Annotated in this window: 58 protein-coding genes, 1 pseudogene and 2 riboswitches (1 of these 61 running past the window's edge); of the genes and pseudogenes, 48 read left to right on the plus strand and 11 right to left on the minus strand. The window is 62.3% G+C overall.

The genetic code is table 11. The features are described from left to right. The 5 genes and pseudogenes from ACTNBK_RS02985 to ACTNBK_RS03005 form a co-directional block, all read right to left on the minus strand. Window positions 1-901 (minus strand): annotated as a pseudogene (locus ACTNBK_RS02985) (glycoside hydrolase family 18 protein); its annotated part reaches 392 nt to the left of the window's first position; the annotation flags it as partial. Between the two features lie 154 nt (window positions 902-1055). Next, window positions 1056-1622, minus strand: a complete 567-nt coding sequence (locus ACTNBK_RS02990; RefSeq protein WP_441143468.1) for a 2-oxoacid:acceptor oxidoreductase family protein — start codon at window positions 1620-1622, stop codon at window positions 1056-1058. After that, window positions 1619-2374 carry a thiamine pyrophosphate-dependent enzyme gene (locus ACTNBK_RS02995; protein ID WP_441143469.1) on the minus strand — a complete coding sequence of 252 codons (756 nt, stop codon included), beginning with the start codon at window positions 2372-2374 and terminating at the stop codon, window positions 1619-1621. Before ACTNBK_RS02995 ends, ACTNBK_RS02990 begins: the two co-directional genes overlap by 4 nt. Window position 2375: 1 nt before the next feature. Continuing rightward, a complete protein-coding gene (locus ACTNBK_RS03000; protein WP_441143471.1) occupies window positions 2376-3437 on the minus strand; it encodes a 3-methyl-2-oxobutanoate dehydrogenase subunit beta in 1062 nt (353 codons plus the stop codon). Between the two features lie 25 nt (window positions 3438-3462). After that, complete coding sequence (locus ACTNBK_RS03005) at window positions 3463-3660, minus strand: 4Fe-4S dicluster domain-containing protein (RefSeq protein WP_130849710.1); 198 nt, start codon at window positions 3658-3660, stop codon at window positions 3463-3465. Between the two features lie 211 nt (window positions 3661-3871). Here ACTNBK_RS03005 and ACTNBK_RS03010 point away from each other — a divergent pair, with 211 nt between their 5' ends. The 8 genes from ACTNBK_RS03010 (at window position 3872) to ACTNBK_RS03045 (ending at window position 12939) form a co-directional block, all read left to right on the plus strand. After that, window positions 3872-4636 carry an IclR family transcriptional regulator gene (locus ACTNBK_RS03010; protein WP_441143473.1) on the plus strand — a complete coding sequence of 255 codons (765 nt, stop codon included), beginning with the start codon at window positions 3872-3874 and terminating at the stop codon, window positions 4634-4636. Window positions 4637-4848: 212 nt separating this feature from the next. Further along, a complete protein-coding gene (buk, locus tag ACTNBK_RS03015) occupies window positions 4849-5910 on the plus strand; it encodes a butyrate kinase (protein ID WP_441143475.1) in 1062 nt (353 codons plus the stop codon). A gap of 84 nt (window positions 5911-5994) precedes the next feature. Then, window positions 5995-7431 carry a Na+/H+ antiporter NhaC gene (gene nhaC / locus ACTNBK_RS03020; protein WP_441143477.1) on the plus strand — a complete coding sequence of 479 codons (1437 nt, stop codon included), beginning with the start codon at window positions 5995-5997 and terminating at the stop codon, window positions 7429-7431. A gap of 1 nt (window position 7432) precedes the next feature. Further along, the gene (locus ACTNBK_RS03025; RefSeq protein ID WP_441143479.1) at window positions 7433-8338 is read left to right on the plus strand and encodes a phosphate acyltransferase; all 906 of its coding nucleotides are present in this window, start codon (window positions 7433-7435) and stop codon (window positions 8336-8338) included. A gap of 58 nt (window positions 8339-8396) precedes the next feature. Continuing rightward, complete coding sequence (locus tag ACTNBK_RS03030) at window positions 8397-9719, plus strand: lactate racemase domain-containing protein (RefSeq protein ID WP_441143481.1); 1323 nt, start codon at window positions 8397-8399, stop codon at window positions 9717-9719. A gap of 35 nt (window positions 9720-9754) precedes the next feature. Next, on the plus strand, window positions 9755-11053 hold the full coding sequence (locus tag ACTNBK_RS03035) for an MFS transporter (RefSeq protein ID WP_294510315.1): 1299 nt from the start codon (window positions 9755-9757) through the stop codon (window positions 11051-11053). Between the two features lie 31 nt (window positions 11054-11084). Continuing rightward, complete coding sequence (locus ACTNBK_RS03040) at window positions 11085-12476, plus strand: FAD-binding oxidoreductase (protein ID WP_441143483.1); 1392 nt, start codon at window positions 11085-11087, stop codon at window positions 12474-12476. Window positions 12477-12780: 304 nt separating this feature from the next. Continuing rightward, window positions 12781-12939 carry a hypothetical protein gene (locus ACTNBK_RS03045; RefSeq protein ID WP_441143485.1) on the plus strand — a complete coding sequence of 53 codons (159 nt, stop codon included), beginning with the start codon at window positions 12781-12783 and terminating at the stop codon, window positions 12937-12939. A 462-nt stretch (window positions 12940-13401) separates the two neighbouring features. On the opposite strand, the gene glyA is transcribed toward ACTNBK_RS03045, so the two are convergent. Further along, window positions 13402-14643, minus strand: a complete 1242-nt coding sequence (gene glyA, locus ACTNBK_RS03050) for a serine hydroxymethyltransferase (RefSeq protein ID WP_441143487.1) — start codon at window positions 14641-14643, stop codon at window positions 13402-13404. A 293-nt stretch (window positions 14644-14936) separates the two neighbouring features. Here glyA and nth point away from each other — a divergent pair, with 293 nt between their 5' ends. Both nth and ACTNBK_RS03060 read left to right on the plus strand, forming a co-directional pair. Then, complete coding sequence (gene nth / locus ACTNBK_RS03055) at window positions 14937-15581, plus strand: endonuclease III (RefSeq protein WP_441143489.1); 645 nt, start codon at window positions 14937-14939, stop codon at window positions 15579-15581. 1 nt (window position 15582) lies between these two features. Next, a complete protein-coding gene (locus ACTNBK_RS03060; RefSeq protein WP_441143491.1) occupies window positions 15583-16068 on the plus strand; it encodes a CatA-like O-acetyltransferase in 486 nt (161 codons plus the stop codon). A 685-nt stretch (window positions 16069-16753) separates the two neighbouring features. Here the strand turns inward: ACTNBK_RS03060 and ACTNBK_RS03065 are convergent. After that, window positions 16754-17257: a helix-turn-helix domain-containing protein gene (locus ACTNBK_RS03065; RefSeq protein ID WP_441143493.1), complete on the minus strand. Its 504-nt coding sequence runs from the start codon at window positions 17255-17257 to the stop codon at window positions 16754-16756. 299 nt (window positions 17258-17556) lie between these two features. Here ACTNBK_RS03065 and ACTNBK_RS03070 point away from each other — a divergent pair, with 299 nt between their 5' ends. The 4 genes from ACTNBK_RS03070 to ACTNBK_RS03085 all read left to right on the plus strand — a co-directional run bounded on the left by ACTNBK_RS03070 (window position 17557) and on the right by ACTNBK_RS03085 (window position 19592). Then, window positions 17557-18810 (plus strand): hypothetical protein, encoded by a 1254-nt coding sequence (locus ACTNBK_RS03070; protein ID WP_441143495.1) that lies wholly within the window; start codon window positions 17557-17559, stop codon window positions 18808-18810. Beyond that, on the plus strand, window positions 18807-19007 hold the full coding sequence (locus ACTNBK_RS03075) for a hypothetical protein (protein WP_021920635.1): 201 nt from the start codon (window positions 18807-18809) through the stop codon (window positions 19005-19007). Before ACTNBK_RS03070 ends, ACTNBK_RS03075 begins: the two co-directional genes overlap by 4 nt. Beyond that, window positions 19004-19153 (plus strand): CD1375 family protein, encoded by a 150-nt coding sequence (locus ACTNBK_RS03080; protein WP_021920634.1) that lies wholly within the window; start codon window positions 19004-19006, stop codon window positions 19151-19153. The genes ACTNBK_RS03075 and ACTNBK_RS03080 overlap by 4 nt, the downstream gene beginning before the upstream one ends. A 262-nt stretch (window positions 19154-19415) precedes the next feature. Next, entirely contained in the window at window positions 19416-19592 is a 177-nt protein-coding gene (locus ACTNBK_RS03085; RefSeq protein WP_441143497.1) for a CatA-like O-acetyltransferase, read from the plus strand. 45 nt (window positions 19593-19637) lie between these two features. On the opposite strand, the gene ACTNBK_RS03090 is transcribed toward ACTNBK_RS03085, so the two are convergent. Both ACTNBK_RS03090 and ACTNBK_RS03095 read right to left on the minus strand, forming a co-directional pair. Continuing rightward, window positions 19638-20909 carry a replication-associated recombination protein A gene (locus ACTNBK_RS03090; RefSeq protein ID WP_441143499.1) on the minus strand — a complete coding sequence of 424 codons (1272 nt, stop codon included), beginning with the start codon at window positions 20907-20909 and terminating at the stop codon, window positions 19638-19640. Window positions 20910-20986: 77 nt separating this feature from the next. Continuing rightward, window positions 20987-21919 (minus strand): S1 RNA-binding domain-containing protein, encoded by a 933-nt coding sequence (locus ACTNBK_RS03095; RefSeq protein ID WP_441143501.1) that lies wholly within the window; start codon window positions 21917-21919, stop codon window positions 20987-20989. A gap of 133 nt (window positions 21920-22052) precedes the next feature. Here ACTNBK_RS03095 and ACTNBK_RS03100 point away from each other — a divergent pair, with 133 nt between their 5' ends. The 31 genes from ACTNBK_RS03100 (at window position 22053) to hemL (ending at window position 49782) form a co-directional block, all read left to right on the plus strand. Next, window positions 22053-22244, plus strand: a complete 192-nt coding sequence (locus tag ACTNBK_RS03100; RefSeq protein WP_130849724.1) for a DUF951 domain-containing protein — start codon at window positions 22053-22055, stop codon at window positions 22242-22244. Beyond that, complete coding sequence (gene hisC / locus ACTNBK_RS03105) at window positions 22241-23311, plus strand: histidinol-phosphate transaminase (RefSeq protein WP_441143503.1); 1071 nt, start codon at window positions 22241-22243, stop codon at window positions 23309-23311. Before ACTNBK_RS03100 ends, hisC begins: the two co-directional genes overlap by 4 nt. Continuing rightward, window positions 23308-24177, plus strand: coding sequence for a radical SAM protein (locus ACTNBK_RS03110; RefSeq protein WP_441143505.1), 870 nt, complete (start codon window positions 23308-23310; stop codon window positions 24175-24177). The genes hisC and ACTNBK_RS03110 overlap by 4 nt, the downstream gene beginning before the upstream one ends. A 92-nt stretch (window positions 24178-24269) precedes the next feature. Then, window positions 24270-24459: riboswitch (cobalamin riboswitch) on the plus strand. Between the two features lie 99 nt (window positions 24460-24558). Beyond that, the gene (gene cbiD, locus ACTNBK_RS03115) at window positions 24559-25701 is read left to right on the plus strand and encodes a cobalt-precorrin-5B (C(1))-methyltransferase CbiD (protein ID WP_441143507.1); all 1143 of its coding nucleotides are present in this window, start codon (window positions 24559-24561) and stop codon (window positions 25699-25701) included. Window positions 25702-25716: 15 nt separating this feature from the next. Further along, entirely contained in the window at window positions 25717-26472 is a 756-nt protein-coding gene (gene cobM / locus ACTNBK_RS03120) for a precorrin-4 C(11)-methyltransferase (protein WP_441143509.1), read from the plus strand. Beyond that, on the plus strand, window positions 26469-27509 hold the full coding sequence (locus ACTNBK_RS03125; protein WP_441143511.1) for a cobalt-precorrin 5A hydrolase: 1041 nt from the start codon (window positions 26469-26471) through the stop codon (window positions 27507-27509). Before cobM ends, ACTNBK_RS03125 begins: the two co-directional genes overlap by 4 nt. A gap of 3 nt (window positions 27510-27512) precedes the next feature. Continuing rightward, a complete protein-coding gene (gene cobJ, locus ACTNBK_RS03130) occupies window positions 27513-28250 on the plus strand; it encodes a precorrin-3B C(17)-methyltransferase (RefSeq protein ID WP_441143513.1) in 738 nt (245 codons plus the stop codon). A 2-nt stretch (window positions 28251-28252) separates the two neighbouring features. After that, window positions 28253-28993 (plus strand): precorrin-6A reductase, encoded by a 741-nt coding sequence (gene cobK, locus ACTNBK_RS03135; protein ID WP_441143515.1) that lies wholly within the window; start codon window positions 28253-28255, stop codon window positions 28991-28993. Then, the gene (cbiE, locus tag ACTNBK_RS03140; RefSeq protein ID WP_441143517.1) at window positions 28990-30189 is read left to right on the plus strand and encodes a precorrin-6y C5,15-methyltransferase (decarboxylating) subunit CbiE; all 1200 of its coding nucleotides are present in this window, start codon (window positions 28990-28992) and stop codon (window positions 30187-30189) included. Before cobK ends, cbiE begins: the two co-directional genes overlap by 4 nt. After that, window positions 30179-31552 carry a cobyrinate a,c-diamide synthase gene (locus ACTNBK_RS03145; RefSeq protein WP_441143519.1) on the plus strand — a complete coding sequence of 458 codons (1374 nt, stop codon included), beginning with the start codon at window positions 30179-30181 and terminating at the stop codon, window positions 31550-31552. Before cbiE ends, ACTNBK_RS03145 begins: the two co-directional genes overlap by 11 nt. A gap of 3 nt (window positions 31553-31555) precedes the next feature. After that, window positions 31556-32614 carry a nicotinate-nucleotide--dimethylbenzimidazole phosphoribosyltransferase gene (gene cobT, locus ACTNBK_RS03150; RefSeq protein WP_441143521.1) on the plus strand — a complete coding sequence of 353 codons (1059 nt, stop codon included), beginning with the start codon at window positions 31556-31558 and terminating at the stop codon, window positions 32612-32614. Between the two features lie 22 nt (window positions 32615-32636). Further along, complete coding sequence (locus ACTNBK_RS03155) at window positions 32637-33152, plus strand: bifunctional adenosylcobinamide kinase/adenosylcobinamide-phosphate guanylyltransferase (RefSeq protein ID WP_441143523.1); 516 nt, start codon at window positions 32637-32639, stop codon at window positions 33150-33152. Window positions 33153-33156: 4 nt separating this feature from the next. Continuing rightward, complete coding sequence (locus ACTNBK_RS03160) at window positions 33157-33927, plus strand: adenosylcobinamide-GDP ribazoletransferase (protein ID WP_441143525.1); 771 nt, start codon at window positions 33157-33159, stop codon at window positions 33925-33927. Further along, the gene (locus tag ACTNBK_RS03165) at window positions 33924-34292 is read left to right on the plus strand and encodes a bifunctional adenosylcobinamide kinase/adenosylcobinamide-phosphate guanylyltransferase (RefSeq protein ID WP_441143527.1); all 369 of its coding nucleotides are present in this window, start codon (window positions 33924-33926) and stop codon (window positions 34290-34292) included. The genes ACTNBK_RS03160 and ACTNBK_RS03165 overlap by 4 nt, the downstream gene beginning before the upstream one ends. Next, entirely contained in the window at window positions 34283-34867 is a 585-nt protein-coding gene (locus ACTNBK_RS03170) for a histidine phosphatase family protein (RefSeq protein WP_441143529.1), read from the plus strand. The genes ACTNBK_RS03165 and ACTNBK_RS03170 overlap by 10 nt, the downstream gene beginning before the upstream one ends. Continuing rightward, on the plus strand, window positions 34864-35838 hold the full coding sequence (gene cbiB, locus ACTNBK_RS03175) for an adenosylcobinamide-phosphate synthase CbiB (RefSeq protein WP_441143531.1): 975 nt from the start codon (window positions 34864-34866) through the stop codon (window positions 35836-35838). The genes ACTNBK_RS03170 and cbiB overlap by 4 nt, the downstream gene beginning before the upstream one ends. Before the next feature lie 25 nt (window positions 35839-35863). Then, entirely contained in the window at window positions 35864-36922 is a 1059-nt protein-coding gene (gene cobD, locus ACTNBK_RS03180) for a threonine-phosphate decarboxylase CobD (protein WP_441143533.1), read from the plus strand. Further along, window positions 36923-38425, plus strand: a complete 1503-nt coding sequence (locus tag ACTNBK_RS03185) for a cobyric acid synthase (RefSeq protein ID WP_441143535.1) — start codon at window positions 36923-36925, stop codon at window positions 38423-38425. Between the two features lie 4 nt (window positions 38426-38429). Continuing rightward, window positions 38430-39074 carry a precorrin-8X methylmutase gene (locus ACTNBK_RS03190; RefSeq protein ID WP_441143537.1) on the plus strand — a complete coding sequence of 215 codons (645 nt, stop codon included), beginning with the start codon at window positions 38430-38432 and terminating at the stop codon, window positions 39072-39074. A 20-nt stretch (window positions 39075-39094) separates the two neighbouring features. Continuing rightward, entirely contained in the window at window positions 39095-39883 is a 789-nt protein-coding gene (locus ACTNBK_RS03195; RefSeq protein WP_441143539.1) for a sirohydrochlorin cobaltochelatase, read from the plus strand. An 18-nt stretch (window positions 39884-39901) separates the two neighbouring features. Further along, window positions 39902-40092, plus strand: a riboswitch (cobalamin riboswitch). Between the two features lie 29 nt (window positions 40093-40121). Beyond that, on the plus strand, window positions 40122-40838 hold the full coding sequence (locus ACTNBK_RS03200; RefSeq protein WP_441143541.1) for an energy-coupling factor ABC transporter permease: 717 nt from the start codon (window positions 40122-40124) through the stop codon (window positions 40836-40838). Between the two features lie 14 nt (window positions 40839-40852). Further along, window positions 40853-41146, plus strand: coding sequence for an energy-coupling factor ABC transporter substrate-binding protein (locus ACTNBK_RS03205; protein WP_441143543.1), 294 nt, complete (start codon window positions 40853-40855; stop codon window positions 41144-41146). 2 nt (window positions 41147-41148) lie between these two features. After that, complete coding sequence (gene cbiQ, locus ACTNBK_RS03210) at window positions 41149-41931, plus strand: cobalt ECF transporter T component CbiQ (protein ID WP_441143545.1); 783 nt, start codon at window positions 41149-41151, stop codon at window positions 41929-41931. Further along, window positions 41928-42773 (plus strand): ATP-binding cassette domain-containing protein, encoded by an 846-nt coding sequence (locus ACTNBK_RS03215; RefSeq protein ID WP_441143547.1) that lies wholly within the window; start codon window positions 41928-41930, stop codon window positions 42771-42773. The genes cbiQ and ACTNBK_RS03215 overlap by 4 nt, the downstream gene beginning before the upstream one ends. 4 nt (window positions 42774-42777) lie before the next feature. After that, window positions 42778-43458 carry a precorrin-2 C(20)-methyltransferase gene (gene cobI / locus ACTNBK_RS03220; RefSeq protein ID WP_441143549.1) on the plus strand — a complete coding sequence of 227 codons (681 nt, stop codon included), beginning with the start codon at window positions 42778-42780 and terminating at the stop codon, window positions 43456-43458. Window positions 43459-43486: 28 nt separating this feature from the next. Further along, complete coding sequence (hemA, locus tag ACTNBK_RS03225) at window positions 43487-44740, plus strand: glutamyl-tRNA reductase (RefSeq protein WP_441143551.1); 1254 nt, start codon at window positions 43487-43489, stop codon at window positions 44738-44740. After that, complete coding sequence (locus ACTNBK_RS03230) at window positions 44703-45155, plus strand: precorrin-2 dehydrogenase/sirohydrochlorin ferrochelatase family protein (RefSeq protein WP_441143553.1); 453 nt, start codon at window positions 44703-44705, stop codon at window positions 45153-45155. The genes hemA and ACTNBK_RS03230 overlap by 38 nt, the downstream gene beginning before the upstream one ends. Next, window positions 45152-46042 carry a hydroxymethylbilane synthase gene (gene hemC, locus ACTNBK_RS03235; protein ID WP_441143555.1) on the plus strand — a complete coding sequence of 297 codons (891 nt, stop codon included), beginning with the start codon at window positions 45152-45154 and terminating at the stop codon, window positions 46040-46042. Before ACTNBK_RS03230 ends, hemC begins: the two co-directional genes overlap by 4 nt. Further along, entirely contained in the window at window positions 46027-47532 is a 1506-nt protein-coding gene (cobA, locus tag ACTNBK_RS03240) for a uroporphyrinogen-III C-methyltransferase (RefSeq protein ID WP_441143556.1), read from the plus strand. The genes hemC and cobA overlap by 16 nt, the downstream gene beginning before the upstream one ends. Continuing rightward, window positions 47519-48502, plus strand: a complete 984-nt coding sequence (gene hemB / locus ACTNBK_RS03245; protein WP_441143558.1) for a porphobilinogen synthase — start codon at window positions 47519-47521, stop codon at window positions 48500-48502. The genes cobA and hemB overlap by 14 nt, the downstream gene beginning before the upstream one ends. Beyond that, entirely contained in the window at window positions 48502-49782 is a 1281-nt protein-coding gene (hemL, locus tag ACTNBK_RS03250; RefSeq protein WP_441143560.1) for a glutamate-1-semialdehyde 2,1-aminomutase, read from the plus strand. The genes hemB and hemL overlap by 1 nt, the downstream gene beginning before the upstream one ends. Before the next feature lie 497 nt (window positions 49783-50279). Here hemL and ACTNBK_RS03255 read toward each other — a convergent pair whose 3' ends face one another. After that, on the minus strand, window positions 50280-50537 hold the full coding sequence (locus tag ACTNBK_RS03255) for a TIGR03905 family TSCPD domain-containing protein (RefSeq protein ID WP_441143562.1): 258 nt from the start codon (window positions 50535-50537) through the stop codon (window positions 50280-50282). A 104-nt stretch (window positions 50538-50641) separates the two neighbouring features. Here ACTNBK_RS03255 and ACTNBK_RS03260 point away from each other — a divergent pair, with 104 nt between their 5' ends. From ACTNBK_RS03260 to ACTNBK_RS03270, 3 genes are all read left to right on the plus strand, one after another. Further along, window positions 50642-51430, plus strand: a complete 789-nt coding sequence (locus ACTNBK_RS03260; protein ID WP_441143564.1) for a MerR family DNA-binding transcriptional regulator — start codon at window positions 50642-50644, stop codon at window positions 51428-51430. A gap of 158 nt (window positions 51431-51588) precedes the next feature. Next, window positions 51589-52962: an MATE family efflux transporter gene (locus tag ACTNBK_RS03265; protein WP_441143565.1), complete on the plus strand. Its 1374-nt coding sequence runs from the start codon at window positions 51589-51591 to the stop codon at window positions 52960-52962. A 23-nt stretch (window positions 52963-52985) separates the two neighbouring features. Further along, window positions 52986-53963: an NADH:flavin oxidoreductase gene (locus tag ACTNBK_RS03270; RefSeq protein WP_441143567.1), complete on the plus strand. Its 978-nt coding sequence runs from the start codon at window positions 52986-52988 to the stop codon at window positions 53961-53963. Window positions 53964-54183: 220 nt separating this feature from the next. Here the strand turns inward: ACTNBK_RS03270 and ACTNBK_RS03275 are convergent, their stop codons facing one another. Then, window positions 54184-54540 (minus strand): hypothetical protein, encoded by a 357-nt coding sequence (locus ACTNBK_RS03275; RefSeq protein ID WP_441143569.1) that lies wholly within the window; start codon window positions 54538-54540, stop codon window positions 54184-54186. Between the last annotated feature and the right edge of the window lie 335 nt (window positions 54541-54875).

Here is a 54875-nt window from a genome sequence, read left to right on the forward strand (position 1 = left end):
TTTCGCTGCCGTTTACCCCGTCATAGCGGTAGCTGTAGAGGGGCATGCCCAGCACCAGCTTGTCTGCGGGCACGCCTTTTTCCAGATAGGCCTCCACGCTGCCGCTGACACTGTTCTGATAGTGTGGGGCTGAGCCAGAAGGCGTATAGAGGGGAGCATTAAAGTCGGCATACTTGTCCCAGGGGCCGTGGATGTCGTAGGCCATGAGGAAGATGTGGTCCACCACGTCGGCCACGGCGGTGGGCTGGATGTTGCCCAGGTACCAGTCCCCTGCAGCGCCGGCGATGGTGAGCTGGTAGTCCTTGCCATCCCGTTTTTCCTGACGGTCCAGCTCCTGGCGGATGGCCCGGAGGAGCAGGGTGAAGTTCTGCTTGTCCTAGGGGCGGTGGTGGGTGCCGGAGGTGCCACCGGAGACCGGGTACTCCCAGTCCAGATCGATGCCGTCCAGGTCATGGGCGGCAAGAAGCTTCGCGCAGCTCTGGGCAAAGGCGGTCCGTCCGGCGGCGGTGGCAGCCACATCGGAGAAGTGGGCGGAGTAGTCCCACCCACCAACCGACAGTATGAGCTTCAGATGGGGATATTCCTCTCGCAGGGCCCGGAGATCGGTAAAGTTTTTTTCGTCCTGCACGGGATTGTCCAGGGCCAGGGTGCCGGTATCCGGGTCAATCATGGCAAAGGCGTAATTGATGTGGGTCAGCAGGTGGGCGGGGATGTCCGAGGCACGGTAGCCCTGGTAGGCCGACCAGCCGGCGTAATAGCCCACCACCGTGCTCTGGGGATATGCGTATGTATCGTTGTCGGCCCCTGCGCCAGCGGGGACGGCTCCCACCGGTGGTCGCAGCAGCAGAAGAACGGCGCAAAGAAGGAAGGTGCGCCGCAGAAAAGGTTTTGGAAAAGACATAGAACGCTCCTTTTTCGCGGATATATGCACTTATTGTACCTAAAATGGAGCGCAGAGACAAGAAAAGGATCTTCCCAGCTCTTCCGTGTGTTGGGTATAGAGGAAAAAGAATGCCGCCTGACCCGTGTGGGTCAGGCGGCATGTGCTTATTCTGTCAGCGGACACAGGAGGTGTTGGTGAGGCACTCCACAGCATTATAGCCGGCGTCAAAGGCCTTGGCATTGGACTCGTTAAATTTAGACTTGCCTTTCTTCTCGAACATGTGGTTCATGGCGGCGATGGCGGCCTCCTTTGTGAAGTCGCCCATGAGCTTGACAACAGCGCCGGTCATGACCACGTTGGCGCCCTTGGGGTTGCCCAGGGAGGTGGCGATCTCAGTGCAGTTGACGTGGACGTAGGTCACATCCTGCCTGGCATCATCGGAAATGGTGACGGTATCGCCCACCAGCACGGTGCCGCCGGGTGCCACGATTGGGAGGAACATATGGAGGGAGGGCTCATTCATGGCCAGCAGCAGGTCGGGCTGCTCCTGGGAGGGATTGTAGATGTAGTTTTCTGCGCAGTACTTCACCGTACAGTTGGCGGTGCCGCCGCGCATGGCGGAGCCATAGGAGGGGACCCAAGTGACGTTCAGGCCCTCGGTAGCGGCAATGTCGGAAATGATGAGGCCCACAGTCAGAACGCCCTGTCCGCCGGAGCCGGCAAATACGATCTCTCTCACTTCTGCTCCTCTCCTCTCTTCTTGAATTCACCGATGGGGTAATAGGGGATCAGTTCCTTTTCGATGCGCTCCATAGCCTTGACCGGGGTGAGACCCCAGTTGATGGGACAGGGAGAGAGAACTTCCACGATGGAGTAGCCCTCGTGGTTGAGCTGGGCCTGGAGGGCATTTTTGATGTAGCCCTTGAGCTTGTTGATGTTGGCGGGATTGGTGACGGTGCCCCGGGCGGCATAGGCGGCACCGGGGAACTCCTGGGCCACGATCTCCGGGAAGCGGATGGGGTAGCCGGTGACGGAGCAGTCACGGCCATAGATGGAGGTGGAGGTCTTCTGGCCCTCCATGGTGGTCAGGGACATCTGGCCGCCGGTCATACCGAAGTTAGTGTTGTTGATGACGATGACAGTGATGTTCTCGTTGCGGTAGGCGGCGTTGAAGGTCTCGGCGATGCCGATGTTGTAGGCGTCACCGTCGCCCTGGTAGGAGACCACCAGGGTGTCGGGGCTCACCCGCTTCATGCCGGTGGCCACCGCGCCGGCGCGGCCGTGGCAGCAGTGGAGACGGTCACACTCCAGACCGGCGCCCAGGTTGGAGGAGCAGCCCACGCCGATGGGGAAGATGATGTTGTCCAGCTGGTCCAGCTCCTCCAGAGCCTCCATGATCAGACGGCTGACGATGCCGTGCCCACAGCCAGGACAAAAATCCATGGGTTTGTCCACCAGGGCAGGGACCTTTCTTTCACGGGTAGCGGCCATATCAATAGACCTCCTTTACTTCGCCGTTCTTGATCCGGTGATAATCGGCCTTGATGCTGCGGATGGGGGGCGTGTTATAGACGTATGTAAGAGCGTAGGCGGGGATATTGCGGTCCTTGTTGGTCTTTTTGATGTAGAGGGCGGCGTCGTCCACCAATTGGCCGGTGGCATTCTCCTCCACAGTGATGACGCCCTTGCAGGCGGGGTTGATCTTGGCAAAGGCTTTTTCCGGGAAGGGCCAGGCGGTGATGGGACGGATGAGGCCCACCTTCTCGCCTTCGGCCCGCAGCTCACGGATGGTGCCCAAGGTGGCCCGGCCGGGAACGCCGTAGGCCACGAACACGTAGTCGGCATCCTCAACGCCTTCGTCGAACCAGCGCTGCTCGTTCTCCTTGATGGCGGCGTACTTCTCACGCAGCTCCACAGCCTCCTTGCGGGAGTCCCGTTCGAAGATACCGATCTTTTTATAGTCGTACTTGCCGGTGAGGGCCCAGGGGGTCCGCTTGGTCTCCACGAAATCGGGGAGGGTGACCGGCTCCATCATCTGGCCCAGCGTGCCCTCGCCCATCATGACCACTACGATGCGGTACTTCTCAGAGAGTTCATAGGCGGGGAGCATCAGGTCCACGAACTCCTGTACAGAGGAGGGACAGAGGACGATGCAACGGTAGTCGCCCTGACCGCCGCCACGGGTCTCTCGGTTGTAATCGCACTGGGCGGTGAAGAGAGTGCCCAGGCCATTGCCGTAACGGACCTGGGTGATGACCACGGCGGGGAGACCCTCGTCGCATAGGGTGGAGATGCCCTCCTGCTTCAGGGAGATACCCGGGCCAGAGGAGGCGGTGAGGGCCCGAACACCACAGGCAGAGGCGCCGATGACCATGTTGATGCCGGCCAGCTCGCTCTCGGCCTGGACAAAGGAACCGCCGACCTCCGCCATACGCCAGGACAGATATTCCATGATCTCGCTGGAAGGGGTGATAGGATAGCCAGCATAGAACCGCGCGCCTGCCCGGACGGCGGCCTCTGCGATGGCCTCGTTGCCTTTCATCATTTCAGCCATGTCGTATATACTCCTTTCCGCTCACTCAGCCCAGGACGTGGAACACGCCGTCGGGACACACGGTGTAACAGATGCCGCAGCCAATGCAGGCTTCGTCGTCGATCTGCACAGGGTAATACCCGGCATCGTTGAGCTCAGTCGACTTGCTGATGCACTTTTTGGGGCAGTTGTGGATGCAAAGGCCGCATTCCTTGCACCGCGCCCGGTTGATTTCGACCTTCATCTGGGTCCCTCCATTCACTATTTGTTCCGTAGAATAGAACTATGTTCCGATATTTAGAGCATACACCCACCGCCTGCCCATGTCAATACCTCCCGGAAGGAAAATTTAGCGGATATGAAAATTGTTTCACTGTGTGGAACAGCTTGACACCGATTTGGAAGTGTAGTTTAATTATGGTTGAAAATTGCGAGTGTTTAGGGAGGAATGTCGTGTGTCTGACATCATTCAGTCGGTGGACCGGGCTCTGGAGATCATGATCTATCTGTACCATGAGGGGAAGGAGACCAGCATTACCAAGATCGCGGCGGACCTGGGCGTCTATAAGAGCACGGTATACCGCACACTGGTGACCCTGGAGAACCGTGGTTTTGTCCGCAAAAATCCAGAGACGGAAAAATACTGGCTGGGAAACCGTCTGTTCGTCCTGGGGAAGGGGGTAGAAAACCGGATGGGGCTGCCGGAGATCGTCCGTCCCTATGCAAAAAAGCTCTATGACGCCTATTGCGAGGTAGTCAATGTCTCCATTCTTGAACGCAATCCGGACGATGTCTACCGCAGCGTCATCATCCTGAAGGAGGAGAGCAACCGGCAGGTTCTCACTGTCAACCCGCCGGTGGGGTCCAGCAGCGAGTGCTACTGCTCTTCGGTGGGCAAATGCCTGTTGGCATACAGCGCCGACATTGACCTTGGCGTTTATGAGACCCACCCGATGCGTCCTCACACCGACCATACGATTACCACAGTGGCGGCACTGCGGTCAGAACTGGCGAAGGTTCGGGATCGGGGCTATGCCTTGGACCACGAGGAGCTGGAATATGGTCTGACGTGCATTGGTGCGCCTATTTTGGACCAAAAGGGGGAGGCAGTGGCAGCCATCAGTCTCTCCGGCCCCACCAGCCGCATGCTCTCCGGCGATATTGAGGAGCGGATCGAAGCGGTCAAGCGGATCGCCCGAGAAATTTCCAGTAACTTTTGACACCAGGTTTCTGTTCCGCCACATGGGACACGTGTTTTAAATGCATAAAAAATCATTGTGATTTTGTACAAAAAGTATGCTTGACATTTCCAGAGAATGGGGGTATGCTCAACAGCGTAATGGGAAGAAGCGCCGCGCGTTTCTTTCTTTTCCGACAATATAGGAACATTGTTCTGAAGAATAGAACAATAAAGAAAGGCGGGGAAAGGAACATGAAGATCCTGGTCATCAATCCGGGTGGCACTTCCACGAAGATCGCGGTTTTTGAGGACGACAAGCAACTCTTCAAGGCCAATATCACCCATACGGCGGAGGACCTGAAGCCCTTTCACAAGGTATTCAATCAATTCGGCTATCGGAAGGAGCTTATCTTGCGGGCGGTCACAGAGCAGGGCATCGAGTTGAAGGCGCTCTCCGCCGTGGCCGGTCGGGGCGGCCTGATGGAGCCTATTCCGGGCGGAACTTACGCCGTCAATGACCGTATGGTGGAGGATATGCGCAACGCCGTCCACGGAGAACATCCCTCCAACCTGGGCTCTGTGCTGGCCAAGGAGATCGGCGATGAGCTGGGGATTCCCTCTTTCGTGGTAGACCCCGTCTCTGTGGATGAGCTCATGCCTATAGCCAGGATCTCCGGCATCTCCGATCTGGAGCGGCCCAGCTGGTTCCACGCCCTCAACCACAAGGCGGTGGCCCGGTGGGCGGCGGAACGGGTGGGGAAGCCCTATGAAGAATGTGACCTCATCGTGGCCCATCTGGGCTCCGGCAACTCTATCGTGGCCCATAAGCACGGCCTAATGATCGACGGTAGCGGTGGCCGGACCAATGGTCCCTTCTCTCCCGAGCGCAGCGGCGGCTTGCCCACCTATCCGCTGGTGGAGCTGTGTTACTCCGGGAAATACACCCATGAGGAAATGGTGGCGAAGCTCAGCTCTGTGGGTGGTATGTACGACTATCTGGGTACCAAGGATGCCCAGGAAGTGGAGCGGCGCATGGCTGAGGGCGATGAAAAAGCAAAGCTGGTCTATGAGGCCTATGTCTATGCCATCGCCAAGGAGATCTGCTCCTACGCTGCCGCTTTTGAGGGGAAGGTGGACCGTATCGTACTCACCGGCGGAATTGCCCACTCCGAGTACGTGGTCCGTGAGGTGGGCCGTATGACGGCCTTCCTGGCCCCCATGGAAGTGGTGGCTGGCGAGTTTGAAATGGAGGCACTGGCCTTGGGAGCCCTGCGGGTGCTCCGTGGGGAGGAGACGGCAAAGGTCTACCAATGAGCGGAAAGCTCCCAACCGTCGCCTGCGTCCTGTGAGGAGGCAGGTGGGAAAGGAAGGATAACATGGAGAAAGAGGGCGGCCATCTTGTCTCAACCCGAATGTAGGACCAAGCGCGAACCAAGCGTTGGAATGTCCCTTGTGGTATTCCTAATCGCTATGGGGATCATGCTCTTCGGACTGGTGATCTTTGAACTGGATATTCATATTGTCATGCTAGTGGCCCTGGCCTTTGCCTGCATTGCCTCGGCTCCGCTTGGATATAGCTTTGATGACCTGTTGGAATGCATGAAGAAAACGCTGGGTCAGTCCATGTCGGCCATGGTGATCTTCATTTTCATTGGCCTCATCATCGCAGCATGGATCTTCTCCGGAACGGTGCCGGCGCTGATCTATTACGGACTGCACTACATCACGCCCAAATTGTTTCTCCCAGTTGGCCTTCTGCTGTGCAGCCTGACCTCCATGTCCATCGGTACTTCCTGGGGGACAGTGGGGACCATGGGACTGGCCATGATGGGGATCGGCGCCGGAATGGGGATTCCGGCTGGGCTGACCGCCGGCATGGTGCTGTGTGGGGCCTCCTTCGGCGACAAGATGTCCCCCATTTCTGATACCACGAATCTGGCGCCGGCGGCAGCGGGGACGACCTTGCAGCGGCATATCAGCAGCATGTGGATGACCACACTTCCGGCCTATATCATCGTCTTTGTGATCTTCACGATCATTGGTCTTTTTTATCAGGATGGGCAGATGGATTACACCACCATTAATACTTTTATCGACATGATTGGAACAACGTTCTATATTTCGCCTGTTCTTTTGCTGCCTGTTGTGGTTCTGCTGGTGCTCAATATCCGGCAGTTCCCCGCCATACCGGGTATGGCCATCGGTACGCTGCTGGCAGTCATTCTGGCAGTGGTGGTGCAGGGGGTCAGCATCCGGGATGTGATCTCGGGCCTGAACTACGGCTACACCGCCTCCACCGGTGTGGAGATGGTGGACACCCTGCTCCAGAGGGGCGGGATCCAGAGTATGATGTATACCTTCTCGCTGGCCTGCATTGCGATCTCCTTCGGCGGTGTCATGGAGCGGGTGGGGTATCTGCATAAAGTCGTAGGACTGGTGGTCTCAAAGGTCAAGTCAGACAAAATGATGGTGCCGTTGGTCATCGGATCGGCCACCGTGGGCACCATGGTCATGGGCGAGGTCTACCTTACCCTAGTGCTCAACGGTAACCTGTTCCGGGAGACCTTCAAGGAGCGTGGACTGCGTCCTGAGATGCTCTCCCGGCTGCTGGAAGAGGGTGGCACCCTGACCCAGGTCTTTGTCCCCTGGTCCACCACCAGCATGTTTGTCACGGCAGCGCTGGGAGTCTCCACTGCGGAATACTGGAGATTTGCCCTGCTGCACTATATCAATCCACTGCTCTCGATTGTACTTTGTTTCTTTGGGTACGGCGTACTGTATATCAACAAACCTTGCCGCTGGGACAAGAGATGCGGCCCTGTGGAGGAGTCATGAAATGCTGAAAAATTTTGATGAAGTTCTTGAGAAGGTGCGTTCCATCGAGCCCTTTACCGTCAGTGTGGCCGCTGCTGCCGACAAGGAACTGCTCCAGGCGGTCAAGACGGCCTCGGATCTGGGGTTTGTTCGCCCGGTGCTGGTGGGAGACCCCAAGGCGATAGGCGGCATCTGTGAAGAGATCGGCCTCAAGCCTCTGGATATCCTGGCAGCTGACGGGGAGGAAGAGGCGGTTGCCACCGCTGTCAAGGCCGTGCGGGAAGGCGGTGCCCAGGTGCTCATGAAGGGGCTGGTGAACACCAGCGTCTACATGCGGGGTATCCTCAACAAGGAGCACGGCTTGCGTACGGGACGACTGCTGTCCATGATGGCAGTATACGAGGCGCCCGGCTACCATAAGCTGGTCTACTGTAGCGACAGTGGTATCAACGTAGCGCCCAATCTGGAGCAGAAAAAGGATATTTTGAAAAATATTCTTCTGGCCACCAAGTCCATCGGACTGGAGAATCCCAAGGTGGCCGCGTTGACGGCCAATGAGATGGTGGACCCCAAGATCCAGTCCACGGTGGATGCCGCCGGACTGGTGGAGTATGTGGCCAGCGGCGCTCTGGGGCCGGATCTGCCCTGCATCATCGAGGGACCCATTGCCTTCGACGTGGCCTTCGATCCCCATGCCGCGGCCCACAAGAAGATCGACAGCAAGATCACCGGCGAGACCGACATCGTGATCTTCCCCAATATGGAGGCGGGGAACATCATGGGCAAGTCCTGGATCCACCTGTGCAAGTGCCGCTGGGCGGGCATCGTGCTGGGGGCTACCCATCCGGTGATCCTGGGGTCCAGGGCGGACACGCCGGAGATCAAGCTCAATTCCATCGCACTGGCCTGTCTGGCTGCACGGAGCTAAGGTCTGGCCTTTCCGCAAAAGATGTGACAACGGCTGTGGAAAGGAGATGGTGTGAGGGATGTTGATCTCGTTTCCTAAACTGGATCTGCCTCTCCAGGAGGCGGACCGCATCGTCATCCCGCCCATGTACCGGATCATGCAGAAATACGATGACTGGCACATCCAGGACGTTTCGGGACATCTGCGGAAGCAATTGGAGTCCTCAGTGCTTGACCGGGAGCGGCTGCGTGGCAAGCGGCTGGCGCTGACGGTGGGCAGCCGGGGCATTCCGGACCTCGACAAGTTGGTCCGCACCATCTGTGACACCTGTAAGGCGTGGGGGGCAGAGCCCTTCATCGTGCCCGCGATGGGAAGTCACGGCGGATCGACGGCAGAGGGACAGCGGCAGATCCTAGCGGAGTATGGGATCACCCAAGAGGCCATGGGCGTGCCGGTGTACTCCAGCATGGAGGTGGAGCAGTACGGAGTCCTGGAGGATGGAACGCCGCTCTACTGTGATAAGAATGCCTGGGAGGCCGACGGGGTGATCCTGTTCAACAAGGTTAAGCCCCACACTGATTTTCGGGGAAAGCACGAGAGCGGCTTGGGCAAAATGGTGGCCATCGGCCTGGCCAAGGGAAAGGGAGCATCTGTATTCCACACCAAGCGGCTCAGTCGTTTCCCAGAGTACATCCCAAAGGTGACCGAGATCTTCATGAAGACCGGGAAAGTGGCCTTTGGTGTCGGTGTTGTTCAGAACGCCTATGACCAGATCTGCCGGATCGAGGCCTGTGAGAGCACGGCTATTCTGGACCTGGATGCCCGGCTGCAGGCCTTTGCCAAGACCCAGCTTCCCAGGTTTAAGTTTGACCGCTGCGATGTGCTGGTGGTGGATGAGATCGGCAAAGACATCAGCGGCAGCGGCATGGACCCCAACATCACGGGGCGGAATGATACGGGAGATTTTCCAGGGGTCCTGGACCTGCAGAGACTGGTGGTCCTCGGCATTACCGAAGCATCCTGTCACAACGGCTGCGGCATCAACTTGTGTGACCTGACGGTCCGAAGATGTCTCAACGAGATCGACTGGTACGCCACGTGGCTCAACAACGTGACCGCCTCCATGCTCAGCAGAGGGCAGATTCCCACCTATGTGGAAACCGACCGGGATGCCGTGCTCACCGCCATCCGAACCTGTGTCGAGACAGACTTTGACCACCCCAGGGTGGCCCGCATCAAGAATACACTTCACATATCTGAAATCCTGGTCTCTGAGGCCTTGTATCAGGACATCAAGGATCGTGAAGACGTCGTGCTGCTCTCCGGTCCAGAGGAGATGCTCTTCGACACCGATGGCTTCTTGCGAAAGGATATCTGGGGTCAGGAGGTATCTGACCCATAAAATCAGGACATCTGTCCAGAGAGTGAGGGTTTTGAATGAGTAATGCGGAAAAACACAGCACCAAACTGAGCGTACGTCAACTAACCATCATCTTCTTCCTTGGCTTGGGCTATACCATCGTCTACGCGACCCCCTTTATCCAGTATGTGTTCTACGATTCCCTGGTGGGCACGCTGGGCTGTACCCAGCAGCAGCTGGGATACCTCATCACTATCTTTGGCATCGGCAACCTGCTGGCGCCCTTCGGAGGCATGCTCAGCGATAAATTCAATACCAAGAAGATCTATCTGCTGTCGGTGGGCGTAATCTGCGTGCTCAATGTGTTGTTTGTGCTCAACATGACCTACAGTTTCGCTCTCATTATCTGGGCCGGGTTTGCATTCTTTGCCCTCTTCCTCTATTTCCCTGCCCACACCAAGCTGGTCCGTCTGGTGGGCAGTGAGAACCAGCAGGGCACTATTTTCGGTCTTACCGAGTCCTTCTGCGGCATTACCAACGTTATTGTGAACTTCATCGCTCTGTTCCTCTTTGCCAAATTTGCCAATGATACCTTTGGCACCAACGGCCTCAAGGCGGCCATCATCGGCTATGCCGTGCTGGGCGTGATCTCCCTGGTCATCCTGGCCGTTCTGGTCCCCGACCCCGGAAAGCCCTCTCCTGAAAGCGGTGGTGAGAGCAACATCAACTCCAAGATGACCATCAGGGACTGGGTGAGCATCGTGATTAACCCACGGACCTGGATGTCCGGCATCGCTGTGTTCACTACCTACACCATGTACTGCACCCTCTCCTATTACACCCCCTATTTCAGCAACGTTTTGGGTGTCTCCCTGGCTGGCACGGGTGCCATCGCCATCATCCGGCAGTACGGTACCCGTTTCATCGGTGCTCCGGTGGGCGGTTGGCTGGGCGACAAGATTCACTCGGTCTCCAAAGTGGTAGGCGTCTCTCTGGCGGCGGCCGTGGTGATCGTGCTTGTCTTTATGCTCGTGCCTGTCGGTACCAGCGCGGCCGTGCTTACAGCACTTACCCTGTGCGCTGGCGTGCTCACCTATATGGCTCGCGGCTGTATGTTCGCCGTTCCTTCGGAGCTGAAGATCCCCAGAAAGTATGCAGGTACCACCTCCGGTGTGGTGTGCGCCATCGGCTACTGCCCCGACCTCTTTATCTTCGTCCTCTTTGGCTACTGGCTGGATAAGCATGGCAATGCTGGCTACCAGAACATCTTCATCTATGCGGCTGTCATCATGGCCATCGGCGTAGTAAACGCCATCGTTACTCAGATCTATAAGAAAAAAGTCCTTGGGAAAGAATCCGCTCAGGACGCGGTCTGACCGCGCCACATAGAAAGGGGTAAGAACAGCAATGAAACAGGAATTCATCGACGCGCTCATCGGCATCTGCGGTAAGGATTATGTCTATTCTTCCAAGGAGGATGTGTCCGGCTATCTCTATGACGAGACGGAGGAGTTTGTCCGTCCCAAGGCCTGCGAGGATTGTCTGGTGGTCCGTCCCGGTACTTATGAGGAGGTCTCCAAGATCCTCCAGTGGGCCAACGAGACCAAGACCCCCATCATTCCCCGCGGCGGTGGTACTGGCGCCTGCGGCGCGGCCATCCCAACCATCCCCTCCGTCATCATGTCCATGGAACGTTTTAAGGACATCGTAGAGGTGGATGAGACCAATATGATGATTACCTGTCAGACCGGCGTCACGCTGGCCAAGCTCAATGAATACCTCAATGAGAACGTCCATGCCCTGTACTTCCCCTGCCACCCCGGCGACGAGGGCGCCCAGGTGGGCGGCATGTGCATTGAGAACGCCGGTGGTGTCCGGGCCGTGAAGCACGGCATCATGCGCAGCTATGTCAAGGGCATGAAGGTCTGCCTCCCCAACGGCGAGATTGTTCAGTTCGGTGGCAAGTTGGTGAAGAACAACATGGGCTATGACCTGCTCCACCTGCTGGTAGGCTCCGAGGGCACCCTGGCCGTGGTTCTGGAGGCCACACTGAAGCTCTATCCCCGCCTGGACTACACCGGTGCTCTGGTCTGCTCCTTTAAGGACACCGAGTCCGCCGTCAAATCGGTGGGTGAGGTCCAGAAGGCGGGTATCATCCCCCTGGCCGTAGAGTACATGGATCGCGATATCGCCGTGGAGACCGCCAAGCGCATCAGCAAGACCTGGCCCATGAGCGACGAGGGCTGTGTGGACCTCATCTACATGGTGGAGGAGGCCACCGAGGACGCCCTCTATGAGACCGCAGGTACCATCGCCGAGATCTGCGAGAACAACGGTGCCGTGGGTTCCGTCATCGCTGAGAACGAGAAGGAACAGCGTAATATCCTGGAGATCCGCTCCGATATCTACGAGGTTTTTAAGCCCGAGTTTGTGGACTCCCTGGATACCGCTGTCCCCGTGGCCCACATCGGCGATCTGCTCCGGGACATCGACGCCATTGCCGAGAAGTATGGCACCCGCAGCCCCCGTTTTGGTCACGTGGCCGATGGCAACTTCCATAACTTCATCCTCATGGTAGATGGAAAGGTGCCTGAGTGGGCCGATGATATGCGCCGGGACATCTACAAGGCCGCTCTGAAGTACGGTGGAACCGTTACTGCCGAGCACGGTACCGGTAAGACCCGGAAGCCCTACATGGAACTGCAGTATACCCCCCATGTGCTGGAGATCATGCGCAACATCAAGCGTGCCTTTGATCCCAATAATATCCTCAATCCCGGCGTCATCGTGGATCTGTAAAAACGGCAGTTCACGTGCTCGATGGCGTGACAAAAACAGATGGCAAAATGTGCCCGACCGCTGTTTAGCGGTCGGACACATTTTGCCATACTGTAGTTTACACAGGAGTATCAAGAGAGGCGTGATGTGGGTCAGTGGGTCCCGGCGGGCGGTAGTGCGGTAGTCCTGATGATGGGGACACCAAACTCCGCCCACTGACATAAGCTGACCGCCCTCAAGATCGACCTGAACATAGGCGATGGTGTCAGACAGCAAGGCCTGATAAAAACGGTGGACTTTCTTGCGTTCTGGCTCAAGAACACGGATGGAACCGATGGGTTCCACCTCTGTTGACCCGATAGAGCTGTCGGGTTCCATATGTGACGTCCAAATTCTCTGCTACATTTTTAAGAACGGCGTCACCGGCATGCCGTCCCTGCCTGAGGTTGATGGACTTGAGATCATCGACACCGACCACAAGTGAAAAACCGTCTGCCCCGGAAGACAACGTAAGGCTGATTTCTTCCTTAAAACCCTCCATAGGCCTTTGGAACATCGGGGGCATATACAATGTTCACACAGTCCTCGATGAAACAGCAACCGTGTGCATCTTGAGAAATGTCGTAAAGACCGCTGAGAAACCCGGAAAAACAGAATAGGCCCGGTGACCAAATTAATATCCTTCTGCGGTATTTCCTCAAAAACTCCATAGAGAGTACGATAGAGCCCAAACTCGTTACGCAAATCTGCTTCCATGGGTCCTGTTCCAACTTTCCTGGCTGACGCGGCAAACCGTGTCCTGTGGACAATGCCAACCAACACCAATATATTTTTAATTTCAATACATCAGATTTTGCAGAAAAGACAAAAGAATATTTCCCCAATAATACAAAGCGAGGAGCCTGGCCACGGTGGACAGGCTCCTCGCTTGCTGATGGGGTCAGACTCACTGATAGAGGGGGTATTTGGCGCACATGGCGGCAACGGTCTCCCGAATGGAGTCGGCCTTGGCGTCAAAGTCGGTGGCGGCCTGCCAGATCAGGGATCCGATGACCTTCATCTCCTCCTCGCCGAAGCCGCGGGTGGTGACGGCAGGGGTGCCCACCCGGATGCCGCTGGTGACGAAGGGCTTCTCGGGGTCGTTGGGGATGGCGTTCTTGTTGACGGTGATGCAGACCTCATCCAGCCGCTTCTCCAGCTCCTTGCCGGTGATGTGGGCTTTGCGCAGGTCCACCAGCATCAGGTGGTTGTCGGTGCCGCCGGAGACCAGGTCGAAGCCGGCGTCGGTGAGGGACTGGGCCAGGACGGCAGCGTTTTTGATGATCTGCTCCTGATAGGTCTTGAACTCGGGCTTGAGAGCCTCACCGAAGGCCACAGCCTTGGCGGCGATGATGTGGAGAAGAGGACCACCCTGGGAGCCGGGGAAGATGGCGGAGTCGATCTTCTTGGCCAGCTCCTCCTTGCAGAGGATCATGCCGCCCCGGGGACCACGGAGGGTCTTGTGGGTGGTGGTGGTGACCACGTCGGCATAGGGGACGGGGGAGGGGTGGAGCCCGGCGGCCACCAGACCGGCGATGTGGGCCATGTCCACGAACAGGTAGGCGCCTACCTCGTGGGCGATGTCAGCGAAGGCCTTAAAGTCAATAATCCGGGGGTAGGCGGAGGCGCCAGCAATAATCATCTTGGGCTTGTGCTGCCGGGCCAGGTCCCGGACCTGGTCATAGTCGATGTAACCCTTGTCGTTGAGACCGTAAGAGACCATATGATAGTTCTTACCGGAGAAGTTCACGGGAGAGCCGTGGGTGAGGTGGCCGCCGTTGCCCAGATCCATGCCTAGCACGGTGTCGCCGTGCTCACACAGCGCCTGATAGACGGCGTAGTTGGCCTGGGCGCCGGAGTGGGGCTGGACGTTGGCATGGTCGGCGCCGAAGAGCTTGCAGGCCCGATCTCGGGCGATGTTTTCGGTGACGTCCACCTCCTGGCAGCCGCCGTAGTAGCGCTTGCCGGGGTAGCCCTCGGCGTACTTGTTGGTGAGCACCGTGCCCATGGCCACCAGTACCGCCTCGCTGACGATGTTCTCAGAGGCGATGAGCTCAATGTTCCGCCGCTGCCGGGCCAGCTCGGCCGCCACGGTGGCGCCCACTTCCGGGTCGTTGGCGGTGAGGAAATCGATCATTTCTTGTACCATTGCCGTCGCACCTCGCATCAAGAAAGTAATGTGTCAAAGTGACATGCAAATATTATACCGGAACGTTTGGAGAAATACAACTGTCATTCTTGGAAAAACACAGTCGCATATTGCCGACATTTATGGTATGATAATGGAGACTAAATAAACCGCAATGCGTTTTATCCGCGCGGCAGAGCCGCACAATTTTATAAAAACAGACAAAACCAGCTGTTTTTGTGAAATACAGATATTATGATAGCAGAATCCGGCGAAAGACCGCCGGCAGTGCGGCATGGAAAGGAATGGCCGATATGACAAAGAAAGAGCGAGCCAGAGCCATCGTGGAGGAGCTCAAGGCCCTTTATCCGGAGGGCATCTGTTCCCTCAACTACCCCAAACCCTATGAGCTGCTGTTTGCCGTCCGCCTGTCGGCCCAGTGCACCGACGAGCGGGTGAACATGGTGACGCCGGCCCTCTTTGCCCGATTCCCCACCCTGGAGTCCCTGGCCCAGGCCGACGTGTCCGAGGTGGAGGAGTACATTCACTCCACCGGCTTTTTCCGGGCCAAGGCCCGGGACATCGTGGCCGCCTCCCAGATGATGCTGGAGCAGTTTGACGGCAAGGTGCCCGACAACATGGAGGATCTGCTAAAACTGCCCGGCGTGGGGCGCAAGACGGCCAACCTCATTCTGGGGGACGTCTACCACGTCCCCGGCGTGGTGGTGGCGGACACCCACTGCATCCGCATCTCGGGCAAGCTGGGCCTCACCGACGGCACCAAGGACCCGGGCAAGGTGGAGACCCAGCTGCGGAAGGTACTGCCTCCGGAGGAGTCCAACAACTTCTGCCACCGGCTGGTGCTCCACGGCCGGGCGGTGTGTACCGCGCGGAAGCCGGATTGCCAGAACTGCACTCTGCGGCCCTGGTGTGCCTTCTTCCAGAAGGGGACGAAGTGACATGGAGTTGGTAGACCTGGAGACCTGGCCCCGCAAGGAACATTTCCAATTCTTTTCCGGGCTTTCTTTTCCATTTTATAATGTGACCAGCACCCTGGATGTGACCGAGTTCTATCCGTGGGTCAGAGAACGGAAGGGCTCCTTTTATTACAGTCTCATCTACGCCACCATGACGGTGATGAATGACCTGCCCGATTACCTCTATAAAATCCGGGGTAGCCAGGTGGTGAAGCACGACCATCTGGACCCCAGTTTTGTGGTCATGGATGGGGACACCCATCTGCTGAAGATCGTAACGGTGCCCTTCGGCGGCAGCATGGAGGAATTTTGTGACCGGTGTGCCCGGTATGATGCAGCCCAGAAGTCGCCCTTCCCACCGGCGGAGTCGGAGGCCAGGGACGATCTGGTCTATATTTCCTGCCTGCCCTGGATGAGCTTTACCAGCCTTACCAACGAGATGGATATCAACTGTGCGGGGACAACGTAATTGAGAAACACGGGATAAACCGGGACAGGACGGGAGACCGCGAGAAAACCCGCTATTTGTGCGGGAAACAGGGCATTTTCACCCGGGACAGGGCATTGATCCGGCCCGGCTTTATCAGACAACTTGAGACGAGGGCGTCGACGCGGTCGGCGTCCTTTTTTCATGCCCTGGGGAGCCTTGGAAGGCCCCGCAACGGCGGCGGCGCGGCTGGGGCATATCGTACCCGCAACGGGGCGAAACCCTTGAAACAAGGGCATTTGAGGGCAAAAAGAGGGCCGCTTGGCCCGTCCCGGAAGTCACAGCAGCAGACAAAGAGGACGGGCTTCGCGGCCCATGGTCACAGTATAGCAGAGACGGCCCCGGAAGGCAAGCGGGCGAGCCGTGCAAACGGGGCGTTAAACCGTGCAAAAATTAACGGCAGGGGTCAAAAACAGGGGTTCGGCGGCGTGGATCGGCGGCGCGGAAGCGTTACGAGCTGTTATTCCAGGCGTTACGGCGGCGGCGACGACCGGGCCCAGGCGCGGCAAAACGGCCCTTTTGCAAAGGGACATTTTCGGCAAAGTCGCGGGGACGTGTCCCTTTGCCCGTATTTCCTGGGTTTTCGGGGGGTTCGGGCCGTTTTGGGCCAACCGAAGCAAAGGGACAGAATTTTGATTTAGTTTTTAATCATGGCAGGACAAAAAAATTAGGCGGTTCCGTCGCGGGCCTCACGGCTCCCAGCGGGGCTGCTTTTTTCGTCCTCGCTCCCGTCGAAGTATGTTGAATAGATAGACTCTTTTTTCTGTTCGACGACGCGCTTGTATTTGAAGTAGGCTAGGTCAAAAAGCTCCTCACGATGGGAGGGCGGGAGGAGCCTATACATGGCGACGAGGTCGACCTCATCCTCGGACAGCGGGAGGCCGTCGCACGTGAGGCCCTGGGCGGCCTTTATCTCATCCAGGCCGAGCGGCTCGGGGGCTTGCTTCTCACTTGTTAAATTATCCCCAGTCAAAACCCATTCCATTGATACTCCGAGGATGATCGAGAGCTTATAGAGGGAGAGAGTGTCCGGGATGCGCTTCCCCGTGCAATATTGGCTCAAGGCCGTTGTAGAAAGGCCGCTTTTATTGCATACGTCTAATTGTTTGAGACCGAGTTCTCTAATTCGCTTTGAGATCCTCAATCCAACATCCGTGAATGTAGTGTCCATATATTCCTCCATTGTTTAATAAAAATTTAATGAACGAGGATTTCTCGCTTGACAAATCCTCATTTGTTTAATAAAATACTCGTAGATTAAAAAATTAAGCAAAGACAGCATAGCACACCACCACCCAAAAAGAAAGAGAAAAGGAGGCGGCGGTAGAGTAAAAGCGAGCGGCGAGGGTCTTTCACCCCCTTTACTTCAATTCGTTTCCGGCGTCACAAACTGGACACAGCACCACACGGCGGACGCCTCGCCGCCGGATGGGAGCGCCGCATGAGCAGCACCGATGCTTCGATAAGGACGTGGACGAGCGCACGGCAGCGCATGAGCTTTACGGCTACAAGGTCGCCCTCCGCGACCTGGGCCTTCTGGATCGGGAAGACTGCTACGTCCTCCCGGACACCTTCGGGGAGGAACGTCCTCGCCGGGAAAAGCGGGCGACCTTCGAGAACCTTCACCCGGAACTCAAGCGGCACCGGGAGACGGCGCAGGTCTACGCCCTGGGGCTGGCGCTGGCGGAGGACTGCCCGGACAATGATTGTCGGCTCTACGGAGACATCCCGCAGATGTCCGGCAGCATGGCGAACTACACCTTCGGAGACACTCCCAGCGCGGACGCGAACAAGCTCCAATGGGTCAAGATCAAGGACGGGGACAAAACCCGCCTCATTTGCGACCGCGTCATTCTGGTCAGCGTCTCGTGGGATGACTTGAACGGGCAGGGCTATGTCACCGGCAAGACCATCACCATCGACGGGACAAAGTACAAGTGCCGCCTCCTCACCGGAGGCAGCAACCGGCGGAATAACGACTGGTATGCCGGAGGAACACCTACCAATAACGAGTGGGACAGGTTCATCACCCGCGAGGAAGTCATCACCGGACTCCCTGCCCCGGTTTCCTCTGACCTGGACACCAACCTCAACACGACCGATCACAACAGTACCCATAAGCGGACGAACTCGGCTCCGGCTATCTCTGGGCAGGACGAAGACCTCGGCCAGCAGACGGGCAGCTTCGCCGAGAAGTACACCGTCACCGACGTCGAGGGCGACAACGTGGTCGTCACCGAGTTCGTCGACGACAAGCAGATCCGCAGCTATCAAGCTACGCTCGGCCAGGAGGAGACGATCGAGCTCTCCCGTGAGAATTGGCTCGTCCTCGCAAATGGGGATCACCAGCTCCGCGTCGAGGCCGTTGATGGCAACTTCGCGACGAGTGTGAGGGTCTGGAACTTCTCCAAGAAGGAGACCGTCATCGCCTTCCAGTTCGCGCAGCCGGAGGAGACGGACACCCGGGCGACGAAGATCCTCATCACGCCTACATGGCATATTGAGGGATCGGTCGCCAAGGTCGAAGCGTGTAACAATGCCTTTGATGCCTCCCCGGCGTGGGAGGACATCACGGCGCAGGTCGCGATCAACCGGGTCTACAACTTCCTCAACCAGTCCAAGACCGCCGAAAAGTGGGGCGTGAATGTCCGCTTCACCATCGAGAAGAACGAGGGCTATGAGGGAGAGGTCTCGATCTCCGGGTTTGGAGGTGCTTACGAATGAACCAGAGCATGAAGTATCTGACCCCTAAGATGCCGATCACCGAGATCGAGCGTCAGAGGGCGGAAGAAGCGGAGGAGCAGAACATCGACCTCTATGAGGCGATCGCCGGTCTCTTCGAGGAGGTCATGGGGCTCACGGAGAAGGTCTCGAGCCTCGAAAGTAAGATCAAGCAGATTGAAGGAGGACAAGCAAAATGAAAGTGAAAGAGTACATGATTTCCGTCTATGCCGTTCTGGTGAAGAACAGCAAGCGCGATATTGAGTCCCTGCCCGAGGAGTACATCATCCCCGTCGCCGAGTATCTGGCGGCGCAGGAGGAAGGCACTCTCGAGCCGGAGGAGTAACGCCCCAGGGACACCCACCGAAGGGCCGTAGAGGCCCGCAAAACGGCCCGTAAAGGGCCGGTAGTAACCTAACCCACAAGAGGGCAAAAAGCACGGGAGGGGCGGCTATTCGTCGCTCCTCCCGTATGCTTTGAGCCCGCCCTCTTGCGTGTGCCGCTCCCGTGCTTCTGGGGGGGCGGTTGACGCAAGCGAGCAGGCTCGGAAATGCTTCTAAGATTGGCCCGTTTTTTCTCAAGTATGCTGTCCCAATTTCTCAAAAAACTTGTCGCGCTACATCAACCCGGACGACTCCATTCCAAGGGTGACCTGGGGAAAGTTTGAAAAGCGGGAGGAGAGGCTTCTGCTGCCCTACGCGGTGCAGCTCAACCACCGCCTTCTGGACGGTTGGCACCTGAGCAAGCTGATGAACGGTGTCCAGGACTGGATCGATCGAAGATGAAACATGACAAAAGACCCGCGGTGTAAACCGCGGGTCTTTCTGCGTTTAGAAATCGGGTCCCTTGATCTCTTCCCAGTAGCGTTTGGCCGCCTGTTCGGCTTTGTTTTCGGCGTAGGTGTAGTACCGGGTTCCCAGAAGGCTGTCGGGGAGATACTGCTGCCGTACCCAGTGGTGGGGGAAGTCGTGAGGGTAGAGGTAGCCCTGTTCCCGCTCCATACCGGCGGAGTCGGCGTGTTTGTTCTGGAGATGGCGGGGATAGTCTCCGGTCTTGCCCGCCCGGACGTCGGCCAGGGCGGCGTCGAAGGCGATGTGGGCGGAGTTGGACTTGGGGCTGGTGGCCATGAGTACCGCTGCGTCCCCTAGGGGGATACGGGCCTCAGGGAGGCCCAGCATGTTGGCGGCGTCCACGCAGGCCTTGACGATGGGGATGATCTGGGGATATGCCAGTCCCACGTCCTCGCAGGCGATGACCATGAGCCGGCGGCAGGCGGAGATCAGGTCCCCCGCCTCCAGCAGCCGGGCCAGGTAGTGGCAGGCTGCGTCAGGGTCGGAGCCCCGGATAGACTTCTGGAGGGCGGAGAGGATGTCGTAGTGGTCGTCCCCCTCCCGGTCATACCGCATGGCGGAGCGCTGGGCCACCACCTGGGCGTCGGCCAGGGTCACCCGTAGCACCCCGTTTTCCCGCCGGGCGGTGTTCATCAAAAGCTCCACCGCGTTCATAGCCTTGCGCACGTCGCCGCCGCAGGCCGAGGCGATGGCTTCCCGCACGCCGTCCTCACAGGAGAGCTCCGCCCCCAGCCGGCCGGCCATGATGGCCATGCCCCGGTCGATGGCGGGGAGGACATCGGCGGCCTCCACCGGCTTGAACTCGAAGACGGTAGACCGGCTGAGCACGGCGTTGTAGACGTAGAAGTAGGGGTTCTCGGTGGTGGAGGCGATGAGGGTGACGTCGCCCTTTTCGATGACCTCTAACAGGGACTGCTGCTGCTTTTTGTTAAAGTACTGGATCTCGTCCAAGTAGAGGAGGATGCCGTTGGGGGCCAACATGGTGCCCACGTCGGCCAGCACGTCCTTCACGTCGGAGAGGGAGCCGGTGGTGGCGTTGATCCGCCGCAGGGCCCGGTTGGTCCGGGCGGCGATGAGGTTGGCTACGGTGGTCTTGCCGGTGCCGGAGGGGCCATAAAAGACCAGGTTGGGGATGTTCCCGCTCTCGATGATGCGCCGTAGCAGCCCGTCCGGGCCCAGAATGTGCCGCTGGCCCACCACTTCGTCCAGGCTGGTGGGGCGGATCTCGTCCGCCAGAGGCCGGTACGCCATAAAAAGACCTCCCGAAAAAAGAATGGAGGGGAAAGTTCCCCTCCATTCTAACATGTGTTCGAGTCGCCGTAAAGGTCTTATAAAAAATCGGTCTCCAGGCCCGTTTTCCGGCAGCCTTCAGGGGCGTAGCGCCAGTGCCCCAGCCTGCCGTCGGTGATAAAGTAGGTGAGGGGAGGCGGCGTGGGCTCCGGGGGCAGCCGGTCGATGATGAGGAGCTTGATCTTCATGCGCTCGGGCAGGATGGATTTGAGAAAGACAGAGACCCGGTCACCCTCCCGCAGGTCCTCCCGGGGCTCGGCCAGGCCGGACAGGTTGGGGAAGAGCTCCACAAAAATGCCGTAGTCCTTGATGCCACGGACCCAGCCCGCCACCGTCATGCCGGTGGCAAGGCGGCGGGCGTTTTCCTCCCAGGTGCCCAGCAGCTCTCGGTGGGTGAGCCGCACCCGGCCCAGGTTGGGGTCGGTATCCACCACGGCGGCGAAGATCTCTTGCCCTACGGTGAAGCGGCAGGCGGGGTGGGGGATACGGGAGACGGAGATCTGCTCCAGGCCGATCATGGACACCAGGCCGCAGCCCATGTCCACAAAGGCGCCGAAGGGCTCTAAGTGGGTGACGGTGCAGGGGATGACCATGCCGGGCCGCAGCCGGGCCATGAGGGCCTCACGGGCCAGCAGCTGGGCACGGCGGCGGGAGAGGAGGAGACGGGGACCGTCGGGGCCTTCCATGACCCGCTCCACCAGAAAACATACCGGCTTACCCACCCGGGAGAGAATGGCGATGTCCCGGACGGTGCCCTCTGCCACCCCCACAGCGGTTTCCGACCGGGGGATCACCCCGATGAAGGGTCCCAGGGCCACGGTGAGGTCGTGCTCCGGGGAGCAGGAGAGGGCCATGCCCTCCAGGATCTGGTCCCGGTCCCGGGCGGAGAGCAGCCCGGACAGAGAGGAACAGGCGGCCCGGTTCTCCGGCGTCTCCAGGCGTCTGCCCTCGGGAAGAAAACGGCTGAGCATCCCGATCATTCCTTTCTATGGTCCCGTTTTTTGCGGATATGTCACTATATGCGCCGGGAAAGCCGGAATTGACAGGAGCGGTCCGGGAACCTATAATAAAATAATTGTAATTTGCGGGAAGGAGGCGCCCACCATGGATGTGCGTCTGGGCGATGTTTTGGAGATGAAAAAGCCTCACCCCTGCGGCAGCAAGGAATGGCTGGTGCTGCGGGTGGGGATGGATTTCCGGCTCCGCTGCCAGGGCTGCGGCCACGAGGTCATGCTGCCCCGGAGCAAGGCGGAGAAGAACATCAAGAAGATCCTGCGGGAGGAGGAACAGCCGTGAAAAAATACTGGAGCCGCCGGATCCGGGATATGGTCCCCTATGTGCCGGGGGAACAGCCCAAGGACCGGGTCTTTATCAAGCTCAACACCAATGAGAATCCCTATCCCCCGTCACCCAAGGCCCTGGTGGCCCTGCGTGAGGCGGCGGACGACCGGCTGCGGCTCTACCCCGACCCGGAGTGCGCCGCCCTCCGCGCCGCCATCGCCGCTGCCCACGGACTCTCCCCGGAGCAGGTCTTCCCCGGCAACGGTTCCGACGAGGTGCTGGCTTTCTGCTTCCAGGCCTTCTTCGACCCCGATCGGCCGGTGTGCTTTGCCGACATTACCTACACCTTCTATGCCGTCTATGCCGAGTATTTCGGCCTCAACCCTCGGCTCATCCCCCTGGGGGAGGACTTTTCCCTGCCGGTGGCTCCCTTCTGCACCGGGGACAGCGGCGGCGTGGTGGTGGCCAACCCCAACGCCCCCACGGGCTTAGAGGTGTCCCGGGAGGACTTGATCCGCATTTTGGAGGCTAATCCCCAGGCGGTGGTCCTGGTGGACGAGGCTTACATCGACTTCGGCGGCATCTCCGCCGACACCCTGGTGGACCGGTACGACAACCTGGTGGTAGTCCGCACCCTCTCCAAAGGTCACGGCCTGGCCGGCATGCGGGTGGGCTACGCCCTGGGACATCCCGACCTGATGGCCGCCCTCCGGTGCGTCCGGGACTCCATTAACTCCTATACCGTAGACCGGTGTGCCCAGGCGGCGGCGGCCGCTTCCATCGCCGACGAGGCCTATTTCGAGGCCCAGGCAGCCAAGGTATCCGCCACCCGGGACCGTTCGTCGGCACAGTTGCGGGAGCTGGGCTTTATGGTCACCGACTCCAAAGCCAACTTCCTGTTTGTCCATCACCCCAAGATTGCCGCCAAGACCCTGCTGGACGGCCTGCGGCAGCGGGGCATCCTGGTGCGCTGGTTTGACCGGCCCAGGATCTCCGACTACCTGCGCATCAGCGTGGGCACCGACGAGGAGATGGACGCCCTTTATCAAGCCCTGAAAGAACTGACGGAGGAACATTTGTGAGATACGAAGGCGATATTTACCGGCCCCCGGGAGAGTGGAAGAGCTACCTGCTCCAGGCCACGGTGGGCTGCTCCAACAATACCTGTACCTTCTGCAATATGTACCGGGACAAGAAGTTCCACATCCGGCCCATGGCAGATATTCTGGAAGACATCCGCATGGCCAAGGCCTACTACGGCGATGTGCGGCGAGTATTCCTCTGTGACGGCGACGCCATCATCATGCGCACCCATGATCTCATCACCATTCTGGATACCCTCTACGCCACCTTCCCCTCTCTGGAGAAGGTGACCACCTACGCCGGCCCCCGGAGCACTCTTACCAAGACCCCGGAGGAGCTAAAGCTCCTGCGGGAGCACGGCTTGGCCCGGGCCTATCTGGGGGTGGAAACGGGGAGCGACGAGCTCCTGCGAAAGGTGAAAAAGGGCGTTGGTGCCAGTCAAATGCTGGAGGCTGGAACACGGCTCCGGGAGGCGGGCATGGATCTGTGGGTCATGATTCTGCTGGGCTTGGGTGGCCGGGAAGGCAGTGAACAGCATATCCTGGACACCGCCGCCATGATGAACGAGATGAAGCCCAGGCACCTCTCCGCCCTCACCCTGACCCTCTATCCGGGCACGGAGCTCTATGCCGACTACCAGGCGGGGAAGTTCCAGCCCATCACCCCCATGGACAGCCTACGGGAGGCCCGGCTCCTCATCGAAAAGCTGGAGGTGGATCCCCTCCACTTTACCTGTGACCATGCCTCCAACTATGTTCCGTTGAAGGGAAGTCTGCCGGAGGACCGGGACCGTTTCCTGGCCCAGCTGGACCGGGCTCTAGAGAGCGGCGCCGGTATGCGGCCTGAGTGGAGCCGGGGCTTTTGAGCCCCGGGGAAAGTATTCCTTTACTTCCTGCTGCAAAGTTGCTATAATGTATCCGTTAGGCCGGCCCATCGGAAGGAACGGCCTGATGACAATTTGATATTCATCCGCACAGGTGCAGCGACGCAGCTGCTGAAAAGGGAAGTCCGGTGTAAATCCGGCGCAGTCTTACCTCTACTGTGAGCGCGGACGAGGGCGTGAACCACCCATTGGCCCAAGGGGCTGAGAAGGGACGCCTGAGGAGGAAGCGTGAGCCAGGAGACCTGCCGTGCGGAGCGATCGTGTTGCTCTTAGGTGGAGAGGACCAGACCAGTGCCGTTACGGGCCCTTTCCATCCAGGAAAGGGCCCGTTTTGTGTCTCAAAAGCCCCGGGAGGTGGATGATTTGAGCGATTTCGAACACTATATCTCCGTGGGGCGGGAGCGGCTGCGGTGCGGCTACACCACGGGCACCTGCGCAGCGGCGGCGGCCAGAGGGGCGGCAGAACTCCTCCTTACCGGCCAGCTTCCTCCGGCGGTGCGCATCGACACCCCGGCGGGTATTCCGGTGGAGGCCGAGCTGCTGGAGCCGTCCTCCGGCCCGGATTGGGCCTCCTGCGCCGTCCGGAAGGACGGGGGCGACGACCCCGACGCCACTCACGGCACACTTATCTTCGCCCGGGTGGAGCGGTGCGACGCCCCCGGCGTCACCATTGACGGCGGAGAAGGGGTAGGCCGGGTCACCAAGCCCGGCCTGGATCAGCCCGTGGGGGCTGCCGCCATCAACCACGTCCCCCGGCAGATGATCGGGCAGCAGGTGGCCGCAGCTATGGCCGACCACGGCTGCGACGGCGGCCTGAAGGTGGTGATCTCCGCCCCCGAGGGGGAGAAGCTGGCCCAAAAGACCTTCAACCCCCGGCTGGGCATCGTGGGGGGCATCTCCATCCTGGGCACCTCCGGCATCGTCCGGCCAATGAGCGAGGCCGCCCTCATCGACTCCCTCCGGCTGGAGCAGGACATGCTGGCGGTCGCCGGGGCGACGGACATCGTGGTCACTCCCGGCAACTACGGGGAGACCTTTGCCCGGGAGGTGCTGGGCCTGGGGCTGGGCTGCTGGTGCACCTGCTCCAACTACATCGGCGAGTCTATCGACCACGCCGCCGGTCTGGGCTTCCGCAGCCTGCTGCTGGTGGGCCACGTGGGCAAGCTGTGCAAGGTGGCCGCCGGGGTCATGAACACCCACTCCCGGGTGGCCGACGGCCGGCGGGAGACCCTGTGCACCCACGCCGCCCTGTGCGGCGGGGAACGGGCCACGGTGGAGGCCCTCTACCGCGCCGTCACCACCGACGACGCCGTGGCCATCCTGGATGGGGCCGGACTGCGGGAGGCGGTCATGGCCTCCCTGACCCAGGCCCTAGACGAACAGCTCAAACGCCGGGCGGGGGCGGAGATGGCCATTGAGGCCATCTTCTTCTCCAACCGCTATGGAATTCTGGGAAAGACGGCGGGGGCCGACCGGCTGGCCGCCCTGCACCCCATCTCATCGTGAAAGGAAGTTGTGCGCATGATCCACTTCATCGGCGCGGGCCCCGGAGCCGCCGACCTCATCACCGTCCGGGGGGCCAAGCTCCTGGGGGAGGCCGACGTCATCATCTACGCCGGGAGCCTGGTGAACCCCGCCCTGCTGGACTACAAGAAGGAGAGCTGCATTGTCTACGATAGCGCGTCCATGACCCTGGAGGCCGTCATCGACGTCATGAAGGACGCCGAGTCCAAGGGCTGGGACACCGTCCGCCTCCACACCGGCGACCCTTCCCTCTACGGGGCCATCCGGGAACAGATGGACCTGCTGGACGAGCTGGGCCTGACCTACGACGTGACCCCCGGCGTCTCCTCCTTCTCTGGAGCGGCCGCCGCCCTGGAGGCCGAGTACACCCTCCCCGACGTGTCCCAGAGCGTCATCATCACCCGCATGGCGGGCCGCACTCCGGTGCCCGAGGGAGAGAAGCTCTCCAAGATGGCCTCCCACGGCTGCACCATGGTCCTCTTCCTCTCCACCGGTCTGCTGGAGGAGGTGGAGAAGGAGCTGATGGAGGGCGGCTACGCCCCCGATACCCCCGCCGCCATCGTCTACAAGGCCACCTGGCCGGAGCAGGCGGTTTACCGCTGCACCGTGTCTACCCTGGCCGCCACCGCCAAGGCGCACCACGTCACCAAGACCGCCCTCATCACCGTGGGCGGCTTCCTGGGGGACAAGTACGACCGCTCTAAGCTTTATGACCCCGCCTTCACCCACGGCTACCGGGAGGCCAGCAAGTGAAGATCGCCCTCACCGCCTTTACCCGCCGGGGAATCGGGCTGGCCAGAAGTCTGGCCCACGACCTGGTGGAGATCGGCCACAGCTGCGCCCTGGCGGTGCCGGAGCGGCTGTCGCCGGAGACGGGGCTCCCCGGCTACGGGAGCCTGGGGGAGTGGGCCGGGGAACGGTTCGCCGACACCGATGCCCTCCTCTTTGTGGGGGCCAGCGGCATCGCCGTCCGGGCCATCGCCCCCTATGTGAAGGATAAATTTACCGACCCCGCTGTGGTGTCGGTGGACGAGGCGGGACACTTCGTCGTCCCCCTCCTCTCCGGCCATGTGGGGGGCGCCAACGACCTGGCTCGGCTGGTGGCCCGGTTCACCGGCGGCGCGGCGGCGGTGTCCACCGCTACCGATGTGAACGGGTTCTTCGCTGTGGACCAGTGGGCCAGGGAGCAAGGTTTTTTCCTTGACGGACGCGAGGGGGCCAAACGGGTGTCTGCCTCCCTGCTGTCAGGGGGCTCCGTAGGGCTGTCAAGCGATTTTCCTATCCAGGGAGAACTGCCCCGGGGGGTAGTGGAGGGACCGGCGGAGACTGGCATTGCCCTCACCCTGGACCCGGAAAAGACCCCCTTTCCCCACACTGTCCGCCTCATCCCGCCGGTGCTCCATCTGGGCATCGGCTGCCGCCGGGGCACGGCGGCGGATACCATCGCGGCGGCGGTGGAGCGGGTCTTTGCAGACCACCACCTCTCCCTCAAAGGGGTGGCCGCGGTGTGCTCCATCGACCTCAAGAAGGACGAGCCCGGCCTACTGGCCTTCTGCCAGAGCCTGGGCCTGCCCCTCACCACCTATTCGGCAGAAGAACTCTTGGCGGTGCCGGGGGATTTCACCCCGTCCCCCTTTGTGAAGAGGGTCACCGGGGTGGACAACGTATGTGAGCGCGCCGCCGTCCGGCGGGGCGGCACCCTGATCGTAACAAAACAGGCGGGGGAGGGGGTCACCGTGGCGGTGAGCCAGGTCCCCCTCACCATCCGCTTTTCTGAAAAAGGAGATTGATTCATGCGAGTGACAGTCGTGGGCCTGGGGCCCGGCGCCGGCCGGGACCTGACGGGCCGTGCCCGGGAGGCCCTGGAGCGGGCCGACCTCATCGTGGGCTATACCGCCTACATCGCCCTCATCCGCGAGGAGTTCCCCGAGAAAGAGATGATGTCCACCGGTATGCGCCGTGAGGTGGACCGCTGCCGTGCGGCGGTGGAGGCGGCGGTGTCCGGCCGGGACGTGGCCATGGTGTGCTCCGGCGACTCCGGCATCTACGGTATGGCGGGCCTCATCTATGAGGTGGCCCAGGAGTATCCTTCCATCGAGATCGAGGTGGTGCCCGGCATCACCGCCGCCTGCGGCGGCGCCGCCGTGCTGGGCGCCCCCCTGACCCACGACTTTGCCGTGGTCTCCCTCTCCGACCTGCTGACTCCCTGGGACAAGATCGCCCTGCGGCTGGAATGTGCCGCTAAGGGCGACTTCGTCCTGTGCCTCTACAATCCTGCCAGCCACAGCCGCCCCGACCATCTGAAGCGGGCCTGCGACATCCTGATGGCGGCGGGGAAGTCCCCGGACACCATCTGCGGCTATGTGCAGAACATCGGCCGGGAGGGGGAGCAGGGGAACATCACCACCTTGGGCGCCTTGCGGGATACCCAGGTGGATATGTTCACCACCGTCTTTATCGGCAGCAGCCAGACCAAACTGCTGGGCGGCAAGATGGTGACCCCCAGAGGCTACCTCCAGCGGGAGGGCTGAGGATGAAGATCCTGCTCTTCGGCGGCACCGGCGAGGGCCGGGCGCTGGCCGAGTGGATGCTCGCCCAGGGGCTGGACGCCACGGTGTGCGTGGCCACCGAGTACGGCGAGACCCTCCTGCCCGAAGGAATGAAGGTCCACGTGGGGCGGCTGGACGCCGGTGAGATGGAGGCCCTCATGGCCGACGGCTACACTCTGGTCATCGACGCCACCCACCCCTACGCCGTGGAGGTGACCAAGAACATCCGAACGGCTGCCGACTGCGCCGGCCTGCCCTGCCTGCGGTTGCTGCGGCAGTCCGATGAGGAGGACGGGTGCCGGAAGATGCCGGACATAGCGGCGGGGGCGGACCTGCTGGAGAGGCTGCCAGGGAACGTGCTTCTCACCACGGGGAGCAAGGAGCTGGACCACTTTGCCCGGCCGGGTCTCCGGGAGCGCTGCTTTCCCCGGGTGCTGCCCATGGCGGACTCCCTGGAGCGGTGCCTGGCACTGGGCTTCCCGCCCAAAAACATCATCTGTATGCAGGGGCCCTTTACCAAAGAGATGAACGTGGCCACCCTGCACCAGTACCACATCGATATTCTGGTGACCAAGGACACCGGGGGCTACGGCGGCTTCCGGGCCAAGGCGGAGGCCGCTAAAGAGGCGGGCTGCGCCCTCCTGGTGGTGGAGCGGCCCCAGACCGAGACGGGGCTCACCCTGGAGGAAATTCAGCGGCAGCTGCTGGGGGAGGAAGAGGCATGAAGATCTATCTCATCGGCGTGGGCATGGGCAACCCGGACACCCTGACCCTGGCGGCCCGGAAGGCCATCGACGCCTGTCCGGTGCTCATCGGCGCCCCTAGGCTCCTGGAGCCCTGGGGGGAGGGACATACCTGCGTGCCCCTCATCGCCGCCGACGATATCGCCCGCCGCATCGGGGAGGAGCAGGAGAACGTGGCTGTCCTCCTCTCCGGCGACACCGGCTTTTACAGCGGGGCCAAGAAGCTCTGGAAGCTCTTGGAGGGCCGGGAGGTGGAGACCATCCCCGGTATCTCCTCCCTCTCCTATTTCTGCGCCAGGCTCCGCACCTCCTGGCAGGACGCCCACATCGTCAGCGCCCACGGCCGCAGCCACAACGCCGTGGGGGAAATCCAGAAAAATGCCAAGACCTTCGCCCTCACCGGTGGGGCCACCAAGGCGGAGGACATCTGTAAGGAGTTGGTCCGCCGGGGCCTGGGTGACGTCCGGGTGTCGGTGGGGGAGCGGCTGAGCTACCCCAACGAGCGCATCGTCACCGGCACGGCGGCGGAGCTGGCGGAGGAGACCTTTGAAGATCTCTCCGTGCTGCTGGCTGAGAACCCCGAGCCGGTGGGCCGGCCCTGGAACAGCCCCGGCCTCCCCGACGAGGTATTCCAGCGGGGAGCCGTCCCCATGACCAAAGAGGAGGTCCGGGCTATCTCTGTGTGCAAGCTGCGGCTCCAGCCCCACCACGTGGTGTGGGACGTGGGGGCGGGCACCGGCTCGGTCTCCCTGGAGTGCGCCCTGGCCTGCCCCGCCGGACAGGTCTTTGCCATTGAAAAGAACCCCGAGGCGGTGTCCCTTCTGGAGGAGAACAAGGCCCGTCTGGGGGCGTCCAACCTCACCATCGTTCCGGGCACCGCCCCGGCGGCCCTGGAGGACCTGCCCGCCCCTGACCGGGTCTTCCTGGGGGGGACCTCTGGAAACCTGGACGACATTCTGATGATGATTTTTGAAAAAAATCCCGCCGCCCGGGTGGTGTGCACCGCCGTCACCCTGGAGACGGTGGGGGAGGCCGCCCGGCTCTTCGCCCATCTGGTGGAGGCGGATATGGTGCAGCTGTCGGTGACCCGGACCCGGAAGGCGGGGCGGTATCACCTGATGGACGCCCAGAACCCTGTGTGGATCTTCAGCGGGGAGGGGAAGGGCCATGACGCGTAAGGTGCCCCGCCTTCTCCTCTGCGCTCCGGCCAGCGGCGGGGGCAAGACCACGATTACCTGCGCCCTCCTCCAGGCTCTGGTGGACCGGGGAGCGGCGCCGGTGGCCTACAAGTGCGGCCCCGACTACATTGACCCCATGTTCCACAGCGAGGTCATCGGCGCCAAGAGCCGCAATCTGGACCTCTTCCTCATGGGGGAGGCCACCGTCCGCCGGAGTTTGCTGGAGAATACCCCCGACGCTTCCACGGCGGTCATCGAGGGGGTCATGGGCTACTACGACGGCATCGCCATGTCCTCCCAGGCCAGCGCCTACGACCTGGCCAGGACCACGGAGACCCCGGCGGTGCTGGTGGCCGACGCCCGGGGACGGGCCCTCACCGCCGCCGCCCTGGTGAAGGGCATGGCGTCCTTCCGGCCCGACGCCAACATCCGGGGCGTCATCCTCAACCGCTGCCCCCCCATGATGTATGGCCGATTGAAGGAGACCATCGAGACGGAGACCGGCGTGCGGGTATACGGCTATCTCCCCAACCTGCCGGAGGTGGCGCTGGAGAGCCGCCACCTGGGTCTGGTCACCGCCGCCGAGGTGGGGGATCTGAGGCAAAAGCTCCACCGTATGGCGGAGCAGGCCGAACAGACCATCGATATCGACGGCCTACTGGCCCTGGCGGCCTCCGCCCCAGCGCTGGAGGCGCCGGAGCGGCCGGCGGTGTCTATTTCCCGGGAAAGGCCGGTCATTGCCCTGGCCCGGGACAAGGCCTTTTGCTTCTACTACGCCGATGGCCTTTCTGAGCTGGTGCGCCAGGGGGCGGAGCTGGCGGAGTTCTCTCCGCTGGAGGATGAAAGATTGCCCGAGGGCTGTTCCGGCCTCTACCTGGGAGGCGGCTACCCGGAGGTCTACGCCAAGGAACTGGCCCGAAATACCGCCCTGCTGGGGGAAATCCGGGAAAAGATCCTCCACGGCCTGCCCACAGTGGCTGAGTGCGGCGGCTTCCTCTATTTGCAAAAGCAGCTTTCCGATGCCGACGGGAGCTACGATTGGGAGATGGCGGGGGTCTTCTCCGGAAAGGCCGCCAACACCGGCAAGCTGAGCCGGTTCGGCTACATCGGGATGACCGCCCGCACCGACGGGCTGCTGTGCGGGGCGGGGGAGACCCTACACGCCCACGAGTTCCACTACTGGGACAGCACCACGCCGGGGGGCGACTTCCGGGCTCAAAAGCCTCTGAGCGACCGTGGCTGGGACTGCGCCTGGCATACGCCCACCCTCTATGCGGGATTTCCCCATGTGCATTTCAGCGGCTGCCCCCAGGCCGCACGGCGGTTCATGGAGGCATGCGCACGCTATCAAAGGGAGGAATAAGGTATGGACTTGCAGGAGATCGTGGCCGGGATCGGACCGGTGGATGAGAAGGCTATGGCGGAGGCCCAGCGGCGGTGGGACTCCATCGCCCACCCCCTGAACAGCCTGGGGATGTTGGAGCGGGACATTATCCGCATCGCCGGCATCACCGGGGACCCCAACGTGGACCTCTCCAAGAAGGCGGTGGTGGCCATGTGCGCCGACAACGGTGTGGTGGCCGAGGGAGTCACCCAGACCGGCCAGGACGTCACCGCCATCGTCACCGAGAACATGTCCAAGGGGGATACCTCCGTGTGCTGCATGGCCCGGGTGGCCGGAGCCGAGGTCATCCCGGTGGACATTGGGGTGGCCCGGCCGGTAGTGGGGGAGCGCATCCGCCAGTGCTGCATCCGCCGGGGCACCGCCAACATGACCAAGGGCCCCGCCATGACCCGGGAGGAGGCCGCCAAGGCCGTCATGACCGGCGTGGAGCTGGTGGGTGAACTGAAGGAGAAGGGGGTCCGCCTCCTGGCCACCGGCGAGATGGGCATCGGCAACACCACCACCTCCAGCGCCATCGTCTCGGTGCTGCTGGGGAAGGACCCGGCGGAAGTCACCGGCCGCGGCGCCGGCCTCACCTCGGAGGGCCTGGAGCGGAAGATCCGCGCCATCGAGACCGCCATCGCCGTCAATCGGCCCGACCCCGCCGACGGCCTGGACGTCCTCCACAAGGTGGGCGGTCTGGACATCGCCGGTCTGGCCGGTGTCTTCCTGGGCGGTGCCTACTACCGCATCCCCGTGCTGGTGGACGGCTTCATCTCCTCCGCCGCCGCCCTGACGGCGGCGGCCATCTGCCCGACTGCCAAGGACTACATGCTGGCCAGCCACGCCTCCAACGAGCCCGCCGGGCGCATGGTGCTGGAGGCCCTTGGGCTGGTGCCCTTCCTCCACGCTGGCATGTGCCTGGGTGAGGGCACCGGCGCGGTGGCCGTCATGCCCCTGCTGGAGATGGGGGCGGCGGTCTACCGGGAGATGTGCACCTTCGAGGCCACCGACATCGAGGCCTACGAGCATCTTACTTAATGAGAAAAAGGGAGGACGCCTCATGCTGATCCTGGTCTCCGGCGGCTCTGCCAGTGGAAAATCCAAATATGCGGAGGACCTGGTGGTGCAGGCGCCGCCGGGGGAGCGGGTCTACGTGGCCACCATGCAGGTCTGGGATGAAGAGAGCCGCCGCCGGGTGGAGCGCCACCGGGCCATGCGGGCGGGGAAGGGCTTCCGCACCGAGGAGCGGTCCGTCCATCTCGACCACATGCCGGTGCCCGCCGGGGCGGTGGTGCTGCTGGAGGACCTCTCCAACCTGACTGCCAACGAGTGGTTCGGGCCGGAGGGGAGAGAAGGTGCCGAGGAGCGGGTCCTCGCCGGTGTCCGGAAGCTGAAGGCGGGGAGCGCCTGCACGGTGGTGGTCACCAATGAGCTCTTCTCCGACGGTATTCGCTACGATCAGGAGACGGCGGACTACCTCTCCGCCCTGGCCCGGCTCAATGTGGCCGTGGCTGCGGAGGCCGACCGGGTCTATGAGGTGGTCTGCGGCATCCCGGTCTGCTGGAAGGGGGCGTAAAGACATGTTCCGTTCGCTGTGCATCGCCGTGGCCATGTACTCTAAGCTCCCCGCCCCCAGGGTGGACTGGGACAAGAAGAGCCTCTCCTGGGCCATGTGCTTTTTCCCGGTGGTGGGGGTGGTCATTGCCCTGCTGCTGGGCCTCTGGCTCAACCTCTGCCACTGGCTGGACTTCGGGACCTTTCTACGCTCCGCCGTGGCCCTCCTCCTGCCCATCGCGGTGAGCGGGGCCATCCACCTGGACGGTTTCTGCGACACCTCCGATGCCCTGGGCTCCCACCAGAGCCGGGAGAAGAAGCTGGAGATTTTAAAGGACTCCCACACCGGGGCCTTTGCCATCATCTGCTGCTGTCTCTACCTCATTTTCTTCTTTGCCGTCTGGTGCGAGGTGGAGCCGGAGGATGAAGCTTTGTGGGTTCTGGCCCTGGGACCCGTACTGTCCCGGAGCCTTTCGGGGCTGGCCGCCGTGAGCTGGCCCAACGCCCGGGGCAGTGGCCTCCTGGCCACCTTTATCCAGCCCATGGACGCCGTCAAGGCCCGGGTGGTGCTGCTGGTGTGGGTGGCGGTGAGTGCCGCTGCCATGATCGCCCTGGACCCGGCCACCGGCATTGCCGCCGTGGCGGGGGCCGGGCTCTCCTTCCTCTATTATTTCGTCATGTCCCGCCGGCAGTTCGGCGGCATTACCGGAGATCTGGCGGGCTTCTTCCTCCAGGTCTGTGAGTGCGCTATGGTCCTCGCAGTGGTCCTGGCGCAGCGTCTGGAGGCATTGTTATGATTCTGCTCATCGGCGGCACCGGCCAGGGAAAGCTGGCCTACGCGCTGAAAAAGACCGGCTTGGAGCCGGAGGCCGTGGCCCATGACCCGGCATCCGCCCGTACCAAACCTATCTTCGACGGCCTGGCTGCCTGGGTCCGTAGCCACCCCGATGAGGGGATCGGGGATCTGCTGGAGGTCAATCCCGGCGTGGTCATTCTCTGTGACGAGGTGGGCTGCGGTGTGGTGCCGGTGGACCCAGCGGAGCGGGCCTGGCGGGAGGAAGTGGGCCGCCTGTGCTGCGACCTGGCCCAAAAGGCGGAGCGGGTGGAGCGGATCTTCTGCGGTCTGGGCATGGTATTGAAGGGGGAAGGAACATGGAAGTGATCCTGGTACGCCACGGCATCACAGAGGGGAACAAGGAAAAGCGCTTTGTGGGGCGGCTGGACGTGCCTCTGGCGCCGGAGGGGGAGGCCATGGCCAGGGAGACGGCCCCCCTCATGCCGGAGGTGGAGCACCTCTATGTGAGCCCCATGCTCCGCTGCCGACAGACGGCCGACCTGCTGTGGCCCGGCGTGCCCCGGACCATTGTTGAGGACCTGCGGGAGACGGATTTCGGCATTTTCGAGGGGAAAAACCATGCCGAGCTCCAGGACGACCCCGCCTACCAGCGGTGGCTTGCCGGCGAGATGGTGGTGGGAGAGCCGGCGGAGGACTGTGCCCGTCGGGGCGCCCGTGCCCTGGCCTTTGTGGGCAAGGACGCCGCTGAGCACGGCTATGAGCACGTGGGCGTGGTCTCCCACGGGGGGCTGCTGATGGGCATGCTCACCCTCTGCGGCCGCCCGGCCCGGAAGGGCTTTTACGACTGGTTCCCCCAGAACTGCGGCGGCTACCGGGGGGAGCTCACCCTGGACCCCTTGGAGTACCACGTCACCGGCACCGTGGGGAGGACCAAGGCATGACCCTTACCTTGCGGCTTTTCGCCCTGCTTTTGGGTTTTTGCCTGGATCTCCTCTTTGGTGACCCCCATTGGATGCCCCACCCGGTTCGGGCCATGGGTGCCCTTATCGCCGGACTGGAAAAGCCCCTGCGGGCAGTCTTTCCCAAGACCCCGAAGGGGGAGCTTATCGCCGGAGGATTTCTCGTGGTGCTGACGGCTGGCATCTCCACAGGCGCGGCGGTGCTGCTGCTGTGGCTGTGTGCCCAGATTCACCCCTGGCTTGCCTTCGCTGCCGAGGCCTTGCTGTGCTACCAGCTCCTGGCGGCCCGGTCCCTGCGGGACGAGAGTGTGAAAGTCTACAAGGCCCTCCGGGACGGTACCCTGGACGACGCCCGGAAAGCGGTGTCCATGATCGTGGGCCGGGATACCGACCGGCTGGACGAGACTGGAGTGGCCAAGGCGGCGGTGGAGACGGTGGCGGAGAACGCCTCCGACGGCGTCATCGCGCCCCTCCTGTTCCTGGCCATTGGCGGCGCCCCTCTGGGGGTGCTCTATAAGTCCATCAACACCATGGACTCCATGGTGGGATACAAAAACGATCAATACCTGTACTTCGGTCGGGCGGCGGCCAAGCTGGACGACCTGGTGAACTTCATCCCCGCCCGTCTGGCGGGCATCCTGCTGTGTCTGGCGGCCAGGCCCGCCGGCTTTGACGGAAAGAACGCCTGGCGGATCTTCTGGAGGGACCGGAAGAACCACAAGAGCCCCAACTCCGCCCACACTGAGGCGGCGGCGGCGGGGGCCCTGGACGTGCAGCTGGCGGGGAGCAACTACTACTTCGGCAAGCTGGTGGTCAAGCCCACCATCGGCGACCCGCTGCGGCCGGTGGAGCCGGCGGACATTCTGCGCTGCAACCGGCTCATGTACGCCGGGACCTTTCTGGCCATGGTGCTCTGCTGCGGCCTGCCCCTGGTGCTGAGCCTGGCCCTGTGACCCCTTGGAAAAGGAGGACGACCATTTGAAGGAATATACCCATGGCGGCGACATTGTAGGCGCCCGCGCGGTGTGGCAGGGGGAGTTGCTGGACTTCTCCGCCAATTTAAACCCTCTGGGTATGCCGGAGTCGGTCCGGAAGGCGACGGAGGACGCAGTCCGGGAGGCCATCCACTACCCCGACCCCCTGTGCAGAGCACTCTGTGCCGCCATTGCCCGGCGGGACAACGTGGCGCCGGAGCAAGTACTCTGTGGAAACGGCGCCGCCGATCTGGTCTTCCGGCTGGCCTTCTCCCAGCGTCCCCGCCGGGTGCTGGTCACCGCCCCCACCTTTTCCGAGTATCAGGATGCTGTTCAGGCCGCCGGTGGGGAGGTAGTCTACCACCGCCTGACACCGGAGAACAACTTTGATCTCACCGGGGCGGTGCTGGACGACCTGAATGACGAGTTGGACATGGCCTTTTTCTGCACCCCAAACAACCCTACTGGCCGCCTCATCGACCGGGACCTGATGCTGCGTATCCTGGAGCGGTGTCGGGAGAAAAACATCCGGGTGGTGGTGGACGAGTGCTTCCTCTCTCTGTCTGACCCGGGCGAGCAGGTAAGTCTGGCGGGAGAGCTTGAAAATTTCCCTAACCTGGTGCTACTTCGGGCCTTCACCAAGAGCTATGCCATGCCGGGACTGCGGCTGGGCTACTGCCTGAGCGCCGACGCCGCCCTGCTGGACGGGTTCTCTCGGTGCGCCCAGCCCTGGAGCGTATCCGGACCCGCCCAAGCTGCGGGCCTGGCCGCCCTGGCCGAGCCGGAGTACCCCGCCCGTGCCCGGCAGCTCATCGCCGTGGAGCGGGCCTGGCTCACCGACGCCCTCCGGGAGCTGGGATTCCAGGTTTTTCCCAGTCAGGTCAATTATATTCTCTTACGTGTGCCCGGGGTGGACGATCTGAAGGAGCGGCTGCTGGCCCACGGCGTGCTCATCCGCTCCTGCGCCAACTACGTGGGTCTGGAAAGCGATTATTACCGGGTAGCGGTGCGGCCCCACCGGGAGAACGAAGGGCTCATCGGAGCCATGAAGGAGGTGCTGTAAATGGCCAAGACCATCATGATCCAGGGCACCGCCTCCAACGCGGGCAAGAGCCTGCTGGCGGCGGGGCTGTGCCGGGTGTTCCGGCAGGATGGGCTGAAGGTGGCCCCCTTCAAGTCCCAGAATATGGCCCTCAACTCCTTTATCACCGCCGACGGCTTTGAGATGGGCCGGGCCCAGGTGGTCCAGGCCTACTGCGCCGGGGTAGCCCCTGATGTGCGGATGAACCCCATCCTTTTAAAGCCCACAAACGACACCGGGAGCCAGGTCATCGTCAACGGCGTCCCCCGGGGCACCATGGGGGCGGTGGACTACTTCCGCTACAAAAAGGCCCTCATCCCCGATATCATGGAGGCCTTCCACGGCCTTTCCGCCGAGTATGACGTCATCGTCATCGAGGGGGCGGGAAGCCCGGCGGAGATCAACCTGAAGCAGGACGACTTCGTCAACATGGGCATGGCCAAGCTGGCCAATGCTCCGGTGCTGCTGGCGGGGGATATTGACCGTGGGGGCGTCTTTGCCTCCCTCTATGGTACGGTAAAGCTGCTGGAGCCCGACGAGCAGGCCCGGATCAAGGGCCTCATCATCAACAAGTTCCGGGGGGACGTGGAGATCCTCCGCCCCGGACTCACCACCCTGGAGGAGCTCACCGGCAAGCCGGTGCTGGGCGTGGTGCCCATGCTGGACGTGGACATCGACGACGAGGACTCCCTCTCCTCCAAGCTCACCGGCGGGGAGCGGGTGGGGCGGTTGGACATCGCCGTCATCCGCCTGCCCCGACTCTCCAACTTCACCGACTTCAACCCCCTGGAGCGGATGGAGGGGGTGACGGTGCGGTACGTCTCCAACCCCGGCGAGCTGGGCCGCCCCGATCTCATCATCCTCCCCGGCACCAAGAGCACCATGGACGACCTGAAGTGGATGCGCCAGAACGGCCTGGAGGCCCTGGTGCTCAAGCACGCCGCCCGGGGCGGCGCGGTAGTGGGTATCTGCGGCGGCTACCAGATGCTGGGTCGGGTCCTCTCCGACCCTGACGGGGTGGAGAGCGGCGGCACCATGGCGGGTATGGGATTGTTGCCCACTGAGACCGTCTTCCTGGGGGAGAAGACCCGCACCCGGGTCAGCGGCGCCTTCCGCCGGGGCCAGGGCCTCTTCGCGGGCCTGGACGGGGTGCCCTTCCACGGCTACGAGATCCACATGGGGGAGACCACCTACCTGGAGGAGGCCGCCCCCCTCTCCCGGCTCACCTGCCTGGACGGAGTGGAGAAGCCGGACGGCGCCGCCCGGGGAAACGTGTGGGGCAGCTACGTCCACGGCATCTTTGACTCCGGGGCTTTTGCCCAGGAGCTGGTCAACGCCCTGCTGTCGGCCAAGGGGCTCTCCCCCGACGCCGCGGCGGTGGACTGGGAGACCTATCAGGAAGAGCAGTACGACAAGCTGGCGGCGGGTGTCCGGGCCAGTCTGGACATGGACCGGGTCTACCGGATTCTGAATGGCGAGGAATGAGCATATGAAAGTAGAATTGCAGCGGGTGGCCCCGGCGGAGATCGAGGCCCGGAGCATGGAGATCATCCAATCGGAGCTGGGAGAACGGACCTTCCCGGCGGAGGTACTGCCGGTAGTGAAGCGGGTCATCCACACCACGGCGGACTTCGACTATGCTGACAATCTGGTCTTTTCCCCCGGCGCGGTGGAGCAGGGCATCGCCGCCATCAAGGGCGGCTGCACCATCGTCACCGATACCCAGATGGCCCGGTCGGGCATCAACAAGCGGGTGCTGGAAAAGTTCGGCGGGGAGGCGGTGTGTTTCATGTCCGACCCCGACGTGGCCGCCGAGGCCAAGGAGCGGGGGGTCACCCGTGCGGTGGTCTCCATGGAGCGGGCCGCCAAACTGGACCGCACCTTGATCCTGGCCCTGGGCAACGCCCCCACCGCCCTGGTCCGGGCCTGTGAGCTGCTGGAGGAGGGGGCTATGAAGCCTGCCCTCATCATCGGCGCTCCGGTGGGCTTTGTGAATGTGGTGGAGAGCAAGGAGCTCCTCCTCACCGAGGATGTGCCCTATATCGTGGCCCGTGGGCGGAAGGGCGGCAGCAACGTGGCCGCCGCCATCTGCAACGCCATGCTGTACCTGGCCTCCGGCAACGCCCGGGAGTGACCGGGGGAGGGGAGACCACAATGACAGAGAAAGCGGTTTTGGTGGTGTCCTTCGGCACCACCCACCTGGATACCCTGGAAAAGACCATCCAGGCCATTGAGTGGGACATCGCCGGGCGGATGCCCGGCCGGGTCCAGCGCCGGGCCTTCACCAGCGGCATGATCCTGCGCCGCCTGGCCGACCGGGAGGGGTTATGCATCGACGACGTGCCCCACGCCCTGGAGCGGCTGGCGGGGGAGGGTTTTGCCGACGTGGTGCTCCAGCCCACCCACATCATGAACGGGGACGAGTTCGACAAGCTGTGCGCCCAGGCCGAGCCCTTCCGGGCGAAATTTGCCCGCATGTCCTTCGGCCGGCCCCTCCTCACCACGCTGGAGGACTACCGGGACCTGGCCGCCGCCCTGACGGAGCTTCTGCCGGAGGCGGAGGCGGACACCGCCCACGTCTTCATGGGCCATGGCACCGAGCACTATGCCAACGCCGCCTACTGCCAGCTGGAGTACATGCTCCACGACGGCGGGCGGACCGACGCGGTGCTGGGCACCGTGGAGGGCTATCCCGGCCTGGAGGAGGTCTTCCGGCGGCTGGGTGAGCGGGAAACCGTGAAGAAGGTGGTCCTCCACCCCCTGATGGTGGTGGCGGGGGACCACGCCAAGAACGACCTGGCCGGCGACGAGCCGGAGAGCTGGAAGAGCCAGCTGACGGAGCGGGGCTACCAGGTGTCCTGCGAGCTGAAGGGCCTGGGGGAGTATCCCCAGATCCGCGCCCTCTTCGTCCGACACGCCCTGGAGGCGGCAGAGGACCGTTGAGTCCGGGCACAGGCCCGTTCTCATAGTTCCGTACAGGGTGTCCCACGGGACCTAACAGGGAAGCTGGGTGAAAATCCCGCGCAGTCCCGCTGCCGTGAGAGGGGAGCCGCCCCGCAGATTTGCCACTGGGCCGGAGAAAGGAGGTCCGGGAAGGCGCGGGGACGGCGGTGAGCCTTGAGCCGGAAGACCTGCCCTGACGTATCCATCCTGCGAGAGACAGGAAAAAGGAGAGATCCCGATGAAGCAACGCAACTACACCAACGTGAGGCTCCTGGCGGCCATGGTGGCCGTGCTGGGCCTCAGCACCCTCAGCGCCTCGGCCATGCACATCGCAGAAGGCTACCTGCCCAAGACCTGGGCCTTTGGCTGGATGGCCGTCTGCGTCCCCTTCGTGGTGGCCGGTTTTCTGTCCATCCGGAAGAAGGTGGAGCGCAGCCCCAAGGCCAAGGTCCTGCTGGCCATGTGCGGCGCCTTCGCCTTTGTCCTCTCGGCCCTGAAGATCCCCTCGGTCACCGGCTCCTGCTCCCACCCCACCGGCGTGGGCCTGGGTGCCATCCTCTTTGGGCCCACCGCCACCACCATTCTGGGTCTCATCGTGCTGCTGTTCCAGGCCCTGCTCCTGGCCCACGGCGGTCTCACCACCCTGGGCGCCAACGTCTTCTCCATGGCCATCGTGGGGCCCATCGTGTCCTGGGCGGTCTATCAGGTCCTGAAGAAGGCGGGGGCCAAGCCGGCGGTGGCCGTGTTCTGCGCCGCCGCCCTGGGCGACCTGCTGACCTATGTGACCACCTCCTTCCAGCTGGGCGTGGTCTACGGGAACATCGCGGAGTATCTCACCATCTTCGCTGTGACCCAGATCCCTCTGGCCATCGCCGAGGGCCTCCTCACCGTGGTGGTCTTCAACGTGCTGGAGAAGTATTCCGCCGCCGAGCTCCATGAGCTCGCCGTGCTGTAAGGAGGGGAAACAACATGAAGGTATGGCAGAAAAACCTGATCCTCATCGGCCTTGTGATCGTGCTGGCGGCCTTCCCGCTGTGGTACTGCCGGGGTGCCGAGTTCGGCGGCGCCGACGGCATGGCGGGGGAGCTCATCGAGGAGACCAACCCCGACTATGAGCCCTGGTTCCAGCCCATCTTCGAGCCGGCCAGCGGCGAGGTGGAGTCCCTGCTCTTCGCCCTCCAGGCCGCCATCGGCTCGGGCATCGTCTGCTTTGTGCTGGGCCGGGTGACCGCCAAAAAGCCGGAGGATAAAAAGAAGGTGTGACCATGGGGACGGACCGATATGCCTATCTCTCCCGCCTCAGGCGGGTGGACCCGGTGGCCAAGGTGTGGGTCTCCCTGGCGGTACTGCTCCTCTGCCTCTTCAGCGAGAGCATCGCCGTGGGCCTTGTGACCCTTGTGGTCATGTGCGTCCTCAACGTGGCCCTGGGGGGACAGCGCCCCGGCACCGTCCTCCACTTCATGAAGGTGCCCCTGGCCTTCCTGGTCATCGGCTGCCTCACCATCGTCATCCGGCCACTGGGGGCGGAGGAGCCGGCCCTGGGGTCGGTGCTCCTCTTCGGACGGTTCCGCTGGGGCGTCTCCCGGCTGTACCTCCACACGGGCCTCATGGTCTTCTGCAAGGCCATGGGCGCCATTTCGGCCATGTATTTTCTGGCCCTCAACACCCCCATGACCGACCTCATCCTGGCCCTGGAGCGGCTCCATGTCCCCAAGCTGCTGGTGGAGCTCATGGAGCTCATCTACCGCTTTATCTTCGTCCTCATGGACACCGCCGGGCGCATCCGGGTGGCCCAGGAGTCCCGGCTGGGGTACGGCAGCTTCCGCAAGAGCCTGGACCACATGGGGGACCTGGTGTCCCTGGTCTTCCTCCGGGCCTGGCGGAAGGGGGACAAGGTCTATACCGCCCTGGAATCCCGGGGCTATGACGGCAGTCTCACCACCCTGTCCGCCGCCTACACCGGCGGCGGGCGGATGTATGCCTGGGGGGCAGCGGCAGCCGCCCTCCAGGTGGTGACCCTGCTGCTGGAAAGGAGGCTCCTCGCGTGAGCTATGCCATCGAGGCCCAGGACCTCTACTATACCTATGAGGACGGGACGGTGGCCTTGGACCACATCTCCCTCCGGGCGGAGCGGGGGAAGATCACCGGCATCCTGGGGGCCAACGGGGCGGGGAAGTCCACCCTCTTCCTCAACCTCAACGGCGTCCTCACCCCGAAAGCGGGGACGGTGACGGTGAACGGAAAGCGGGCGGTCTACGACCGCAAGGGTATCCGGGAGATCCGCCGCCAGGTGGGCATCGTCTTTCAGGACCCGGACGACCAGCTCTTCTCTGCCGACGTCTACCGGGACATCTCCTTCGGGGGGGTGAATCTGGGGCTGCCCGAGGAGGAGGTCCGCCGCCGGGTGGAGGCGGCCATGGAGCGCACCGGCGTGAGCGCCCTCCGTGACAAGCCCACCCACGCCCTGTCCTTCGGGCAGAAGAAGCGGGTGGCCATCGCCGGCGTGCTGGTGATGGAGCCCAGCGTCATGGTCCTGGATGAGCCCACCGCCGGTCTTGACCCCCAGGGAGTCAGCGACATCATGCACCTTCTGACCGAGCTGCGGGACAGTCTGGGCATGACCATCCTCATCGCCACCCACGACATGGACATCGTCCCCCTCTACTGCGATTATACCTACCTCCTGGGCGGGGGCAGGGTGATCCTGGAGGGGACGCCGGAGGCGCTCTTCGCCCAGCCCGAGGAGCTGCGGAAAAACCATCTGCGCCTGCCCCGGATCGCCCACCTCATGGAGATCCTGCGGGAGCGGGACGGGCTGGACACCACCCCCACCGCCGCCACCATCAGCGCGGCACGGCGGGAGATCAATCGACTGTTACAGGAGAAGTGAAAGCATGGAGAGAGGTAAGCTGTACGGCGTAGGCGTGGGCCCCGGAGATCCGGAGCTGGTGACCAAAAAGGCGGAGCGGGTCCTGGGGGAGGCCGATATCGTGGCCGTCCCCGACAAGGGCGCGGGGGAGAAGACCGCCCTCAACATCGTCAAAGACATCGTGGCGGGGAAGGAGCTCCTCTACTGTCCCACCCCCATGGTGCGGGACCGGGCGGTGCTGGACGGCTGCTACGAGCAGATCGCGGGCGACATCTGCGCCCTGCTGGACGAGGGCAAGAACGTGGCCTTCATCACCCTGGGGGACCCCACCGTGTACTCCACCTATATCTACGTCCACAAGAAGGTCCTCGCCCGGGGCTATGCCGCCGAGCTCATCCCCGGGGTGCCCTCCTTCTGCGCCGTGGCCGCCCGGCTCAACACCTCTCTGTGCGAGGGGGCGGAGCGGCTCCTCATCGTCCCCGCCTCCCACGACGCCGCCGACTGTCTGGACATCCGGGCCAACAAGGTCTTCATGAAGGCGGGCAAGGCCATCGGGGAGCTCCAGGCCCAGTTGGCGGAGCGGGGCATGCTGGAGCACGCCTCCCTGGTGGCCAACTGCGGCATGGAGGGGGAGCTGGTCTGTCCCCACTTTGCCGACATGACCGACGGCACCGGCTATTTTTCCATCGTCCTGGTCAAGGAATGAGACCCATCAAAAAGGAAGTGAGACCCCAATGGTCATCATGATGTCAGGCCTGGACTACAGCCTGGCCCCCATTGAACTCCGGGAGCAGCTCTCCTTCACCAGGGCCCAGGTGGGGGTGCTGGTGGAGCGCATCCGCTCGGAGGTGGAGGGGGTGCTGGGCTGCGTCCTCCTCTCCACCTGCAACCGCACCGAGCTCTACCTCTCCTGTGAGAAGGGGGTGGAGCTCCAGCCCGGGGAGGTGCTCTGCGCCGCCGTAGGCCTGAGCTATGCCCCCTTCGCCCGGGCCTTCGTCACCCGCCGGGGCAGCGACGCCGCCCGCCACCTGATGGAGGTCTCCGGTGGGCTCCAGTCCCAGATCTGGGGGGAGGACCAGATCCTCTCCCAGGTCAAGGGCGCCATCGCCATCGCCCGGGAGGAGGGCGCCGCCGACCCGGTGCTGGAGACCCTCTTCCGCAACGCCGTGGCCGCCGGCAAGGAGATCAAGACCAAGGTCCGCCTCACCGGTGTGGCCACCTCTGCCGCCGCCCGGGCCGTGGAGGTGCTCACCAGCCAGATGGGCTCTCTGGCGGGGAAGAAGGCCCTGGTTATCGGCAACGGGGAGATGGGGCGGCTGTCGGCCACCCTCCTGCGGGAGGCCGGCTGTACCGTCACCGTCACCCTGCGGACCTACCGCCACGGGGAGACCGTGGTCCCCGCCGGCTGCGGCGTGGTGTCCTATGACGACCGTACCTCCGCCATGGAGGGGATGGACATTGTCCTCTCGGCCACCACCAGCCCCCACTATACCGTCACGGCGGAGCAGGTGAGCCGGCTGGGCCGCCGGCCGTCCTATGTGGTGGACCTGGCCATGCCCCGGGACGTGGACGCGGCGGTGGGGGACCTGCCGGAGGTCCGGCTCTACAACGTGGACACCCTGGGGGCCGAGCGGCACCAGGGCGAAATCCCCACCGAGGCCCTGGACATTCTGGACGACTATATGGGCCGGTTCTACGAGTGGAACAACTACCGCAAATGCCTGCCCGCCATCGAGGACCTGAAGACGGCCATCACCGAGCGGGTCCTCACCTACCCGGAGGTGGAGGAGGACCTGGACCCGGAGGAGCTCATCGAACTGGCGGTGGGCCGGGCGGTGGACCTCCTCACCGGCGGGCTCAAGGAGCACATCAGCCCGGAGGACCTGGAGCGGTGTGTGGGCAAGATCAAGGTCCACACCGCCGTCAAAAGCCGGGAGAGGGAGGGTAGCCATGACCGAAAACGCATCCCGTTTCCCGCTATTTGTTGACCTCACCGGCAGGCGCTGCGTCATTGTGGGGGGAGGGGCCATCGCCACCCGCCGGGCGGCGGTGCTCTCCCGCTTCGGGGCGGCGGTCACCGTCATTTCTCCCACCTGGACCGGGGCAGTCCCCGGTGTGGACTGGCAGGCGCGGCCCTACGCCCCCGGCGATCTGAAGGGGGCTTTTCTGGCGGTGGCCGCAACGGATGACCGGTCGGTGAACCGGCAGGTGGGGGAGGAGGCCCGGGCCCTGGGCATCCCCGTCACCGTGGCCGACTGCCGGGAGGAGTGTACCTTCTTTTTTCCCGCCGTCTGTGAGGGCGGCGGCGTGACCGCGGGGCTCATCTCCCGGCACGGCACCGACCACCACCGGGCGGCCAGAGCCGCCAAGGCGGTGCGTCAGGCATTGGAGGGATTGGATTGAAGAAACTGAGAGCGGGGAGCCGGGAGAGCCGGCTGGCCGTCATCCAGACTGAGCTGGTCATGGAGGCCATCCGGGCACAGGACCCCGCCTGTGAGATAGAACTGGTTACCATGAAGACCACCGGAGACAAGATCCTGGACCGCACTCTGGACAAGGTGGGGGGCAAGGGCCTTTTCGTCAAGGAGCTGGACGCCGCCCTGCTGGACGGACGGGTGGACTTCACCGTCCACAGCTGTAAGGACCTGCCCATGGACCTGGACCCCCGGCTCCCTCTGGCGGGCTTCTCCCGCCGGGCCGACCCCCGGGACGTGCTGGTGCTGCCCAAGGGAGTCGCCGAGCTGGACCGGTCAAAGCCCATCGGCTGCGCCAGCGCCCGCCGGGCCCTCCAGCTGAAGAAGCTCTTCCCGGGCCAGCCCATCGCTCCGGTCCGGGGCAACGTCCTCACCCGGCTGGCCAAGCTGGACAGCGGGCAGTACGCCGCCCTGGTTCTGGCCGCCGCCGGACTCAAGCGGCTGGACCTGGAGGGGCGGATCACCCGCTACTTCTCCACTGATGAGATGATCCCCGCCGCCGGTCAGGGCATTCTGGCCGTCCAGGTCCGGGCGGGGGAAGATACCGATTATCTCGCCGCCTTTCTGGACCGGGACGGCACCGACTGCGCCACGGCGGAGCGGGCCTTCGTCCGGCGGCTGGACGGCGGCTGTTCCTCCCCGGTGGCGGCCTTTGCCACGGTGGAGGGGGAGACCCTCACCCTCCGGGGCATGGACATTACATCGGCGGGAGAGCCCATTTTCGACACCATCACCGGCCCGCGCAGCCAGGGGGAGGCCCTGGGGATCGCGCTGGCTGACCGGATCAGGGAGGGAACAGCATGTACGGCAAGGTGACACTGGTGGGGGCTGGCCCCGGAGACCCGGGACTCCTCACCGTCAAGGGCCGGGAGGCCCTGCTGGCGGCCCAGGTGGTGGTCTATGACCGCCTGGTGAGCCCCGCCATCCTGGCGCTCATGCCGGAGGAGGCGGAGCAGATCAATGTGGGCAAGGAGGCCAGCCGCCACCCCGTCCCCCAGGATCAGATCAACCGCATCCTGCTGGAGAAGGCCCTGGAGGGCAAGAACGTGGTGCGGCTCAAGGGGGGCGACCCCTTCCTCTTCGGCCGGGGCGGCGAGGAGCTGGAGCTCCTGCGGGAGCACGGTGTCCCCTTTGAGGAGGTGCCCGGTATCACCTCGGCCATCGCCGTGCCCGCCTACGGGGGCATCCCGGTGACCCACCGGGATTTCACCTCCTCCCTCCACATCGTCACCGGCCATGCCCGGGCGGGCAAGGCCCTGGACATCGACTTTGAGGCCCTGGTGCGGACGAAAGGGACCCTGGTCTTCCTCATGGGGGTGAGCAGTCTCCCCGACATCTGCGAAGGGCTTTTAAAGGCGGGCATGGACCCGGATACCCCCGCCGCTATCGTGGAGCGGGGCACTACCCCCGCCCAGCGGCGGCTGGACGCCACAGTGGCCACCCTGGCCCAAACGGCGGCGGAGGGGAAGGTGGAGAGCCCGGCCATCAGCATCGTGGGCCAGGTCTGCTCTCTCGCCAAGGACTTTGACTGGTTCGACGCCCTGCCCCTGAAGGGGAAGCGTATCGTGGTCACCCGGCCCAAAGAGCGGGTGGGCACCTTGGCCAATCGCCTGCGGAAGCTGGGGGCAGATGTCTTTGAGTACCCCTGTATCCGAACGGAGCCCATCACCCCCTGTCCCGCCATGGAGCAGGCGGTGGAGCATCTGAACGACTACGAGTGGCTGGCCTTCACCAGCCCCGCCGGGGTGGAGGCCTTCTGGGCCATGGCCCAGGCAAAGGGGTGGGACGCCCGCGTCCTGGCCGGGGTCAAACTGGCCGCCATCGGCGCTGGTACCGACAAAGCCCTCCGTGGCCACGGACTCCGGGCCGACTACATCCCCGAGGTCTACGACGCCGCCCACCTGGGGGCGGGTCTGGCCACCTTGGCAAAGGGGAAGGTGCTCCTCCTCCGGGCGGAGTGGGGCTCTCCCGCCTTGACGGAGGCCCTGGAAGGGAGTAACATTCCCTATGACGATATCCCCTGTTACACCACCTCCTATGAGAGCGAGCACGCCGCCGCCCTCCGGGATCTGGTGACGGCGGGCCAGGTGGACCTGGTCACCTTCACCAGCGCCTCTACGGTGAAGGGCTTTGTCTCCTCGGTGGGGGAGCTGGACTTCTCCGGCCTCACCGGGGTGTGCATCGGGGCGCAGACCGCGGCCGAGGCGGCAAAACACGGCATTCCCACCATTGTGGCGGAGCGGGCCACCATGGACGCTCTGGTCAATATCATCATCAAAGAAGGTCAGACAAATGGAACTCATTAACCGGCCCCGCAGACTGCGGCAGAACGACTCCATCCGGCGGCTATGCCGGGAGACCCGCCTCTCCCCGGACAGCCTCATCTATCCCATCTTCGTGGACGAGACCCTGAAGGGCAAGCGGGCCATCCCCGCCCTGGAGGGTCAGTTCCACTACGGCCTGGACGCCGTGTGCGAGGCGGTGGAGGAATGCATCCAGGCGGGTGTGGGCCGGTGCATCCTCTTTGGCCTGCCTGCTCACAAGGACGCCGTGGGCTCCTCTGCCTGGGATGAGCACGGCGTGGTCCAGGAGGCCATCCGGGTCATCAAGGCCAAGTACCCCGACTTCTATGTCATCACCGATGTGTGCATGTGCGAGTACACCGACCACGGCCACTGCGGCATCCTATGCGGCCACGAGGTGGACAACGACAAGACCCTGGAGGTCCTGGCCAAGACCGCCCTCTCTCACGCCCAGGCCGGTGCCGACATGGTGGCGCCCTCCGACATGATGGACGGCCGCATCGCCGCCATCCGGGCAGCTCTGGACGAGCACGGCCTCCAGAACGTGCCCATCATGTCTTACTCCGCCAAATACGCCTCCGCCTTCTACGGCCCCTTCCGGGAGGCCGCCGGCTCCGCCCCCTCCTTCGGGGACCGGAAGGGCTACCAGATGGACCCCCACAACCGCAGGGAGGCCCTGAAGGAGTGCGCCCTGGACGTGGAGGAGGGGGCCGATATCCTCATGGTGAAGCCCGCCCTCAGCTATCTGGATGTGATCCGGGAGTGCTCCGACGCCTTCGACCTGCCCATGTGCGCCTACTCCGTCTCCGGCGAGTACGCCATGATCAAGGCGGCCAGCGCGGCAGGGCTTATTGACGAGTACAGGGTCATGTGCGAGAGTGCCCTCTCCGTCTTCCGGGCGGGCGCCGACATGCTCATCACCTACTATGCCAAGGAATTGGCCCAGGCCATGAAGAAGGGGGACATCGGCTGATGGAACGCTCACAGGAACTCTTTGACCGGGCCCAAAAGGTCCTCCCCGGCGGCGTCAACTCCCCGGTCCGGGCCTTTCGGGCAGTGGACCTGTGCCCCCGGTTTATCACCAAGGCCCAGGGCGCCTATATCTACGACGCCGACGGCAAGTCCTACATCGACTATGTCTGCTCCTGGGGCCCCATGATCCTGGGCCATGACCACCCGGTAGTGCGAGAGGCGGTGGAGAAAGCTGTGAAGGACGGCCTTTCCTTCGGCGCTCCCACCGAGCGGGAGGTGGAGATGGCCGAACTCATGGTGGAGCTGGTCCCCAACATCGAGATGGTCCGCATGGTGAATTCGGGCACCGAGGCCGTCATGTCGGCCATCCGCCTGGCCCGGGGCGCCACCGGCCGGGACAAGATCATCAAGTTCGAGGGCTGCTACCACGGCCACTCCGACTGCCTGTTGGTGAACGCCGGCTCCTCCGCGCTGGCGGGAGGGCATCCCTCCTCCGCCGGTGTCCCGGAGGACATCGTCAAGCACACCCTCACCGCCCAGTTCAACCGCCTGGAGACCGTGGAGGCCCTGCTGAACGAGTATCCAGGCCAGGTGGCCTGCGTCATCGTGGAGCCGGTGGCCGCCAACATGGGCGTGGTGGCTCCCGCCCCCGGCTTCCTGGAGGGCCTCCGGGCCCTGTGTGACAAGTCGGGCGCCCTCCTCATCTTCGACGAGGTCATCACCGGTTTCCGCCTGGCTCTGGGCGGTGCCCAGGAATACTTTGGCGTGAAGGCCGATCTGGTCACCTTCGGCAAGATCATCGGCGGCGGCATGCCGGTGGGCGCCTATTGCGGCAGCCGTGCCCTCATGGAGCAGGTAGCCCCCTGCGGCCCGGTGTATCAGGCGGGTACCCTCTCGGGCAACCCCGTGGCCATGGCCGCGGGCCTTTCCCAGCTCCGGTACCTGAAGGCCCACCCCGAGGTCTATGACTACATCGGCACCCTGGCCAAGGAGTTGGCCGATGGCATGCGGGAGGCAGCGGAGCGGCATCACGCCGGCGTGGCGGTCAACCAGATCGGCTCCCTGGCGGCTCCCTTCTTCACCCCCAACGCCGTCACCACCTTCGTGGACGCCAAGGGCAGCGATGTGGGTCGGTACGCCCGTTACTTCAAGGGCATGCTGGAGCGGGGTGTCTACCTGGCTCCCGCCCAGTTCGAGGCCATGTTTGTCTCCGCTGCCCACACCCGGCAGGACCTGGCCCGGACCCTGGAGGCCGTGGACGAGGCTCTGGCCGAGTTGTAAGCTTCCATATGTTTCTCTCCAGAGACTGTACACCGCTGAGATGGTGGATATGATCAAGATAAAATAGAGAGAGCGGGCCTGTTCACACAGGCCCGCTCTATTTTATTTTAGGAAATATCCGCTCTGCCGTCTGTCACTGCGATCCGGCGATTACGGCCGCAGTGACGCGGCTCCTCCGTCACATGGGATAGCATCGACCCAAAGCGGCGCAGGAAGCTGATGGCCAAGCGCCTGACCCTCGGCCACAAAGCAGAGGAGCATGAGGCGCTTTTTCCCTGAGACGCTACCCAGTACCTGTGCCAGCTTCACCAGCTTTTCCGTAGAGAAAGCTCCTGTGGGATTCCTGACCGTTGGCTGCATTTATTGATTCAGCCATTTATGTTCTCCTGTGCCGTTTCTACCCCAAGTCACTTTGACTTGCCTGCGTGATGCCATGAGAGGAATTTCCAGATGTTTTTTCTTAATGATTAGCGCTGTAATGGAAGTAATTCTCAACCTTAAGACGGTGTTTCCTCCGATTCCTTACATAGTGACAGCGCCAGGGCCAATTGATCCGGACAGGAGGTCCCTTTATCCAGACACTGGATTCCTTTCAATCGTGCAATCGCATCCTCCACCTGCATCCCAACCAGTAAGCGGCTGAGAGCCTGGGTAAAGCCGGGGCAGCCCAACACAAACTCCACCGACCGGATGACGCCGTGTTCCACCTCCAATTTGATTTCTTTGGCGCAGGTGCCTTTGGTTTTGTAAATCATGCAGTTCTCTCCTGTCTCTGGCCGTTCTAGGCAGTATGTTGTATAATGACAGCATATACCTTCCCATTATAGGAAAGTCAAGAACGATCAAGGAGGGATCTCAGATGAAAGGCTATCTGTCCATCAGCGACTTTGCCAGACTTCGCAATGTGAATCCCAAATCACTGCGATATTACGAGCGGATTGGAGCGCTGATCCCCGCCTATACCGACCCGGAGACAGGCTATCGGTATTATGCTCTGGAGCAGCTGGTGGAGATGGATATGATTCTGATGTGTCTGGAGCTGGACATTCCCTTGCGGGAGGCGGAACGGTACCGACAGCCCGACCAGACACTGGACATTCGGAGCCTGCTTCAGGACGGGCAGCATAAGGCCCGGGAGAAACTGGTCCACCTCCGCAATACCATGCAACAGATGGAGGAGGCGCTGCACCGGATCGAAGAAAACCAGGGTGCTCAAAGGCAGGGAGGGGTCTGCCGGCGGCATCTGGGCCGGCGGTTTATTTTACGGCAGCCCTTTACCCCCTCCGGCGGAGAGCTGGTGTTCAAGCAGAGCTCCACGGAAATCTTCCTCCGGGGACAGGCCCTGGGCCTGCTGCCCGCCTTCACCTTTCCCATCGGGCTCATCGCGCAGAAGAGGGGAAAAGAAATCGTCACGGATATTTTTCTGGAGGTGCTCCAGCAGAAGGAGGGCATAACCGACCTGGAAGTGCTGCCTGAAGGGGATTATCTCTGCCAGCTGAAACCCGCCCAAGCGTTGGAACATGTGGATACACTAATTTCAGACTACTTTGTCCGGCATGCTCAGGCAAACCAAGTGATCATCACCAATCTGACCGTAGCCCACTTCGACTTGAAGGGACAGTCGCTGGAACTCCAGGAACCAATTTAAACGGGGGAGGAGACCAGGCATCCTTTCCGGCGTCCCCCTTGCCTGTTTGACGGAAACATAAAATTTCTCTTGACTTTCCCATTATAGGAAAGTTTATGATATTCCATTGCGGGGATCTCCCGTGGATGAAAGTCAGAAGAGGAAGGGAGAGAACTCTGATGCAGGCGGAAACAAATCCCCTGGGGTATGAGCCGGTGGGAAAGCTGCTGGGCACCTTTGCCGTGCCCAGCATCATTTCCATGGTGGTCAGTACCTTATATAATATTGTAGATCAGATTTTCATTGGCCGTGGCGTGGGCTATCTGGGAAACGGAGCCACCAACGTGATCTTGCCCCTCACGGTCATCGCTCTGGCCCTGGGACTGATGGTCGGAGACGGCACCACCGCCTATTTCAGCCTGTGCCTGGGGCAGGAGAACCGACGGGGAGCCGCGCAGGGCGTCGGCAATGCCATTACCCTGACGGTGGGGGTCAGTATTCTACTGACCGCGCTGTCTCTGGCGTGCCTGAAACCGCTGTGTGTTCTATTCGGTGCCACCGATGCCACCATGCCCTACGCCCTGGAGTACGGATACATCATTGTGCTGGGGTTCCCATTTTATATGTTCAGCATGGGCTTCAACTCCATTGTGCGGGCCGACGGAAGTCCCGTCTACGCCATGCTGTCCACGCTGAGCGGAGCCATTTTGAATACCATCCTGGACCCTCTCTTTATCTTTGCCTTCCACATGGGGGTAAGAGGGGCTGCCATCGCAACGGTTCTGGGGCAGGTCGTCTCCTGCGTGCTGACTGTGCTGTATCTGAGGAAGTTCCGGTGCATCACCCTGACGCCTGACTGCCTGCGACCGCAGTGGAGACTGTGCGGGAGGGTGTGCGGCCTCGGGATTTCCAGCTTTTTTCTCCAGCTGGCAGCCACCATTGTCATCACCGTGATGAACAATGTACTCGTCAAATACGGCGCGGCTTCCAAGTACGGCGCCGAAATCCCCATGACCACCCTGGGCATTACCATGAAGGTCAATCAGATCATTACCGGTGTGGTCATTGGTATCTCTGTGGGTTCCCAGCCCATCATCGGGTACAATTATGGGGCCGGAAGAACGGATCGGGCCCGAAAGACCTATCTCCTGGCCATCATCTGTTCCACCCTGGTCATGGGGATGGGTACCGTCCTGTTCCATCTGTTTCCGGACAGGATCGTCAGCATCTTTGGCTCTGAGTCGGCGCTGTACCGGGAGTTTGCGGTCAAGAGCCTGAAGATCTTTCTGCTGCTGATCGTCCTGAACGGATTCCAGCTGTGTACGGGCACCTTTTTCCAGGCAGTAGGGAAGCCGGTGCAGGCCACGTTGATCTCACTGTCTCGACAGGTACTTTTCCTGTTGCCGGCTCTGCTGATCCTGCCCCGCTTTCTGGGGGTGGAGGGGGCTCTGTGGGCCGGGCCGGTGGGCGATGCCTGCGCTTTTGTGCTTGCATTGTCCTTTGGTCTGGCGGAATGGAGAAAAAACAGCCGCAGCGCCCAGGTAACGACATAATTTTTCTGTGGAGGAATTTTCTTATGATACATCTGTCTGATCCCATTACGATCCGAAACCTGACCCTGCCGAACCGCCTGGTGATGCCGCCCATGGCCACTGCAAAGGCGGACGAGAACGGCTATGTGACTGACGAAGTGTGCAGTTACTATCAGGAACGGGCCAAGTACAGCAAAATCGGCCTGATCATCACAGAACACAGCTACATCCACCTCCAGGGGAAGGCCCATCCCGGTCAGACCTCCATGGCCTCCGACGATGTGATCCCCTCTTTTCAGCGCCTGACCGACAGTATCCACAGGGAGGGAGTCAAGGTCTTTGCCCAGCTCAGCCATGCGGGCTCGGCGGCGCTGTCCAAAACTACCGGGCAGCCCCCTGTAGGCCCCAGCCCGGTCTGCCACCCCAAGCAGCGGGAGGAGCTGCCTGCGGAGATGACCGTTGAGCAGATCCATCAGGTCACGGAGTGGTTTGCTCAGGCCGCCCTTCGGGCGAAAAGAGCTGGCTTTGACGGGGTCGAACTCCACTCCGCCCACGGCTATCTCCTCAATCAGTTTTTCTCTCCGCTGGCCAACCGGAGGACCGACGGGTATGGGCCTCAGACGGTGGAGAACCGCGTCCGATTTCATCGGGAGGTCATCCTGGCGGTGCGGCAGGCGGTGGGGGAGGACTTTCCCATTGCCCTGCGGCTGGGCGGCTGTGACTATGAGGCCGGAGGGAGCACCGTTGAGGACTGTGTGGCGGCCAGCCGGCTGCTGGAGCAGAGCGGCGTGGATCTGCTCCATCTCACCGGCGGCATGAACGGCTTTGTCCGGCCCGGGCACGGGGAGCCTGGGTACTTCCGCGACCTGTCCGTCCCTGTGAAGGGGGCCGTCCATATCCCCGTCCTTCTGACGGGAGGGGTCACAACGCCGGCTCAGGCGGAGGTCCTTCTGGAGGAGGGCTGCGCCGACCTCATCGGCGTGGGCCGGGCGATCTTCAAAAATGCCCGCTGGGCGGACTGAATGGTTTCATACCGCGCAAAAAGCAGGGCTCCGCACCCACAAGGTGGTGCGGAGCCCTGCAATTTTATATTCGGAACACACACGGCTTTTCCGATGGGATATTTCTCCTTCCGGCCCTTTTCGTGAGACGGTATGTGGACCACCGGACGGCTCAGAGGGCGCAGAGGGTGAGCAATTCCTCCCAGTTGCGGTCCACTTCCTTCTGGGCGGCCTCCAGCATCTACTCGTTGCCGGTTTTGAACATGTGGGCAAAGCGGCCCTGCATCTTCAGATACTCGGTGACGGGCTTTTTCTTTTTGAGCTGATAGCTGAGCGTGTACTTGCTCTCCACCACCTCATAGAGGGGCCACACGTAGGTCTCCACGGCCGTTTTGGTGACCTTCATCAGCTGTTCAGAGGGGTAGCGCCAGCCTCGGGGACAGGGCGCCATCATATTCAGGAAGGCGGCGCCGGGGGTGTAGATGGCTTTGCGGGCCTTCTCGGAAAGATTGCTGAAGTTGCTGATGAAGGTGGTCTGGGCCACATAGGGGACGTTGTGGGCCACCATGATCTTGGTGAGGTTCTTCCTCTGCTGCATCTTGCCGGGCACGTCCACCGGCTACTCGTGGGCGCTGGGGCGGGTCCGGCAGGCGGGTAAGGACGTTCGGTGAGAACTTTTCTTCCTCTGTCTGAAGGCTATAGTTGACAAAGTTCTGAACAGTCAGAGAGCGTCCTTTCGTGGCTGGCTGCTTACAGATTCTGCGCAAAAGGAAGTAAATTCTTTACAATTGGTTCACAATGACAGAATTATCATTAAACTAAGGAACCTCTGAATAAAAGCCTTTATCCTGTTTCTACTCAATGTATTAGCCGCCATTTGCGCTTGGTTAAGGTGATTTCAGTGCAAAATAGCCATTATTTATCTGCTTTTCT

Origin of the sequence: Intestinimonas sp. HCP28S3_D6 (genome assembly GCF_052065695.1) — a bacterium.
GTDB lineage: Bacteria > Bacillota > Clostridia > Oscillospirales > Oscillospiraceae > Intestinimonas.

Bases quoted from the DNA above. Each gene is read 5' to 3' on its own strand.
- ACTNBK_RS02995 (WP_441143469.1), bottom strand. From the start codon at position 2,374: ATGGCCGCTACCCGTGAAAGAAAGGTCCCTGCCCTGGTGGACAAACCC.
- ACTNBK_RS03000 (WP_441143471.1), bottom strand. From the start codon at position 3,437: ATGGCTGAAATGATGAAAGGCAACGAGGCCATCGCAGAGGCCGCCGTC.
- ACTNBK_RS03005 (WP_130849710.1), bottom strand. From the start codon at position 3,660: ATGAAGGTCGAAATCAACCGGGCGCGGTGCAAGGAATGCGGCCTTTGC.
- buk (WP_441143475.1), top strand. From the start codon at position 4,849: ATGAAGATCCTGGTCATCAATCCGGGTGGCACTTCCACGAAGATCGCG.
- ACTNBK_RS03025 (WP_441143479.1), top strand. From the start codon at position 7,433: ATGCTGAAAAATTTTGATGAAGTTCTTGAGAAGGTGCGTTCCATCGAG.
- ACTNBK_RS03030 (WP_441143481.1), top strand. From the start codon at position 8,397: ATGTTGATCTCGTTTCCTAAACTGGATCTGCCTCTCCAGGAGGCGGAC.
- ACTNBK_RS03035 (WP_294510315.1), top strand. From the start codon at position 9,755: ATGAGTAATGCGGAAAAACACAGCACCAAACTGAGCGTACGTCAACTA.
- ACTNBK_RS03040 (WP_441143483.1), top strand. From the start codon at position 11,085: ATGAAACAGGAATTCATCGACGCGCTCATCGGCATCTGCGGTAAGGAT.
- ACTNBK_RS03045 (WP_441143485.1), top strand. From the start codon at position 12,781: ATGGAACCGATGGGTTCCACCTCTGTTGACCCGATAGAGCTGTCGGGT.
- glyA (WP_441143487.1), bottom strand. From the start codon at position 14,643: ATGGTACAAGAAATGATCGATTTCCTCACCGCCAACGACCCGGAAGTG.
- nth (WP_441143489.1), top strand. From the start codon at position 14,937: ATGACAAAGAAAGAGCGAGCCAGAGCCATCGTGGAGGAGCTCAAGGCC.
- ACTNBK_RS03060 (WP_441143491.1), top strand. From the start codon at position 15,583: ATGGAGTTGGTAGACCTGGAGACCTGGCCCCGCAAGGAACATTTCCAA.
- ACTNBK_RS03065 (WP_441143493.1), bottom strand. From the start codon at position 17,257: ATGGACACTACATTCACGGATGTTGGATTGAGGATCTCAAAGCGAATT.
- ACTNBK_RS03075 (WP_021920635.1), top strand. From the start codon at position 18,807: ATGAACCAGAGCATGAAGTATCTGACCCCTAAGATGCCGATCACCGAG.
- ACTNBK_RS03080 (WP_021920634.1), top strand. From the start codon at position 19,004: ATGAAAGTGAAAGAGTACATGATTTCCGTCTATGCCGTTCTGGTGAAG.
- ACTNBK_RS03090 (WP_441143499.1), bottom strand. From the start codon at position 20,909: ATGGCGTACCGGCCTCTGGCGGACGAGATCCGCCCCACCAGCCTGGAC.
- ACTNBK_RS03095 (WP_441143501.1), bottom strand. From the start codon at position 21,919: ATGCTCAGCCGTTTTCTTCCCGAGGGCAGACGCCTGGAGACGCCGGAG.
- ACTNBK_RS03100 (WP_130849724.1), top strand. From the start codon at position 22,053: ATGGATGTGCGTCTGGGCGATGTTTTGGAGATGAAAAAGCCTCACCCC.
- cobM (WP_441143509.1), top strand. From the start codon at position 25,717: ATGATCCACTTCATCGGCGCGGGCCCCGGAGCCGCCGACCTCATCACC.
- cobJ (WP_441143513.1), top strand. From the start codon at position 27,513: ATGCGAGTGACAGTCGTGGGCCTGGGGCCCGGCGCCGGCCGGGACCTG.
- cobK (WP_441143515.1), top strand. From the start codon at position 28,253: ATGAAGATCCTGCTCTTCGGCGGCACCGGCGAGGGCCGGGCGCTGGCC.
- cbiE (WP_441143517.1), top strand. From the start codon at position 28,990: ATGAAGATCTATCTCATCGGCGTGGGCATGGGCAACCCGGACACCCTG.
- ACTNBK_RS03145 (WP_441143519.1), top strand. From the start codon at position 30,179: ATGACGCGTAAGGTGCCCCGCCTTCTCCTCTGCGCTCCGGCCAGCGGC.
- cobT (WP_441143521.1), top strand. From the start codon at position 31,556: ATGGACTTGCAGGAGATCGTGGCCGGGATCGGACCGGTGGATGAGAAG.
- ACTNBK_RS03155 (WP_441143523.1), top strand. From the start codon at position 32,637: ATGCTGATCCTGGTCTCCGGCGGCTCTGCCAGTGGAAAATCCAAATAT.
- ACTNBK_RS03160 (WP_441143525.1), top strand. From the start codon at position 33,157: ATGTTCCGTTCGCTGTGCATCGCCGTGGCCATGTACTCTAAGCTCCCC.
- ACTNBK_RS03165 (WP_441143527.1), top strand. From the start codon at position 33,924: ATGATTCTGCTCATCGGCGGCACCGGCCAGGGAAAGCTGGCCTACGCG.
- ACTNBK_RS03170 (WP_441143529.1), top strand. From the start codon at position 34,283: ATGGAAGTGATCCTGGTACGCCACGGCATCACAGAGGGGAACAAGGAA.
- cbiB (WP_441143531.1), top strand. From the start codon at position 34,864: ATGACCCTTACCTTGCGGCTTTTCGCCCTGCTTTTGGGTTTTTGCCTG.
- ACTNBK_RS03185 (WP_441143535.1), top strand. From the start codon at position 36,923: ATGGCCAAGACCATCATGATCCAGGGCACCGCCTCCAACGCGGGCAAG.
- ACTNBK_RS03190 (WP_441143537.1), top strand. From the start codon at position 38,430: ATGAAAGTAGAATTGCAGCGGGTGGCCCCGGCGGAGATCGAGGCCCGG.
- ACTNBK_RS03195 (WP_441143539.1), top strand. From the start codon at position 39,095: ATGACAGAGAAAGCGGTTTTGGTGGTGTCCTTCGGCACCACCCACCTG.
- ACTNBK_RS03200 (WP_441143541.1), top strand. From the start codon at position 40,122: ATGAAGCAACGCAACTACACCAACGTGAGGCTCCTGGCGGCCATGGTG.
- ACTNBK_RS03205 (WP_441143543.1), top strand. From the start codon at position 40,853: ATGAAGGTATGGCAGAAAAACCTGATCCTCATCGGCCTTGTGATCGTG.
- cbiQ (WP_441143545.1), top strand. From the start codon at position 41,149: ATGGGGACGGACCGATATGCCTATCTCTCCCGCCTCAGGCGGGTGGAC.
- cobI (WP_441143549.1), top strand. From the start codon at position 42,778: ATGGAGAGAGGTAAGCTGTACGGCGTAGGCGTGGGCCCCGGAGATCCG.
- hemA (WP_441143551.1), top strand. From the start codon at position 43,487: ATGGTCATCATGATGTCAGGCCTGGACTACAGCCTGGCCCCCATTGAA.
- ACTNBK_RS03230 (WP_441143553.1), top strand. From the start codon at position 44,703: ATGACCGAAAACGCATCCCGTTTCCCGCTATTTGTTGACCTCACCGGC.
- cobA (WP_441143556.1), top strand. From the start codon at position 46,027: ATGTACGGCAAGGTGACACTGGTGGGGGCTGGCCCCGGAGACCCGGGA.
- hemB (WP_441143558.1), top strand. From the start codon at position 47,519: ATGGAACTCATTAACCGGCCCCGCAGACTGCGGCAGAACGACTCCATC.
- hemL (WP_441143560.1), top strand. From the start codon at position 48,502: ATGGAACGCTCACAGGAACTCTTTGACCGGGCCCAAAAGGTCCTCCCC.
- ACTNBK_RS03255 (WP_441143562.1), bottom strand. From the start codon at position 50,537: ATGATTTACAAAACCAAAGGCACCTGCGCCAAAGAAATCAAATTGGAG.
- ACTNBK_RS03260 (WP_441143564.1), top strand. From the start codon at position 50,642: ATGAAAGGCTATCTGTCCATCAGCGACTTTGCCAGACTTCGCAATGTG.
- ACTNBK_RS03265 (WP_441143565.1), top strand. From the start codon at position 51,589: ATGCAGGCGGAAACAAATCCCCTGGGGTATGAGCCGGTGGGAAAGCTG.
- ACTNBK_RS03270 (WP_441143567.1), top strand. From the start codon at position 52,986: ATGATACATCTGTCTGATCCCATTACGATCCGAAACCTGACCCTGCCG.
- ACTNBK_RS03275 (WP_441143569.1), bottom strand. From the start codon at position 54,540: ATGCAGCAGAGGAAGAACCTCACCAAGATCATGGTGGCCCACAACGTC.